Origin of the sequence: Flavobacterium segetis (assembly GCF_900129575.1) — a bacterium.
GTDB lineage: Bacteria > Bacteroidota > Bacteroidia > Flavobacteriales > Flavobacteriaceae > Flavobacterium > Flavobacterium segetis.
Window position 1 is genome coordinate 115,343 of sequence record NZ_FQWE01000004.1, and the last position, 57,671, is coordinate 173,013.

General features: G+C 31.8%; 53 protein-coding genes and 1 tRNA gene (2 of these 54 running past the window's edge). 12 read left to right on the forward strand and 42 right to left on the reverse strand.

Features of this window, described 5'->3' with window-relative positions; genetic code table 11:
* Window positions 1-760: the final stretch of a M61 family metallopeptidase gene (locus tag BUA99_RS06850; protein WP_072990028.1), read on the forward strand. 1,106 nt of this gene lie to the left of the window's left edge; only the last 760 of its 1,866 coding nucleotides appear in the window; its start codon lies beyond the left edge, outside the window; its stop codon occupies window positions 758-760.
* Window positions 761-970: 210 nt separating this feature from the next.
* Window positions 971-1,678 carry a DUF4369 domain-containing protein gene (locus BUA99_RS06855; RefSeq protein ID WP_072990031.1) on the forward strand — a complete coding sequence of 236 codons (708 nt, stop codon included), beginning with the start codon at window positions 971-973 and terminating at the stop codon, window positions 1,676-1,678.
* 714 nt (window positions 1,679-2,392) lie between these two features.
* On the opposite strand, the gene BUA99_RS06860 is transcribed toward BUA99_RS06855, so the two are convergent.
* The 6 genes from BUA99_RS06860 to idi all read right to left on the reverse strand — a co-directional run bounded on the left by BUA99_RS06860 (window position 2,393) and on the right by idi (window position 5,503).
* A tRNA-Thr gene (locus BUA99_RS06860) sits at window positions 2,393-2,466 on the reverse strand.
* Window positions 2,467-2,543: 77 nt separating this feature from the next.
* Window positions 2,544-2,810, reverse strand: coding sequence for a hypothetical protein (locus tag BUA99_RS06865; protein WP_072990033.1), 267 nt, complete (start codon window positions 2,808-2,810; stop codon window positions 2,544-2,546).
* A 159-nt stretch (window positions 2,811-2,969) separates the two neighbouring features.
* On the reverse strand, window positions 2,970-3,932 hold the full coding sequence (locus tag BUA99_RS06870; protein ID WP_072990036.1) for a type I phosphomannose isomerase catalytic subunit: 963 nt from the start codon (window positions 3,930-3,932) through the stop codon (window positions 2,970-2,972).
* Window positions 3,933-4,061: 129 nt separating this feature from the next.
* A complete protein-coding gene (locus tag BUA99_RS06875) occupies window positions 4,062-4,520 on the reverse strand; it encodes a peroxiredoxin (protein WP_072990039.1) in 459 nt (152 codons plus the stop codon).
* Window positions 4,520-4,930: a 6-pyruvoyl trahydropterin synthase family protein gene (locus BUA99_RS06880; protein ID WP_072990042.1), complete on the reverse strand. Its 411-nt coding sequence runs from the start codon at window positions 4,928-4,930 to the stop codon at window positions 4,520-4,522. The genes BUA99_RS06875 and BUA99_RS06880 overlap by 1 nt, the downstream gene beginning before the upstream one ends.
* 21 nt (window positions 4,931-4,951) lie before the next feature.
* Window positions 4,952-5,503 (reverse strand): isopentenyl-diphosphate Delta-isomerase, encoded by a 552-nt coding sequence (idi, locus tag BUA99_RS06885; protein ID WP_072990045.1) that lies wholly within the window; start codon window positions 5,501-5,503, stop codon window positions 4,952-4,954.
* A 575-nt stretch (window positions 5,504-6,078) separates the two neighbouring features.
* On the opposite strand from idi, the gene msrB reads away from it, so the two are divergent.
* The gene (gene msrB / locus BUA99_RS06890) at window positions 6,079-6,642 is read left to right on the forward strand and encodes a peptide-methionine (R)-S-oxide reductase MsrB (protein ID WP_072990048.1); all 564 of its coding nucleotides are present in this window, start codon (window positions 6,079-6,081) and stop codon (window positions 6,640-6,642) included.
* Between the two features lie 178 nt (window positions 6,643-6,820).
* On the opposite strand, the gene BUA99_RS06895 is transcribed toward msrB, so the two are convergent.
* Complete coding sequence (locus BUA99_RS06895; protein ID WP_072990051.1) at window positions 6,821-8,386, reverse strand: NAD(P)/FAD-dependent oxidoreductase; 1,566 nt, start codon at window positions 8,384-8,386, stop codon at window positions 6,821-6,823.
* A 167-nt stretch (window positions 8,387-8,553) separates the two neighbouring features.
* Here BUA99_RS06895 and BUA99_RS06900 point away from each other — a divergent pair, with 167 nt between their 5' ends.
* Complete coding sequence (locus BUA99_RS06900) at window positions 8,554-8,793, forward strand: hypothetical protein (RefSeq protein WP_072990054.1); 240 nt, start codon at window positions 8,554-8,556, stop codon at window positions 8,791-8,793.
* 78 nt (window positions 8,794-8,871) lie between these two features.
* Here the strand turns inward: BUA99_RS06900 and BUA99_RS06905 are convergent, their stop codons facing one another.
* Window positions 8,872-11,067, reverse strand: coding sequence for a RecQ family ATP-dependent DNA helicase (locus BUA99_RS06905; RefSeq protein ID WP_072990058.1), 2,196 nt, complete (start codon window positions 11,065-11,067; stop codon window positions 8,872-8,874).
* A gap of 84 nt (window positions 11,068-11,151) precedes the next feature.
* Here BUA99_RS06905 and BUA99_RS06910 point away from each other — a divergent pair, with 84 nt between their 5' ends.
* The 5 genes from BUA99_RS06910 to BUA99_RS06930 all read left to right on the forward strand — a co-directional run bounded on the left by BUA99_RS06910 (window position 11,152) and on the right by BUA99_RS06930 (window position 14,429).
* Window positions 11,152-12,117: a KpsF/GutQ family sugar-phosphate isomerase gene (locus tag BUA99_RS06910; RefSeq protein ID WP_072990630.1), complete on the forward strand. Its 966-nt coding sequence runs from the start codon at window positions 11,152-11,154 to the stop codon at window positions 12,115-12,117.
* Window positions 12,117-12,932 (forward strand): twin-arginine translocase subunit TatC, encoded by an 816-nt coding sequence (gene tatC, locus BUA99_RS06915; protein WP_072990061.1) that lies wholly within the window; start codon window positions 12,117-12,119, stop codon window positions 12,930-12,932. Before BUA99_RS06910 ends, tatC begins: the two co-directional genes overlap by 1 nt.
* The gene (locus BUA99_RS06920; RefSeq protein ID WP_072990064.1) at window positions 12,925-13,278 is read left to right on the forward strand and encodes a carboxymuconolactone decarboxylase family protein; all 354 of its coding nucleotides are present in this window, start codon (window positions 12,925-12,927) and stop codon (window positions 13,276-13,278) included. The genes tatC and BUA99_RS06920 overlap by 8 nt, the downstream gene beginning before the upstream one ends.
* 99 nt (window positions 13,279-13,377) lie before the next feature.
* Window positions 13,378-14,118, forward strand: coding sequence for an LPS export ABC transporter ATP-binding protein (gene lptB, locus BUA99_RS06925; RefSeq protein WP_072990067.1), 741 nt, complete (start codon window positions 13,378-13,380; stop codon window positions 14,116-14,118).
* 86 nt (window positions 14,119-14,204) lie between these two features.
* Entirely contained in the window at window positions 14,205-14,429 is a 225-nt protein-coding gene (locus tag BUA99_RS06930) for a DUF5808 domain-containing protein (RefSeq protein WP_072990070.1), read from the forward strand.
* A gap of 15 nt (window positions 14,430-14,444) precedes the next feature.
* Here BUA99_RS06930 and BUA99_RS06935 read toward each other — a convergent pair whose 3' ends face one another.
* Complete coding sequence (locus BUA99_RS06935) at window positions 14,445-15,308, reverse strand: glycoside hydrolase family 25 protein (RefSeq protein ID WP_072990073.1); 864 nt, start codon at window positions 15,306-15,308, stop codon at window positions 14,445-14,447.
* A gap of 8 nt (window positions 15,309-15,316) precedes the next feature.
* A complete protein-coding gene (locus tag BUA99_RS06940) occupies window positions 15,317-16,033 on the reverse strand; it encodes a CDP-alcohol phosphatidyltransferase family protein (RefSeq protein WP_072990076.1) in 717 nt (238 codons plus the stop codon).
* 372 nt (window positions 16,034-16,405) lie between these two features.
* On the opposite strand from BUA99_RS06940, the gene BUA99_RS06945 reads away from it, so the two are divergent.
* Together BUA99_RS06945 and BUA99_RS06950 are read left to right on the forward strand one after the other, a co-directional pair.
* On the forward strand, window positions 16,406-17,485 hold the full coding sequence (locus BUA99_RS06945; protein WP_234972922.1) for a putative type IX sorting system protein PorV2: 1,080 nt from the start codon (window positions 16,406-16,408) through the stop codon (window positions 17,483-17,485).
* Between the two features lie 105 nt (window positions 17,486-17,590).
* Complete coding sequence (locus BUA99_RS06950; RefSeq protein ID WP_072990079.1) at window positions 17,591-18,736, forward strand: lipoprotein N-acyltransferase Lnb domain-containing protein; 1,146 nt, start codon at window positions 17,591-17,593, stop codon at window positions 18,734-18,736.
* Between the two features lie 28 nt (window positions 18,737-18,764).
* Here BUA99_RS06950 and BUA99_RS06955 read toward each other — a convergent pair whose 3' ends face one another.
* The 31 genes from BUA99_RS06955 to BUA99_RS07110 form a co-directional block, all read right to left on the reverse strand.
* Window positions 18,765-20,159 carry an exopolysaccharide biosynthesis polyprenyl glycosylphosphotransferase gene (locus BUA99_RS06955; RefSeq protein ID WP_072990082.1) on the reverse strand — a complete coding sequence of 465 codons (1,395 nt, stop codon included), beginning with the start codon at window positions 20,157-20,159 and terminating at the stop codon, window positions 18,765-18,767.
* 214 nt (window positions 20,160-20,373) lie between these two features.
* The gene (locus tag BUA99_RS06960; RefSeq protein ID WP_072990085.1) at window positions 20,374-21,714 is read right to left on the reverse strand and encodes an O-antigen ligase family protein; all 1,341 of its coding nucleotides are present in this window, start codon (window positions 21,712-21,714) and stop codon (window positions 20,374-20,376) included.
* Between the two features lie 2 nt (window positions 21,715-21,716).
* Window positions 21,717-22,796, reverse strand: a complete 1,080-nt coding sequence (locus BUA99_RS06965) for a glycosyltransferase (RefSeq protein ID WP_072990089.1) — start codon at window positions 22,794-22,796, stop codon at window positions 21,717-21,719.
* Complete coding sequence (locus tag BUA99_RS06970; RefSeq protein WP_072990092.1) at window positions 22,796-23,911, reverse strand: glycosyltransferase family 4 protein; 1,116 nt, start codon at window positions 23,909-23,911, stop codon at window positions 22,796-22,798. The genes BUA99_RS06965 and BUA99_RS06970 overlap by 1 nt, the downstream gene beginning before the upstream one ends.
* A 2-nt stretch (window positions 23,912-23,913) precedes the next feature.
* Entirely contained in the window at window positions 23,914-24,912 is a 999-nt protein-coding gene (locus tag BUA99_RS06975) for a glycosyltransferase family 2 protein (RefSeq protein ID WP_072990095.1), read from the reverse strand.
* Window positions 24,909-26,444: a glycosyltransferase family 2 protein gene (locus BUA99_RS06980; protein WP_072990096.1), complete on the reverse strand. Its 1,536-nt coding sequence runs from the start codon at window positions 26,442-26,444 to the stop codon at window positions 24,909-24,911. Before BUA99_RS06980 ends, BUA99_RS06975 begins: the two co-directional genes overlap by 4 nt.
* Window positions 26,441-27,610, reverse strand: coding sequence for a glycosyltransferase family 4 protein (locus BUA99_RS06985; protein WP_072990098.1), 1,170 nt, complete (start codon window positions 27,608-27,610; stop codon window positions 26,441-26,443). Before BUA99_RS06985 ends, BUA99_RS06980 begins: the two co-directional genes overlap by 4 nt.
* A gap of 77 nt (window positions 27,611-27,687) precedes the next feature.
* Window positions 27,688-28,560 carry a hypothetical protein gene (locus BUA99_RS06990; protein WP_072990100.1) on the reverse strand — a complete coding sequence of 291 codons (873 nt, stop codon included), beginning with the start codon at window positions 28,558-28,560 and terminating at the stop codon, window positions 27,688-27,690.
* A 269-nt stretch (window positions 28,561-28,829) separates the two neighbouring features.
* Window positions 28,830-29,252 carry a GxxExxY protein gene (locus BUA99_RS06995; RefSeq protein ID WP_072990102.1) on the reverse strand — a complete coding sequence of 141 codons (423 nt, stop codon included), beginning with the start codon at window positions 29,250-29,252 and terminating at the stop codon, window positions 28,830-28,832.
* 539 nt (window positions 29,253-29,791) lie between these two features.
* The gene (locus BUA99_RS07000) at window positions 29,792-31,225 is read right to left on the reverse strand and encodes an MBOAT family O-acyltransferase (protein ID WP_072990104.1); all 1,434 of its coding nucleotides are present in this window, start codon (window positions 31,223-31,225) and stop codon (window positions 29,792-29,794) included.
* A 19-nt stretch (window positions 31,226-31,244) separates the two neighbouring features.
* Window positions 31,245-32,324 carry a glycosyltransferase family 4 protein gene (locus BUA99_RS07005; protein ID WP_234972924.1) on the reverse strand — a complete coding sequence of 360 codons (1,080 nt, stop codon included), beginning with the start codon at window positions 32,322-32,324 and terminating at the stop codon, window positions 31,245-31,247.
* On the reverse strand, window positions 32,315-33,706 hold the full coding sequence (locus BUA99_RS07010; RefSeq protein ID WP_072990106.1) for a glycosyltransferase family protein: 1,392 nt from the start codon (window positions 33,704-33,706) through the stop codon (window positions 32,315-32,317). Before BUA99_RS07010 ends, BUA99_RS07005 begins: the two co-directional genes overlap by 10 nt.
* 81 nt (window positions 33,707-33,787) lie before the next feature.
* A complete protein-coding gene (asnB, locus tag BUA99_RS07015; protein WP_072990107.1) occupies window positions 33,788-35,497 on the reverse strand; it encodes an asparagine synthase (glutamine-hydrolyzing) in 1,710 nt (569 codons plus the stop codon).
* Window positions 35,497-36,198 (reverse strand): acylneuraminate cytidylyltransferase family protein, encoded by a 702-nt coding sequence (locus tag BUA99_RS07020; protein WP_072990109.1) that lies wholly within the window; start codon window positions 36,196-36,198, stop codon window positions 35,497-35,499. Before BUA99_RS07020 ends, asnB begins: the two co-directional genes overlap by 1 nt.
* On the reverse strand, window positions 36,198-37,355 hold the full coding sequence (gene neuC / locus BUA99_RS07025) for a UDP-N-acetylglucosamine 2-epimerase (RefSeq protein ID WP_072990111.1): 1,158 nt from the start codon (window positions 37,353-37,355) through the stop codon (window positions 36,198-36,200). The genes BUA99_RS07020 and neuC overlap by 1 nt, the downstream gene beginning before the upstream one ends.
* A gap of 277 nt (window positions 37,356-37,632) precedes the next feature.
* On the reverse strand, window positions 37,633-38,679 hold the full coding sequence (locus BUA99_RS07030; protein WP_072990113.1) for an N-acetylneuraminate synthase family protein: 1,047 nt from the start codon (window positions 38,677-38,679) through the stop codon (window positions 37,633-37,635).
* Between the two features lie 69 nt (window positions 38,680-38,748).
* Window positions 38,749-39,633, reverse strand: a complete 885-nt coding sequence (locus BUA99_RS07035; protein WP_072990116.1) for a glycosyltransferase family 2 protein — start codon at window positions 39,631-39,633, stop codon at window positions 38,749-38,751.
* Complete coding sequence (locus BUA99_RS07040) at window positions 39,630-40,628, reverse strand: glycosyltransferase family A protein (RefSeq protein WP_159430929.1); 999 nt, start codon at window positions 40,626-40,628, stop codon at window positions 39,630-39,632. Before BUA99_RS07040 ends, BUA99_RS07035 begins: the two co-directional genes overlap by 4 nt.
* A gap of 31 nt (window positions 40,629-40,659) precedes the next feature.
* Window positions 40,660-41,763, reverse strand: coding sequence for a glycosyltransferase WbsX family protein (locus BUA99_RS07045; protein ID WP_072990121.1), 1,104 nt, complete (start codon window positions 41,761-41,763; stop codon window positions 40,660-40,662).
* 24 nt (window positions 41,764-41,787) lie between these two features.
* Window positions 41,788-42,606 carry a class I SAM-dependent methyltransferase gene (locus tag BUA99_RS07050; protein WP_072990125.1) on the reverse strand — a complete coding sequence of 273 codons (819 nt, stop codon included), beginning with the start codon at window positions 42,604-42,606 and terminating at the stop codon, window positions 41,788-41,790.
* Between the two features lie 3 nt (window positions 42,607-42,609).
* Window positions 42,610-43,815, reverse strand: coding sequence for a hypothetical protein (locus BUA99_RS07055; RefSeq protein WP_072990128.1), 1,206 nt, complete (start codon window positions 43,813-43,815; stop codon window positions 42,610-42,612).
* Between the two features lie 4 nt (window positions 43,816-43,819).
* Window positions 43,820-44,728 (reverse strand): glycosyltransferase family 2 protein, encoded by a 909-nt coding sequence (locus tag BUA99_RS07060; RefSeq protein WP_072990131.1) that lies wholly within the window; start codon window positions 44,726-44,728, stop codon window positions 43,820-43,822.
* Window positions 44,729-44,738: 10 nt separating this feature from the next.
* On the reverse strand, window positions 44,739-45,638 hold the full coding sequence (locus tag BUA99_RS07065) for a glycosyltransferase family 2 protein (RefSeq protein WP_072990134.1): 900 nt from the start codon (window positions 45,636-45,638) through the stop codon (window positions 44,739-44,741).
* The gene (locus tag BUA99_RS07070) at window positions 45,635-46,537 is read right to left on the reverse strand and encodes a glycosyltransferase family 2 protein (RefSeq protein ID WP_072990137.1); all 903 of its coding nucleotides are present in this window, start codon (window positions 46,535-46,537) and stop codon (window positions 45,635-45,637) included. Before BUA99_RS07070 ends, BUA99_RS07065 begins: the two co-directional genes overlap by 4 nt.
* A gap of 5 nt (window positions 46,538-46,542) precedes the next feature.
* Entirely contained in the window at window positions 46,543-47,436 is an 894-nt protein-coding gene (locus BUA99_RS07075) for a glycosyltransferase family 2 protein (protein WP_072990139.1), read from the reverse strand.
* On the reverse strand, window positions 47,433-48,452 hold the full coding sequence (locus tag BUA99_RS07080) for a glycosyltransferase family 2 protein (RefSeq protein WP_159430930.1): 1,020 nt from the start codon (window positions 48,450-48,452) through the stop codon (window positions 47,433-47,435). The genes BUA99_RS07075 and BUA99_RS07080 overlap by 4 nt, the downstream gene beginning before the upstream one ends.
* A gap of 9 nt (window positions 48,453-48,461) precedes the next feature.
* Window positions 48,462-49,253, reverse strand: coding sequence for a class I SAM-dependent methyltransferase (locus BUA99_RS07085; protein ID WP_072990143.1), 792 nt, complete (start codon window positions 49,251-49,253; stop codon window positions 48,462-48,464).
* A complete protein-coding gene (locus BUA99_RS14825; RefSeq protein ID WP_084673496.1) occupies window positions 49,231-50,517 on the reverse strand; it encodes an ABC transporter ATP-binding protein in 1,287 nt (428 codons plus the stop codon). The genes BUA99_RS07085 and BUA99_RS14825 overlap by 23 nt, the downstream gene beginning before the upstream one ends.
* A gap of 219 nt (window positions 50,518-50,736) precedes the next feature.
* Complete coding sequence (locus BUA99_RS07100; protein ID WP_072990145.1) at window positions 50,737-51,606, reverse strand: ABC transporter permease; 870 nt, start codon at window positions 51,604-51,606, stop codon at window positions 50,737-50,739.
* A 275-nt stretch (window positions 51,607-51,881) separates the two neighbouring features.
* Window positions 51,882-53,378 carry a RagB/SusD family nutrient uptake outer membrane protein gene (locus BUA99_RS07105; RefSeq protein ID WP_072990146.1) on the reverse strand — a complete coding sequence of 499 codons (1,497 nt, stop codon included), beginning with the start codon at window positions 53,376-53,378 and terminating at the stop codon, window positions 51,882-51,884.
* Between the two features lie 9 nt (window positions 53,379-53,387).
* Entirely contained in the window at window positions 53,388-56,528 is a 3,141-nt protein-coding gene (locus tag BUA99_RS07110; protein WP_084673503.1) for a SusC/RagA family TonB-linked outer membrane protein, read from the reverse strand.
* Between the two features lie 176 nt (window positions 56,529-56,704).
* Between BUA99_RS07110 and BUA99_RS07115 the strand changes: the two genes are divergently transcribed.
* Complete coding sequence (locus BUA99_RS07115; protein WP_072990148.1) at window positions 56,705-57,382, forward strand: ribonuclease HII; 678 nt, start codon at window positions 56,705-56,707, stop codon at window positions 57,380-57,382.
* Window positions 57,383-57,547: 165 nt separating this feature from the next.
* On the opposite strand, the gene lipB is transcribed toward BUA99_RS07115, so the two are convergent.
* Window positions 57,548-57,671 carry the 3' portion of a lipoyl(octanoyl) transferase LipB gene (gene lipB, locus BUA99_RS07120; RefSeq protein WP_072990150.1) on the reverse strand. Its footprint extends 578 nt past the window's final position, so 124 of the gene's 702 nt are visible here — the last part of the coding sequence; its start codon lies beyond the right edge, outside the window — the gene reads right to left on this strand; its stop codon occupies window positions 57,548-57,550.

Below are 57,671 nucleotides of genomic sequence, written 5' to 3' on the forward strand. Positions count from 1 at the left end.
AGAAGAAGATTTTTACACTAGGATGGCTGAAAAGATTGGACGTGCCAATACAATGAATGACACTATGCCTTTTACAACAATGAGCGAAAATGTGTTAACTGAACCCTACAAAGCGCAGTATTTGAATGTTTATGAAAAGGGCGCACTAATAGGAATGTGCATCGATATTATAATTAGAGAAAAAAGTAATGGCGAGAGAGGAATTCTAGATTTAATGCAGAAATTATCAACTGAATATGGTGCTTCTAAGCCATTTAATGACAGCGAACTTTTTGATAAAATTACTTCTTTAACTTATCCGGAAGTTGGCTCATTTTTACAAACATACGTTTCTGGTGCTGCCCCTATTCCTTATGATGTTTATTTAGCTAAGGTGGGTGTTGCAAAATCAATGACAAAAGCAGCAACTAATGTTTTCTTGAAAGGTCAGACTCCTTATATTACAGTTGACCAGCAAACAAAAGAAATAATTGTAATTCCTAATATGGAATTAAATGATTTTTATAAAAATTTAGATTTAAAAGGAGGAGATATAATTGTTGCTGTCAACGACAAAAAATACACTCTAGATAATATTTACGAAATGATTACCGCAAGTCAAAACTGGAAAGAAAATGATCCTATCACATTGAAAATTAAGCGAAACGGCAAGGAGCAAATTGTATCTGGAAAAGTAAAACTTCCTTATGAAGAAAAAGAAGGACTAAAATTTAGCGATGCTTCAAAAAATTTAATTAAAGAAGCTTGGTTAAAAGGTTAAAAACACTAGAATTTTATGAAAAACCCAATTTAGAAATAGATTGGGTTTTTTTTATTTATTTTACTGGCAAACGTTATTCATTCCAACAATTTTCTTTATTTTGCGCCGAAAACTATCATTAGATGATTATAAATTATTCTGTCTTAAAAAGAACAAAACAGTACAATTATAGTGACTAGTAAAAACAAAAAAAACAAATTTTAATACAACATGAAAAAATCTATTCTTGCCTTTGTAACAATACTATTAGTATTTGCTTGTAACAAAAATGAACCAGAAGGTAATGTCCATATTACGGGAAATATAAAAGGGCTAAAAAAAGGAACTTTGTACATTCAAAGAATTATAGATACTTCTCTTATTGTGATAGATTCTATAGATATTGATGGAAACTCTGGTTTTGAAAGTCATTTAGATTTAGAATCACCCGAAATGCTTTACATGTTTTTAGATCGTGGAACGAGCAACTCCCTAGATAATAATCTTTCCTTTTTTGCAGAACCTGGAAATATGACGATTAATACTAGTTTAGATAATTATATTGCCGATGCAAAGGTGACCGGCTCCAAAAATAATGATATTTTTGAAGAATATAAGAAGATTAACTCGCGCTTCACAGACTCAAATCTTACGCTAATTGAGCAGAAATTTAAAGCTATAAAAAGCAATAATCCGAAAGCTATTGATAGTATCAGTATCAAACAAGACGCGAATATTAAAAGAAAATATTTATTTGCAACTAACTTTGCATTAAACAATAGAGAATATGAAGTTGCACCTTACATAGCTTTATCTGAAATTTACGATATTAACGTCAAATATTTAGATACTATCCAAAAAGCTATGTCTCCAAAAGTTGCAAAATCAATGTATGGAAAGAAACTTACTCAATATGTATCGACTATAAAAGCGCAGTAAATCAATAAAAAGGTTACAATTAAAAAACCATCTTGCTAATTACAAGATAGTTTTTCATTTTTAGCAAGAGATTACGATATGACGCATTAGTAATTGCAAATGCTGAAAGATTTTATTAATTAACCTTGCCTATTACTAAGAATTATTCCGCTTATGATCATACCTATAAAAAACAAAATATAAATTAAAAATAGTAAAATCATCTTGATTCCAACAAATTTATAATGTGATTTTAAATACATCAGTGAAGCTGTTAATTTCTCGGAGTCAATAGTTGCAATTGCTACTTTGGAATTAGATCTAAATTTATTTAAGTACTAAATAAGAAAGAAATACAGTAATGTAAAAATGAGATAGAAAGAAGAAATTAAAATCCCATATGAATTATCCTTCCGACATATCGCTGGTTTCACTTTTCCAATCGAGTCGTAGATTACATTTATAAATAGCGCTACAAAAACTATAAAACCGATTCCTCTATATCCTAAAACAAATAGAAAATAGTCTTACTTTCAGTTGCTTTCAAAAGATATTTTTCTGACTTACTCAGGTTCATTTCGAAATTGTCAGTGATCAAATGATCATCCATGTTTAAATTTGTAAAGTTAGATTTCGAATTCAACAAAAAAATAAGACAGATCATGAAATTATAAAATATGTAATATTTATCTAAAACAAAAAACCACTTAACAAAAGTTAAGTGGTTTTATTAAGAGCCGGCGGAGGGACTCGAACCCACGACCTGCTGATTACAAATCAGCTGCTCTAGCCAACTGAGCTACGCTGGCGACTCATTACGGGTGCAAATATAAGATTGAATTTCTATTTTCCAAAGGAAATCTAAACTTTTTTTGCTTTTTTTTGCCTACAAATCGTTGATTTTAGCAATCAATTGATTAGCAGTTTGTTCCAATTCAACATTGATTTGTTTGAAGTGTGCTTTTTTATCTTCTACCTTTTTTACGTTTACTTTTGTGATTAAAGTATCAAAAGCAGCGATAGCTTCGTCAATTAAAGCATTTGTTTCTGTTGTAGGTTTTCCTGTTGTAGAAATTTCATACAAGTAAACTGCTTCAATAATATCTCCTAAAACATAGTTGATGTCTTTTTTTAAATTCTTAACGTTTGCCATTTTTATTTTTTTAAAATTTGAATTTTAATTTGCGTCTGCAAAAGTACATATAATCTTTCTATTACCGACTATGAAATTTCCAAAAAAGAGCTATTGTAGAAAATTCATTCAAAAAAATATTGTATTTAACAAATACAAGAAAAAGTATAATTTGAAAAATTATGAAATGTAAATTTCTAAAATTGAAGCTTTTCCAGTCATAGAGAACGTATTCATCGCTGCAGGGATTAAAACAGTATCCCCTTTTATGTATTTATACTTAGTCTCTTCAAACATAATTTCAAAGTTTCCTTCAATACACATATAAACAGTAAATGACGTATCGGCTTTAGAAAAATAGATTTTTCCGTCTAAGGGTATGAAATTAGTTATAAAATACGGACAATCGACTACTATATTTGATTGATTTGAAATTTTAAGAAATTCTCTCTTGGTATTTATAACATCATAATTGATTGCTTCTAGAGCTAAATCGACATGTAATTCTCTAGTTTTTCCATTAGCATCAACTCGATCAAAATCATACAAGCGATATGTAATGTCAGAGGTCTGCTGAATCTCAGCAACTACTAAACCTGCTCCAATAGCATGCACCGTTCCTGTTTCTAAAAAGAAGACATCACCTTCTTTAACTTTTATATCATCTAACAAAGAGAGAAGCGTTTTACTTTCTAGGCTGCCTAAATATTGTTGAGCATTAGATTTTTCTTTAAATCCTACTAGAATTCGGGAATCAGAATCGGCTTGCATGATATACCACATTTCAGTTTTTCCAAAAGAATTATGACGCTTTTTAGCCAAAGCATCATTTGGATGTACCTGTACAGATAAATCTTCACGCGCATCCAAATACTTAAAAAGAAGTGGAAACTCCGTCCCAAAACGTTTATAAACCAATGTTCCTAGGATTTCATTAGGGAATTCATTTATGGCATCCATTAAAGATTTTCCTTTCCATTCGCCATTCGCAATCATACTGACATCTCCTTTTACTGTCGATAATTCCCAGCTTTCACCAATATTGTTGGAAAGAATAGCCTTATTCAAAACGGTTTTTAACTTTTCTCCACCCCAAATCCTTTCTTTAAAAATAGGCTCAAACTGTAAAGGATAAAACTTCATAACTTTCTTTTTTTAATATGGAATACTTATCCATTATTAACTCAAACTAAAATGCTCTTAATTCCCTTTTCTAGCAACGGAATTAAGAGCAAAATAAATCAATTTTAATATAATTATTACTAAAATATATTACACTACTAACTTTTTAATTGCTTGCAATGCTTTAGGTATATGTTTTGCGGCTAACATACTGTCAAAAACCATTTTTATAATACCATTTTTATCAGTTACATAAGTCACACGTCCTGGTAGCAAGCCAAACATTCCTGTTGGCACTCCAAATGCCTTTCTTATTTTCTTATCAAAATCAGATAAAAGAATAAATGGCAATTTATATTGTTTACTAAATTTAAGATGAGAAGCTACAGTGTCACTACTTATACCGATAACCTCTGCACCGAGATCTTTAAAATCCTCGTATTGATCTCTAAAACTACATGCTTGTGTTGTGCAACCTGGTGTATTATCTTTTGGATAAAAATAAATAACCAAGGGCTTTTGTCCTACAACATTTTGACTATCAAAGTCATTACCATTTGCATCTTTTGCTGTAAAATTTGGAATCTTATCTCCTACTTTTAATTCCATTATTCGCCTTTATAGGTTACAAAATTTCGAGGTGTTTCGTACAACACAACTTCTAAATCAAATTCAGGTTTGATTCTTTTTCTGATTTTATTCCAAATGACAACTACTATGTTTTCAGCAGTTGGATTTAAGTCTTTAAAATCCGGAACGTCTAAATTTAAATTTTTGTGATCAAATTGATTTTCAACATCTTCTTTGATAATATCACTCAAAAATTTAACATCCATTACATATCCCGTTTCTGGATCTATTTCACCAGTAACACTTACAGTTAAATCATAATTATGACCGTGAAAATTAGGATTATTACACTTTCCAAAAATGGCATCATTCTGCTCGAACGTCCAATCTTTCCTGTATAATCTATGTGCTGCATTGAAATGCGCTTTTCTTGAAATTGTAACTTTCATAAAATTAAATGAATTAATATTTTAAATTTCGTCCTCTGGTAATAAAGGGCTTTTATGTTCTTCTAAAAAATGATAAAATTCATCAAATATAATTTTGAACCAAACGGTATATAAAGCGGGTTGTTGTACCATATCCTTTTTTACAGCATCAATTTTCATCCATTTCCAACTCTCTACTTCCTCCGGATTTATTTGAGGATCAGCATTGCAATAACCAATCATGACGTGATCTAACTCATGTTCAGTAAGACCGTTGTCAAAAGGTGCTTTATAAATAAAATGAAACAATTCTTTTAAGTCGGTTTTAAAACCCATTTCCTCAAACAATCTTCTACCGCCTGCTTCTATATTAGATTCTCCTTCTCGCTGATGACTGCAACAAGTGTTTGTCCATAATAATGGTGAATGATATTTTAATGCAGCGCGTTGCTGTAACATGATTTCATTTTTATCGTTTAGAACAAAAACAGAAAAAGCACGATGCAAAACTGCTTTCTCATGTGCTTCAAGCTTTGGCATCAGCCCAATTTTCTCATCATTTTCATTAACTAAAATCACGTTTTCTTCTATCATAGTTATGTATTTCTGCCCAAAAATACGAAAAATAAGTTAGGAATTAATGCTTTAACTTTCTGTTTTGAATTGTTGAAGTCGAAACAATTACAATTTCTGCAAACTCAGAAATTAGTTGAGAAATATAAAATGAAATATATGAAAAAGTAAAAGTAAAATTGTTAAAGTTCTATCTATGATGATAACTTCAGTTAATTTGAAATAAAAAGTATTTATGACATTGTAACACAATTTACTCTTCGAGATTTAAAAATATTGCTGCTATAAATTAAAATAGTAGCAGCTTTTTTTTAAATGATTTAATAATATTTCTAATGATTTCTGAATTTTGGGATTTAAATTTAAAATCTAATGATTCTAAAACCTTACTAATCTTTAATTCGTAAATAACTTTAGTTAAACCTTACCTAAATCAATACTAAATTTCAGAGTGGTAAATATAAATTGATGGTAAACCGATTTATCTTTGTAATATCAAATAATTTTTAAACCAATCAAAAACAAATATTTACTAATTTCGATACCATTGAAAAAGTAAGAAAAAAACATTTAATTCAAACAAATTTTAACCCATTATGAAAACAAGATTGCATATTTTAACTTTTTTACTCCTATCTCCATTTTTTGTTATAACTGTAAATGGCCAAAGCACTAAAGAACAAAATAACACAAAAAATAAAATTACCATGGAAAATACAATTGAAAAGCCAGGAAATCCATACTACTCAAATACTGACAAATCGAAATTAAAAGTTTCAAATGCTGAGTGGAAAAAAGTACTACCAGAAGATGTTTACGATGTAACTAGAAATGCTGACACGGAAAGACCTTTTACAGGAAAATATTGGAATACTGACGAAAAAGGTACTTATTATTGCGCTGCATGCGGAAACAAACTATTCCGTTCAGGAGCTAAATTTTCTAGCAGCTGCGGCTGGCCTAGCTTTTTTGAGCAAGAGAATAAAAGTAGCGTTGTATACAAAACAGACAATTCATTAGGAATGGAAAGAATTGAAGCGCTTTGCGGAAGATGTGATGGTCACTTAGGACATCTTTTTGATGATGGACCTGAGCCAACTGGTAAAAGATATTGCATGAATTCTATTGCACTTGATTTTATCCCAGACGTAAAGAGATAAAAATTTATAAAATTAAATTAAAATGACCAACTTGAAGATTGCTACAAGTTGGTCATTCTTTTGTAGCTATTTCACTCCATTGCATATTATAAAAATTTGATTTGGAGTTGCTACCTTTTCGGGTTAATGATGACTAAGAAACTCAAAATCGCAAAGATTATTTTTCATTAAATATAAATTATTTAATTTTCAGAGCTTCAGCAATCATTATTGCACATTTTTCTCCATCAATTGCTGCAGAAATTATTCCGCCAGCGTATCCAGCCCCTTCTCCACACGGATACAATCCTTTAATTTGTAAATGTTCGTAAGTGTATAAATCTCTCGGAATGCGCACAGGCGATGAAGTTCTCGATTCAGGAGCGTGAATTATTGCTTCATTAGTCAAATAACCGCGCATTGATTTTCCAAATTCTGTGAATCCCTCTCTTAATATTTCAGTTAAAAAACCGGGAAATACTTGTCCCATTTCTACTGATGTTGTTCCTGGGACATAAGAAGTTTTAGGGATTTCAGATGAAACTCTAATTTGAGTAAAATCGATCATTCGCTGCGCTGGAGCTTTTTGAGTTTGTCCCGCTAAGTTCCATGCTTTCCGCTCAATACTTTTTTGGAATTCCATTCCTGCTAAGGCACCAAATTTAGCAAATGGCTTGAAATCCTCTAATTTTAATTCGATTACAATTCCAGAATTGGCTGTGGCTTGATCCCTTTTAGATGGAGACCACCCATTAGTTACCACCTCGCCAGGACTTGTGGCACAAGGAGCAATTACTCCTCCCGGACACATGCAAAACGAGTACATTCCTCGACCATTGACTTGCTTTACTATTGAATATGGTGCTGGTGGTAAATACTCGCCACGATAATCACAACTGTATTGAATACTATCAATTAATGATTGCGGATGTTCAGCTCTGACGCCCAAGGCAAAAGCTTTAGCTTCAATGAATATCTCTTTCTTATCTAATAATTCATAAATATCACGAGCAGAATGTCCAGTAGCAAGAATTAATTTGTTAGCAAGAATGGTATCTCCTTTATGAGTTACAATGCCTTGAACTTCATTATTTTTAACTAAAATATCGGTGAGTCGAGTTTCAAACAATACTTGTCCGCCAAACTCTATAATTTTTTCTCTAATATCCTGAATAATCTGTGGTAATTTATTTGTTCCAATGTGCGGATGTGCGTCGACTAAAATATCCGGCGTTGCTCCAAAAGCTACAAATAATTCTAGAATCCTTGTGACATCACCTCGCTTTTTTGAACGTGTGTATAACTTCCCGTCAGAATAGGTTCCTGCACCACCTTCGCCAAAACAATAATTAGAATCTTCATTTACAATATGATCTACATTTATTGCTTTTAAATCTCTACGGCGACCCCGCACTTCTTTTCCTCTTTCAATAACTATGGGCTTCAAACCCAATTCTATCAATTGTAAAGCAGCAAATAATCCTGCTGGACCGGCTCCCACAACAATTACTTCTTGAGCATTTGCCACATTTTTATACTCAGGAATTTGGAATTTAATTTCTTGAAAATCCTCTCCTTTTAGATAAACTAATACTTTCAAGTTGATTCTTACTGATTTCTGTCGCGCATCAATAGATCGTTTTAAAATAGAAACATGCTGAATTTCGTCTATCGAAACCTTAACTTGTTTTGATAAATATTCTTTAAGCAACAATTCATTTGCGGCTATTTCTGGGTTAACTTGTAATAAAAGTTCTTGAGGCATTTTTTACTATTTATTCATTTTTGATCCAATTTGCTTATTATATTAAAAAAGCAAAGTGCAAAAGTAGTATTTTGAAGTGAAATTAGTTCCTGAAACAGAAATGCATTTTTAAAATTAGACTTTGTAACTTTGCGACTTTGATTATAATCATTAAAAATCATCTTACTATGTCTAGAAAAATAAAACTAATTTGGGATTTCCGCGGACCTGCATCAGGAAAAACAGCTGAGCATCATGAAGTTCACTTAAAAGAATATGTTTCGATTGAAAATTTACCTATAAACATTACAGGCTTTGAAATTCAAAATGAAATGCAAGCAATTGCTTTTATGGTAGTAACTGAGGAGAATATGATTGGTGTTCGCGATGCTTTAAAACCTCATCGAGGTGAAATTTACGAGGCATAAATTCCAAATATAAAAATCCCAAATTCCAATATTTAACTCAATTGGAATTTGGGATTTATCTTTATTGAAGTTTACTTTTTAATTGGCCACTTCACTTATAAACTTGATTCTCATCAATCTTAATTCATCAACATCGTAATCACCTTCGAATTCTTTCAGTGCTTTTTCAATACTATCTGTTTCAGATTCCATAAAATAGTCATGAATTTCTTCTTGCTGATCGTCGTCCAGCATGTCATCAACCCAATATTTGATATTTAATTTAGTTCCTGAATAAACAATCTGCTCCATTTCTTTTATTAGAGCGTCCATATTTATTCCTTTAGCGGAAGCAATATCAACTAGTGATAGTTTACGATCTATATTTTGAATAATATAAAGCTTATTAACTGAATTAACTCCAGTAGATTTTACTACTAAATCATCAGGACGAATGATTTCATTATCATCTACATAACGATTAATTAATTCTATAAATTCTTTCCCATATTTCTTTGCTTTACCCTCGCCTACCCCATGAATATTAATCATTTCTATTTGAGAAATTGGATATTTAAGTGCCATATCTTCAAGCGAAGGATCTTGAAAAACTACAAATGGAGGAACACCCACTTTTTTAGCTACTTTTTTACGCAAATCACGCAACATACTCATTAACAACTCATCAGCGACAGCTGATGATTTAGATGCAGAAATTATTGCTTCATCTACCGTTTCATTGTATTCGTGATCTTCAGACATCATAAAAGAATGTGGATTTTCGATAAAATCTAATCCTTTTTGGGTAATCTTTACGATGCCATAGGTTTCAATATCTTTAGATAAAAACCCTGAAACTAAAACTTGTCGCAACAAAGCCATCCAATATTTTTCATCATGATTTGAACCACAACCAAAAAATTTCTGTACATCTGTCCTGTGCGCTTTTATGACTGCATTTACGCGCCCTATTAATGTAAAAACAACTTCTTTTGACTTGTATAAATGTTTAGTATCTCTGACAACTTGTAATAATTTAACGACTTGATCTTGAGCCTCAACTTTCGTTTTTGGATTTCTAACATTGTCATCCATATTGGCTCCATCACCGGTGACATCGTCAAATTCTTCACCAAAATAATGGAGTAAAAATTTACGTCTTGACATAGAGGTTTCGGCGTAAGCCACAACTTCTTGCAACAAAGCAAATCCTATTTCTTGTTCAGCAACAGGTTTGCCGGACATGAATTTCTCTAACTTCTCTACATCTTTATAGGAATAGTACGCTAGACAATGGCCTTCGCCTCCATCTCGTCCACCTCGCCCTGTTTCTTGATAATAACTTTCTAATGATTTTGGAATATCATGATGTATTACAAATCGCACATCGGGCTTATCAATTCCCATTCCAAAAGCAATTGTTGCCACCACCACATCCACATCTTCCATGAGAAACATATCTTGATGCTTGGCTCGAGTTTTTGCATCTAAACCCGCATGATATGGAACCGCACTAATACCGTTCACTTGCAAAACTTCAGCGATTGCCTCCACTTTCTTACGACTAAGACAGTATATAATTCCCGACTTTCCTTTATTTTGCTTAATAAATCGGATAATATCTGATTCGATATTTTTAGTTTTTGTACGAATTTCGTAGTATAGATTGGGTCTGTTAAATGATGCTTTAAAAGTTGTAGCATCAGTCATATCAAGGTTTTTTAAGATATCCTCTTGCACCTTTGGTGTTGCTGTAGCAGTCAAACCAATTATAGGAACATCTCCTAATTGTTTGATGATGTGCTTGAGATTTCTATATTCTGGTCTAAAATCATGACCCCATTCTGAAATACAATGCGCTTCATCAATTGCCACAAATGAAATTTTTACATTTTTAAGAAAATTAACGTACTCCTCTTTTGTCAAGGATTCGGGTGCTACATAAAGTAATTTTGTAATACCAGAAGTTATGTCTTTTTTAACTTGAGTAATTTCGGTTTTGTTTAATGATGAGTTTAAAACGTGAGCCACACCGTGTTCTGACGATAGGCTTCTAATCGCATCAACCTGATTTTTCATTAAAGCAATTAAAGGTGAAACAACTATTGCAGTTCCTTCTTGAACTAAAGCAGGTAATTGATAACAAAGTGACTTTCCACCGCCTGTAGGCATGATGACAAACGTATTTTCCTTATTGAGTATACTCTTGATAACTTGTTCCTGCAATCCTTTGAATTGGCTAAAGCCAAAATACTTCTTTAATTCCTTATATATATCAATTTCGTTTGGATTCATTCTGTAATTTGTGGTAATTTGTTTAAATTTGCGACATCTAAAGATACAAATTTCTTTGAAACACACAAATTTAAAAATTCTGTTTTGATTACAAGAGAAAATATATTGGCTAGTGCCAAAAAAACAATCTTATCGGAAAGTCAATCTATCGCAAAATTAGCGGATTACCTTGATGAAAGCTTTATCGATGCAGCAGAAAAAATATATAATTCCACAGGACGATTAGTTATTACGGGGATAGGTAAAAGCGCAATAATAGCTCAAAAGATGGTTGCTTCATTCAATTCTACTGGAACTCCGTCACTTTTTTTACATGCTTCAGAGGCAATTCACGGTGATTTAGGCATGATTCAAAATGAAGATGTTATTATATGTATATCTAAAAGTGGCAACAGCCCCGAAATTAAAGTTCTTGTTCCATTATTGAAACGATTTGGAAATATCTTGGTCGCTATCACAGGAAACATGACTTCTTTCTTAGCAAAAGGTTCAGATATTGTTCTCAACACAACCGTTGATTCCGAGTCCTGCCCTAACAATCTAGCACCCACAAATAGCACAACAGCACAGCTAGTTATGGGCGATGCTCTTGTGGTTTGTCTTATGGAAATGCGTGGTTTTCAGCCTCAAGATTTTGCTATTTATCATCCTGGAGGTGCTTTAGGTAAGAAACTATTACTAAAAGTAAAAGACATGCTGGAAAACTCATTAAAACCCCAAGTGAATCCAGATGCACCAATAAAAAAAGTTATTTTCGAAATCTCTGAGAAGCGACTTGGAGTTACTGCTGTTGTAGATAATGACAAAGTAATTGGTATCATTACCGATGGTGATATCAGAAGAATGCTTAACGAGAGAGATTCATTTACCGAATTAACTGCAAAAGATATAATGACAATAAATCCAAAAATGACCTCATCTAATGAAATGGTTGTTGAAGCACTAAATATAATGGAAGACTTTTCCATCACTCAACTAGTTGTTGTTGACAACGGAGAATATAAAGGAGTACTGCATTTACATGATATTTTAAAAGAAGGAATAGTATAATGGCTAAAAAAAATTTAAACGAAATGTCGTTTTTAGATCATCTTGAAGAGCTGAGATGGTTGTTGGTTCGAAGTACGGCTGCAATATTAATATTGGCAACTTTTACTTTTTTTGTAAGTGATTACATATTTGATGTTATCATTTTTGGTCCTACCAGTCCAAATTTTATAACCTATCGTTTATTTTGTGATTTGTCAAATCAATTGGGTTTTACAGATATTATATGTGTGACTGAAATGCCTTTTATCATTCAAAATGTAAATATGGAGGGACAAGTTAATGTTTTAATTTGGACCTGTGTAACTGCTGGATTTATTCTTGGTTTCCCTTTCATTTTATGGGAAGTATGGAAATTTATAAGTCCTGCCTTGTATACAAAAGAGAAAAAAAATGCAAAGCTATTTATTTTCTCTTCCTCTTTACTTTTTTTTCTGGGTGTCCTTTTCGGGTATTTTCTGATTGTGCCGATGTCAGTTAACTTTTTTGCAACTTTTACAATTAGTAGTGTTGTACAAAATCAATTTAGTGTGGATTCCTATATTGGAATGGTTAAAACCAGTGTTATTGCTTGCGGATTATTTTTTGAGTTACCTATAATCATCTACTTTTTAACAAAATTAGGTTTAGTAACTCCAGAATTCTTAAGAAAATATTGGAAATATGCGGTAATTGTAATTTTAGTGGTAGCAGCAATTGTAACGCCACCAGATGTTATAAGTCAAGTAATAGTAACAATCCCTATGTTACTAATTTACGAAGTGAGTATTTTAATTTCAAAAGTAGTAGTAAAAAATCAAAACAAAATCAATGGCTGATATTATAGAAGAATTTAATGAATATCGTTCTAAAATGAACGAAAAATTACTGGCTGACAATAATAAAATTGTTAAGCGAATTTTCAATTTAGATACTAATGCATATGCTGCAGGCGCATTAGATGTAAAAACTAAAGAATTACTTGGACTAGTTGCATCAGCAGTTTTGCGTTGTGATGATTGTGTAAAATACCATCTTGAAACTAGTCACAAAGAAGGTGTCACTAAAGAGGAAATGATGGAAGCTATGGGTATTGCTACATTAGTTGGTGGAACCATCGTAGTTCCTCATTTACGTAGAGCTTACGAATTTTGGGAAGCTCTTGAAGAAAATGCAACAAAATAACTTAGTGAGAATTGAAACCGTTTAATTTTTATTTGAATATTCAGATATCTAATTGAACGGTTTTATCGCTAATTGACTAAAAAGAAAAAACATAATCAGATGAAATTAAGAGCCGAAAATCTTGTCAAAACTTATAAAGGACGCAGTGTTGTTAAAGGCATTTCGGTAGAGGTGAATCAAGGTGAAATTGTTGGACTTTTAGGTCCAAACGGTGCTGGCAAAACAACTTCTTTTTACATGATCGTGGGTTTAGTGAAGCCAAATTCAGGGAATATTTATCTTGATGATTTAGATATTACGGATTACCCAATGTATAAAAGAGCACAACAGGGAATTGGTTACTTGGCACAAGAAGCATCCGTTTTTAGAAAGTTAAGTATTGAGGATAATATTTTAAGTGTCCTACAATTAACTAAACTTTCAAAAGCAGAACAAGAAGCTAAAATGGAAAGTTTAATAGATGAATTTAGCTTAGAACACATCAGAACAAATCGAGGTGATTTACTTTCAGGAGGAGAGCGAAGACGAACTGAAATCGCGCGATGTCTTGCAACCGATCCAAAATTTATATTATTAGATGAGCCATTTGCAGGAGTTGATCCCGTTGCTGTAGAGGATATTCAACGTATTGTGGCTCAGTTAAAAAATAAAAATATTGGTATTTTAATTACAGATCATAACGTTCAAGAAACGCTAGCTATTACTGATAAAACGTACTTAATGTTTGAAGGAGGGATCTTAAAAGCAGGGATTCCAGAAGAATTAGTAGAAGATGAAATGGTGCGTAGGGTTTATTTAGGACAAAATTTTGAGTTGCGAAAAAAGAAATTAGAATTTTAATTTCAACAAAATTAGTCTCAACTTAAAAAGGAAAAACCGCAAAAAATTTTAAAGCTAAATAAATAATAACCTAAAAAGATAGACAAATGTCAAATAATTCAGAACCCTCAGATGAAACTAAAAGAAGATGGCATCAAGATCCAAACAATTGGTTTTTAGGATTCTTTTATTTTAATAGAGAAGACAAGCGGATTTTTCCTCCAAAAAGAATAGCGTGGATGGGCTGGACAATAAACTTTGCAAACCCTATTTCAGTAATTACATTATTGATTTTTTTATTATTAGTTTTCACCATGGTCAACCTAAAATAAAATTTTGCAAAACCGTTATTCAACTGTTATAAATTGCAGTTGCTGCAAATCTCCATTATAAATGTTCACGTCAACATTTCCTTTTATTCCAGGAATACTCGCTTTCTCTGTAAACTGCCAAAAAAGCCAATCAGATTCTATTTGCTCTCGATAGAAGTTATAATTGGCAATCCAAAAAAGATAATCGGAGAACTCCTCTTTTAAAAAATCATCATAGTAACGCTCGCCTGAATAAATTATGGGTTTAACACCATAATGCGCTTCTACAGCTTTCAGCCAGCGTCTCAATCCAATTTTTAGGTTAGCAATAGATTGATTTTTAGGCAATTTTTCAATATCAAGAACTGGCGGTAAATCTCCTTTCTCAAGTTTAACCATAGAAATAAATAACTCCGCTTGTTCAAGAGAGTTTTCATTTGGTCGGTAATAATGGTAAGCTCCTCGAATCATTTTATTTTTTTTGGCGCCAAGCCAATTACGCTTAAATTGACGATCTAAACGATCTTTGCCCACTGTGGCTCGAATAAAAACAAAATGTAATGGATATTTATTTTCTATTGTATCTACGTATGACCAACTAATTTGTCCTTGATATTCTGAAACATCAATTCCTATGCTCTGTCCTGCGTGCTTTTCCAAAACTTGAAAATTACGAACATCAGAAATCCTTTTTGCTTCACGTTCCTCTAATACAGCTTTGTTAGATTTAAAACTAAAGTAGTACGCTAATCCGTTTCTGTAATGGTAACCCACTGCTAAAAGCACAAGCACTAAAAAACTTAGAAGAAGATACTGAACTATTTTACCAGAAAAAAAAGAACTTTTTTTCTGAGACTTTCGAAAAGTGTTATTTCGTTTTCTAATTATTTTCTTTCTCATTCAAGAAGCTACTTTTTAATTCTTTTGTTGTTTACGATAGAAAGTAACACATAGAATAAAATCAATAAGGAAATTCCTAAATACTTAAAGAAAATCAATAAAAGAAGAGAAATTATGAGGAAAGAAATTTGTAACGTATTTTCTTTGAAACCAAACTTTTTAATTTTTAAAGAAAAAAGTGGGATTTCAGCATTTAATATATAGGCACTGAGAATTGTAATTGCGAGTAAAACGAATGGATTTGTTAAAAATTCAATCAGAAAAAGTGAATCAGTGAATTTTAAAACTAATGGTAAACTCAATATAAAAAGTGTATTTGCAGGAGTTGGCAAACCAATGAAGGAATCCGTTTGTCGCGTATCAATATTAAAATTTGCTAAACGATAGCATGATCCTAAAGTTATTATAAAACCTAGATAAGGAAACCATTGTAAATATCCTGCAACAATAGGTGACGAATAACTAATCATCATTTGAAACATAACTAATCCAGGAACCACACCACTTGTAACCATGTCAGCTAGTGAGTCTAATTGCAATCCAAGCGGACTTGCTACTTTCCATAAACGAGCAAAAAAACCATCAAAAAAATCCAAAAATATACCTAAAGACACAAATAAAAATGCCATTTCAAACTGTTGATTGAAAGCGAACATTAGCGCGATACATCCCGAAAAAAGATTGAGTAAAGTGATTAAATTAGGAATGTGCTTTTTAATATTCATAGGTCTTCTATTTTGTTTTTTTTGTAATCAACCTTTAATAACGCAGAATAAACGGAAATATTAAAGTTTGAATTAATAACTAAGAATGGTTTTCATCAAATTATCAGTTCCCGCAAATTTAATGTAATAAGTTCAGCAGTTGTACGTTTTTTAACGGAGATTTAATTAAAGTAATTCGGATGATATTCAAAACGGACGAATTTTTCATAATAAAAGCAACTTCATTAACAACAGTAGTTTGGTCAGTAATCAAAATACTTTTCTACCAAACAATTCCATTTTTATCCTTTAAATATTTTCAAAAAAGAAATAAATAACGGTAATAAATAGTATATTTTTGATAAAAATTAAAAAAATATTCTATTTGTAAAAATGACAGCATTGAAAAGAAGCTTTTTACTCCTTACTTTACTTATAAATGTGTTTTCGTATGGTCAAGCTGTCCGAAAATACTCTAATGAGTTTATGAATATTGGCGTTGATGCTGCTGCACTTGGAATGTCTAATGCTGTCGTGGCCTCAACAAATGATGTGAATTCTGGATACTGGAATCCCGCTGGCCTGATTCGTCTTGAAGATCATCAAGCTTCAGTAATGCATGCCAATTATTTTGCTAACATTGCACAGTATGATTATCTAGCCTACGCCAGTCCTATTGATGATAGAAGCGCATGGGGATTTTCAGTCATCCGGTTTGGTGTTGATGATATTCTTAATACAACTGAACTTATCGACAGTCAAGGCAATATAGATTACAACCGTGTGAGTCTTTTTTCGACCGCTGACTATGGATTTACTTTTTCATACGCACGCAAACTTCCAGTTCCCGGATTTCAATATGGAGTTAATGCAAAAATAATTCGGCGCATCATTGGAGACTTTGCTAATTCATGGGGATTTGGCTTTGATGCTGGAATCCAATTCGAAAAAAATAACTGGCAATTTGGTTTAATGCTTCGCGATATTACTACTACTTATAACGTGTGGAGTATAGATGAAAAGGAATATCAAAAAATTGCAAATGCTATTCCTGGACAAAATCAAGATCTACCAGAAAGTACCGAGATTACAATTCCAAAAGCACAATTAGGGATTGCTAAGAAATTTATTATTAGATATGATTATAGTGTTTTGGCTGCTGCTAATATAAATATGCGTTTTACAAGAACTAACGATATTATTTCAACTGATGTTGTAAGTATAGATCCAGCTATAGGTTTAGAATTTGGATATACTGATTTAGTATTTCTTCGCGCAGGTGCGGGAAATTTTCAAAACATTCAACAGGTGGATAACACTGAAAAAATTGGTTTTCAGCCGAATATAGGTCTAGGATTTAAATACAAAGGAATACAAATTGATTATGCCCTTACGGATTTAGGTAACCAGAGTGCCGCACTGTATTCAAATATATTTTCCATAAAAGTAGATTTAGGTTTATTTAGGAGGTAAGATTTTAATTGATCTTTTATTCTATGATATGACTTTCAAAATAAACTTCTTTTTTTAATAAATCATTAATTCGATATAAGCCGAAAAGGCATTACGTAAAATAATATGTTAGCACATTTCTTTCCCTTTAAAAAATATTTGATAGCAGCTTTACTACTATTTATTTCATTTAGTAGTTTTAGTCAAAGTATTATCCTTTCTCAAAACACACATATTAGCATTTTGACCTGTGGGACAGGAAATGAGGTATACTCTCTTTTTGGCCATACAGCCATTCGAATTCAAGATACAGTAAATAACGTTGACTTGGTTTATAATTATGGAGCATTCGATTTCAATACACCAAATTTTGTCATGAAGTTTACTAAAGGAGACTTACAGTATTTTGCAGTAATAAATTCATATCCAGATTTTATTAATCAATATCAATATGAAAAAAGAACTGTTTATGAGCAAGAATTAAATATTTCTCTTGAACTAAAACAAAAACTTTTTGATCAGCTAAACACTTCTCTTGCATCAGGAGAAAGTTATTATACTTATAAATTTATTGATAAAAACTGTACCTCGATGGTTGTCGATATTCTTAATAAAACTTTAGGAGGAAATATTGTTGTTAAAAAAGAAGATACTGACTTAAGCTATCGAAGCATTTTATATCCTTATTTTGATGGACATTTCTATGAAAAATTAGGAACGAGTATTATTTTTGGAACAAAAGTAGATCAAAAAGGTACTCAGATTTTTCTTCCACTTGAGTTAAAAAAGAGTTTGGAAAAAATTGTTTTTAATAAAATTCCATTAGCTAAAAAAAGTGAAACAGTTTTAGAGTTTACTTCAGAAACTCTTTTTTCGTGGTGGAATAATGTTTATATGTACATTTTACTTTTACTTGCAATTATAATAATAAACAAGAAAAGCACAACGGTATTTTATTTTACTATTATGGGAATTATAGGCTTATTTTTTACGTTAGTTGGTTTCTATTCTCAACATTTAGAATTAGGATACAACTACAATATACTACTTTTTAATCCTACATTGCTGGCGATATTATTTTTATATTGGAAAAAAAACAAGCAAGGACTTTATATTTTAGCATTACTAAATCTACTCTGCTTAGTAGTATATTTATCCGGCGTAATTAACAAAGCGCATTTGCTTATAGTTTTACCTTTGATAATAACAAACGCAATATTGTTGATTAGAATCTTGATTGAGAACAGAACAAAAACTCCAGTTATTATCTAGAATAATTACTAGGGCGTTAGCTTAATAATTATTGACCTCGATAAAACAGAACGGTTGTTATCGTTTTAATTGCAATGTTTAAGTCGAGATAGATGCTTCGATGTTTTATATAATAAAGGTCATATTGCAACTTTATTAAACTATCATTTATAGTCTCTCCGTAGGCATAATTAACTTGTGCCCAGCCCGTAAGTCCCGGTTTTATAATGTGTCGCGTTTCATAAAAAGACATAAGTTCAGCGATTTCTTTTACAAATACAGGCCGTTCCGGTCGAGGTCCTATAACTGCCATATCTCCCTTTATGATATTAAAAAATTGTGGAAATTCATCAATTCGGGTTTTTCTTAAAAATTTACCAAAAGCAGTTACCCGAACATCATCGATAGAAGTAAAAACAGCACCATTTTTCTCAGCGTTTTGTACCATTGTTCGGAATTTTAAGATGCGGAAAATTACACCATCTTTTCCTATCCGTTCTTGTGCATAAAATAATTTGCCTCTATTCCCGATTGTATTTCCAAGTAGTATTAATGGAACTAAAAACAATCCAACAACTAAGCCCACAATTGAGATTGCTATTTCCACAATACGAACAATTATTAAGTACAGTTTATTATGATTGCTTCGACTAAAAGGAAAAAATCGATAAAAATCTCGCGACATATACTGAACGGGAATACGCTGCGTTTTACTTTCATAAACCTGAGCATATTCACGAATAATATTTCCCGACTCTAACAAATGAAGTAATTGTTGATACAAATCAGTTGTTATTCCATCAGTTTTTTGTGAAGCAATTACAATTTCGACTTTACCATTTTGTCTTACAAAGCTAAACATGTCGGCTTTGTTGATATGCGGTAGATATTGTAATTCAGAAGTATTTTCTTCGCTAAAATCAGTATTTACGTAGCCAATAATTTTATAATGAGGATCAATGTTTTCTAATCCCCGCACTAATTCCTTAACTTGCTCTTGATCACAAATCAATATTGCTTTCTGAAAAAAGCGTTTTGATGCTAAAAACTTAACATACAACATCCTCCACATTATTAATGCCGAAAATGTAACAAAGAAAAACAAAAGGATTTGGAGACGATTAGAAGGTAATTGTGGTGAAAAAATTGGTGTTAATAGAAACACTAAAACAGTAGTAGAAACAGTTATCAGCGTACTTTTCAATACCTGAAACTGATTGCTCGCTACTTGTAGATTATACATTTCGAAAATAGTACCAAATGCATTAATATAAATGGCTAAAACAATTATCCAATAATAATTAGATACAGAAATGACAAAATAATCAAAATTAAAAAAGATTCCTGTCAGATACAGAGCAGTTAAAACAAAAAGAACATCAAAAAGACGAAGAATCGTCTTTCGCTCAGAAATTTCAAAATGTATATTTTTGATCGAGAACATCTTTAGCAATTTTTAATAGGGGGTGCAATTTACGGCTTTTGATATGCCTGTCTTTTAAAAAATTTATTTTTAATATACAAAAATCAGTAAAAAACCGGCAAGAGGAAGAATTTTAATAAAAAAGTAAGTAAATAATATCTATTTTAAATAACAGCAAATTAGGGTCACGTCAATTAAGTTAAAACACCTAAAAGTTTTTTTAATATGTTATTAATTAATTTTCTTTACTTTTGGGTAGACTTAGTTGAATATTTAATAACGACAAAGCATATACGAAAGCGGGTGCTGCGATACGCATGGCCGCATGATTGATTGTTAAAAACCAAAAAAACACAAAACACAAAAGAAATAAGTTAAATTTGTTTTCAAGAAAGATTAATACAGGTGTCAAAAATAATATCAATAAAGCTACAACACCCATCATTCCATGTTCTGCTAGAAGCCTAGTAATCTCATTATGTGACGCTGCTTTTATTCCCGTTTCTGCCTCTCTTTCCTCACTTCCTTTACCGACTCCGACGCCAAAAATAGGATTTTTCAAGAACGTATTAATTTCGTTTTCTGCTATTTGTTCTCGACCTGTGAACTGGCTTTTTTTAACTCTTCCTGCTGCATCTTGATTAGAATATCTTTTGTCAATAAGACCCCCAGTTTGAAGCGATGTATAGGTCCAAGTGCCAATCATTGCTAAAGCGACAAAAACAATAATAAAATTCATTTTTAATTTACCACCTTGATTAGACTTAAAATATAAAAAAGTCAACAATATAACTATCATAACAAATCCAGTGATCATTCCACCACGAGAGAAAGTCAACATTCCGCGATAAGTTATGTTTAAGGCAAGAATTAAATTAACTGCGATTTGGAACTTAGTTTTAGATTCCAACATAAATCTATAAAAAAAAATAAACATACCTAAACCTAAGACGGTCGCCACTTGATTAGGTCCAAAACCTCCCGAGGTTGTAAAATTAGATTCAGTTCCGGTAATTACTTCTTGGAGATTTGGCGTGTAAAATTTTAAGTACACCACGCAACTAACAATAGGCAGCCCCATACTGAGCAAAATTTTACTCATATCCTTTAGTAAAATTTTTCTTTTATAAGTATAGATAGACGCTAAGGCTAAACAAACTGGTCCCGAAAGATTGAATGCAATTGCTTTCCTAATGTTTGTGTCAAAATTGAGTGCTATAGTTGAAATAATTACGCTAGGAATTAATAGTACTATAAAAATCCAATAAGGTACAGCGCCCCGTGAAAAACCACTATAATACATTCCTATCAGCATAAAATAGATCACGCCATATTTAGAAATCTCATAAAGGGGATTCCCGCCGGTCATTCTAAGAAAAACCTCGCTTCCTGCGATGTAAGCTGCGGCGAGAAGAACTTCATTGTTTCTATTTTGTTTTGCGATGATGTAAATTGTCCAAAAAACAAAAATAGAGTAGCCGTAAATTTTTGATGTAAAAGGTAATAAGTAACCTAGTCCACCTATTAGTACATGGAAAAGAATTAAATAGAGATAAGTAAGATCCTCTTTTTTCATTTTTAAGCTTTAATTGCCTTGTATTCTTGTAATAATAATTGAATCCTTTTTTCCTTAGAATAGTTTTTTATCACTTCTTGCTGCAAATTTAAACCCATTTGAATTCGGATCGCTTGGTCATTAGTTAAATTAGTAAGTGATTGTTTTAACTCCTCTTTGTTATCAGGATTAAAAAGCAGTCCAGAAGAATTATGCGTGATAAGTGTTGAACAATAACCAACATTTGTCGATACTACTGCTAATTTTGCTAATCCGTATTCTAACAAGGCAACAGGAAAACCCTCATCTTTTGACGCAAGTATTCCAATTGTAGCTTGAGACAAAATATATTGTATATCATTTTGAGCATCATAAATGTAAACAGAGTTGTTCAATTCAGTTGTTTTGATGTAATCTTTTAACTCATTAGAATAATCATTGTAGAAATCTTTTCCTATAAAATGCATACTCCATCCTAGTTGATCTAATCGCAATTCTTTAAAGGCGTTAAGTAGCGCAATATGATTTTTAGGCTTTTTTAGATTAGCTACACATACAATGCGCTTTCCTAATTGTCCTTTTAGTAAAGTTTTTTCAGAAATTAAAGTAATATTTTCTACAAAATTAGGTACAAAAACAACTTTTTTAGCAAATAAATGACTTTCTAACCATTTTTTCATTTCAAGATTCACAACAAAAATTGCTGAAAAAGATAGCGAAGTCATTATCAAGACAAGATTATCTCTTGTACTCTGTTTGACTCTGGCACCATAATGATCATGCCAAATCAATTTTACGCTTGGACAAATCAATTTCAATAAAAAAGCAAAAAAAAATGATGTTCCATGAGCATGAATAATTTCAATTTTATTTTTTTTTACGTAGCTATGCAATTTAAATAAGGCATTAAAATCTATTGTTCTTTTTTTATTTAAAAATAAATAGGGAACATTATCATTAATTTGGTTTTTTAAATTTCCTTCTTTTCGGGTTACTACCAATGCCGAAAACTCGATTTCATTTGCTAAAGCATTCGCATAACTAACTGCCATACGCTCAGCACCACCCGCTTCAAGAGAATCAATGAGTTGAACAACACGCATTATTGTAAAAGTTTTTTAATTTCTAATTCAAATACCTCAGTTGTGTATTTTCGCGACCATTCGGCTCCACTTCTTTGCATCCCATCATAAAGACTTTGATTATTTAAAACACTTTCAATTTGCAAAACATCATTTTCTAAATCCACATCAAGCAAAACACCTCGATTGCCATTATCTAACATATAGGGAACGCAGGAAACTTTAGTAGCAATAGGAACGCAACCCCAAAACATTCCTTCTGCAATCGCTTTAGGCCAGCCTTCACTTTTAGATGGTAAAATGACAAAATGACTTTTTTCAAATACTTTTTGAATTATTTCCTTATTTTGGTTTCCTTTACAAATAATATTACTTCTAAGATTCTTTTCATCGCAATAAAGCTCTAACTTGGCTCTCTCTAAGCCATCTCCACACAGCGTTAAAGTGACATTATATCCTTTTTCGATTAATTTTTCAATAATTTGAATAGCGTATAACGGATTTTTCCCTCCAACTAATGTACCTACAAAAACAAACTCAATAGTTTGATTCAAGTTTCTTTTATTGATCAATTTTTTATCCGCTTCAGCATAAGTTGCTGTAAAAAATGGTTTTATGTTTTTACTACTTCCCTCCCATTCACCATAAACTAAAACTTGCGTATTGCGGGTTAAAAAAGTGTTAGATAAAATCCATTGCTGCAATTTATAGGTCCACGGCTGTGTTGATTTAGGATCCCAATTTCCGGCGTATTTGGCCGTTTTTGGTTTAGAGGGAAATGCAATTTGGACGAGGCACGCTAGCAAACCAATATTACCCGGACAGCGCAAATGAATGTGATCAGCGTGTTGCATTGCTTTATAAATGTACCAACTGATTTTTGGAATTTTTATAACGCTACGCAACAATCCTTCTAAACTTAAAATATCGAAAGTGTTTATTGCAATAAACTTAATTTTTGAGTGAGTGTAAGATCGATCAATAGGAGTTAATTGAGCTTCATTTATTGGTGCAACTATAACTAATTCGCTTACTATTTTTGACCAAATATTCATTTCATCAACATATGGCGCATAAGCAAAATATTGATCTTGCTCAATTATGTGAGGAACGTGAGTGATGATGGCAAATTTCATTACTATTTAATTTTCGGTTTGCTAAATAATAAACTCCACCATCCTACAGTTCTTCCCACAGCTTCAGTAAAAGCCTCTTTGCGTTTAGTGCTGGTAAAGATATTGCTAAATCGAATCAACGTCAAAAGTAACGTAATTGAATGCCATTTCAGTTTATGAATTAATAGTGGTTTTGGATTTTTAGTACGCCAAACGTACCATCCATTTCTTACCACCATTTTCCCATACAAATACTGGTTTGGTCTGCCAGAAACATCATGATGATGGTATAATTGTGCCGCACTGTTCAAATATAAATTTCCTGTTTTAGCCACTCGCAAAGTAAAATCGGCATCTTCATATAAACCATAGCCTTCAAAATAAGTAGAAAATTGCATGGTTTCAAACACTTTTTTCTTAAAAGAAGAAACACCACCCATCAGCATTTCGACTTGGTATATTTTATTACTTGGAGGCAAGAAACCTACACTTCGGCCATGCGAATACAACGATGAATATCCAGGCGGACAATCACTATCCAGTCCTAATATTTTTCGGAGCACAAAACGACTTCCATCTTTGCGAGTATAACCGTCAAAAAAATATTCATCAACTTTAGGTTCATATTCGGATCCTACAAATTTGCATTTAGCTTCGTCAATAATATATCCACCAGCGCCTAGTGCTTCAGGATAAATAATGTAAGTGTTTAACAATTCCTCAAAATAATTTTCCGTCAAAACCGTATCGTCGTCTAAAAAACAAATTACATCAGTGTTTCCAGCAACTTTTTTAACCCCAAAATTCCTTTGCTTTGTTAAACCTCGAAATTCTTTGGCAACCAGAAAATATTTTAAATGAGTAAAACTATTTTGATCAAGAATAACTTCAGTTTCTGCATTTGTAGAACCGTCAATTATTAAAATCTCATCAGGATATAAACTCTGTTCAGCGACTGATTGTAATAGTTTCAACAAAGGTAACGGACGCATGTAGGTGCAAATAATTAAAGAAAATGTCATCCTTTTGCTTTTAATTGATTAGCCCAAAAGATACTTTGCTTCCATTGTTTTTGAAAATTAAAAAAGTAAACAATAGGATTTTTAATTTTCTGATGCCTGTAATACTTAAAAAATAAAGTTGTTTTGTAACCCAATAATTGCTGTTGCGTATTGTGGCTGAGAATAAATAACATAACTGTTGGAGACGGTTTAGGTTGTATCCTATCATCCTGCCAAAGTAATTGTGGTTTTGTTCTAAAGCCGCCAATTGGTGCCTTCAAATGCAGAATTTCAGGGTGTGGTAAATACAAAACGTCGTGACCTTCATTTCGCAATTGCATACCAAAATCACTATCCTCGCCGTAACCAAATTCAAAATCCGTTTTGAATTTGATGTTTAACACTAATTCTGATTTTATGAGACTGCAGCCCGAGCCAAAACTCCCCCATTGCATAACATTCTTATATATTTGCTTATGCTCTTTTTGCAAACAACTGAAAGTCGCCACATTAGTTCCATAACTAATACTATTTTGAAAAGAATTCTGTAAAAAATCAGCAGAAATTCTGATATCATCATCAGCAAAAAAAATCCATTCACTTTGTATTTGGCTTAAAGCCAAATTTCTGGCATTGCACGCGCCTGATTGATGAATAAAAAAATGTTGGATCTTACATGGCCATTTCTCGGTGTAGATATATTCTAAATTACTTATACTATGTGGATCTGGATTTTGCTCTACAATAATTATTTTTGTGGGCAAGTGAGTTTGAACTGAAAAATCTTTTAGTACATCGTACAGATAGTTTTTCCGCCCTATTGTTGGAATGATAACATCAACTGTCTTTTTATCAGTCACTATTTTATGTGATTTAACTTTTATATGCTCTAAATCAATTCTCTTGCTATTTCTCTTCCTGAAAAAAAAGGAAAACAGCAGGGGAAACAAAGGAAATTTAAACTCATATAGTATCAAATTAAAAAACAGTAAAAACACCCATCTTGTTTTATAATGTTGTTTTACAAAACGAAAAAGAGTGAAAAACGACGTCCTATTTTTAGAAAAATGGTGTTGGTGTTTTAAAAGTTTAGGTTCTGAATAACACAATAATCCCAATGGCATTGCTAATTTAGCGAGAGAATTTAGAAAATAATCAAAATCTTTTTCTGGTCGAATTGTATCGCTTATTACATGAATTACTTTTGCATGAATAGCGCCTACTTCACTGCCCATTTGCCAAGTGGCAAAAGAAACTTTTTTATTCGGATTAGCAAATAACGACTCTTCAACATAGCCAATTTCAGTACTGATATAATTGTGAGATGCATAAGAGAGCATCATTTTATCATGATGCAATAAAATTGTTACTTCATCTAAATTCAAACTTTCCTTCAGTTCTAAGTGGCACCATACTAGTATTGTGTCAGGGAATTGCTTTGCTAGAACTAAAAAAACATCGGCAATTGTTTTTTTACTGTCAAATAGTATCGGTTGATTATCCGCTGCAACTACAGCTGAGACTTTGGAATTGGCATGGTAAACTACAATCAAAATTTCTTTTTTACTGTTTTATAAAATGCTATGCTTTGTTGAGCGACAATCTCAATACTAAATTTCTCCAGTACTTTTTTTCTAGCAGCATGACCAAATTGTTTTTGAAGCTCTTTATTCTCAAGCAAATCAACTATTCTGTTCGCATATTCTAAATGATCCGTAGGATGTACCAAAAAGCCGCTTATCCCGTTGTCAATAACCTCTTGTGACCAACCAACGTTTGAAGCTACTATCGCTTTTTCCATCGCCATCGCTTCAATCCAAGAAACCGGTAAAGCCTCTGCGAAAGATGGAAAAACACAAACTGCAGCTTGCTCAATCTGATTTTTTATCTCTTGATAGGGAATGCTTCCTATAAATTCAACTTGCAATAACGCTTCTTTAGTAAATAACGACTGCATCATTTTCCAAGTGGATGAATTTCCAGTGATCCTATCAGCAACATCTTTTCCAATTAATTTTAATGTAGCATTTGGAGTTTTCGATACAACCTGATTAAAAATCAACGGAAGTTCTAACAAACCTTTTTTTCTGATTAAACTTCCAAAATATAAAATTTCATTCGACTTTACATTTGGAATAACAGAACCAATGTGACTGAAATTAGTCTGAAACTTTGTTGTGTCAATACCGTTGGGAATGATTGTAAACTGTTTCTTTAAACTGAAAATTTGATTGGTTACTTGGGCAGTAAACTTGCTAACAGCTATTAATCCGTTTGCTTTTTCAAGTGCTCTCTTTTCATGAAATTTATTTTTCCATTTTACAGGACGGTTGTCTAAATGACAAAAATAAGTATCGGACCCATTTAACCGAATAACGATGGGACATTTTTTTGGAGTAATAAAAGAGGTAATTCCTGTCCAATCTGGAGCTTCAACCAAATCAATTTGTTGTTTCTCGCATAGTTCATTAATGATTCGCTCAAGTTTTTTTCGAGTGAAGAACCACGATAAACCTTTGAATTTTACGTTTTTTATTTGCTGAACGCAAATACCATTATCATCAAATAATTTATCTTCCTTTTGACCATACACTAGAATGCAAACTGCACAACCTTCAGCCAAAAGACCAGCTGCCAAGTTCTTGATACTCGTTCCAATACCTCCAGAAGTACCTGTGTTCTCATGAGGATATTCAGGTGTTAAGAAAGCTATTTTCATTTAGTTTTGATCAATTATTGAATGATTTCAATGTTAGCAACTATTTAATAGTATAAAAATTTGCGTTGTTAAAGGCGCTAGTTAAAAAAGTCTTCTATAATTCTTGTAGTAAACAGTGTGGCTCCTTTATCATTCAAGTGACCGCAGGAAGAGAAATAGTGATCATCAGTAACTACACTTTCGTAATTGTGTATTTCTGGATAGATGGCATTTACTTTTTCAAAATAATCAAGACCTTTCGTATTGCTGCACATTGGCGTCATAACTGCAATTAAGTTAATTTTATTAGCTGCACAAATTTGTTTAATTTCTTCGTAGTATTTATTTTTTATTGGCTTTAAAGCCCTTATATCATTTTTCATTTTTCCTTTATTGCCTTTTAGGGCATAAAAACCACCATTATTTAAAGTATTAGTTGGCTGGAAAGTTAGACACTTATACATCTCCCGAAAGCCAATAGAAGCATCGAATTTCAAATAACGATAAAATGGAATATAATATAATTTTGAAAAATCATCTTCCTTACTGAAATGATTTTCTACTACCTTAGAGCTGTGAATGTAAGGCAAAAACTTAGAAGCAATGCCTTCTGCTCTTTTTTCATTAGACAAATTAAGATCCGCCTCTACTATTACGTTTTTAATTTTATATTCTCTCTCTATCATCAATTTTAGCATTAAAGAAGCTTCAAATAAATGGCCGCCGCTCATTCCATAATTAAAAGCTTTCAATCCCTTCTCTTCAAATAAATGTGTAACAAAATGATTATTAGCTCTAGAAGATCCTAAAATAACGACATCATAAATTCTTGGCTTCGAATTGTAAACATAATCAATTTTACCACGGTTAGATGCTTGTAAATATACTACCGTGTAAAGCACATCTAGTAGCGCTAGGGTGAGAACTAGAATAACAGTTATTTTGGCAAAAAAGCCGAGAAATTTTTTCATTTAAGCGTTTGTTTTTTCTTGACAACCTAATTATATTATAAATTATAAAACTAGAATTTTTCAAAGTATTATTTTATTTGAAAAAGCTATGTTTCTTAAAATCTTACCACATAAAATCATAGACTTCTTAAATATAGAAGACATTTCATTTATGATAGAAAAAAATAGTCTAATTAGTGCTTAGATTGGATTTATTATTCTGATAAGATCTAATTTTTAAACAATTTTATATAATTTTCTGACCATCAGAATATCTGGTACTTGCGTTACTATTTTTGTTCTATTGGTAATTTTCTATAATATTCGTTTACAAAAGTTTTTTGTCCTTCTCTAAAAATATTGAAACAATTAAAATTTATCAAAACACCTTTTGGAGATTTCAATAAATTCAAATGATTCAAAAGCTTAGCATCAAAAGCAGGATGCATTTCTGTAACAGCTTTTAATTCAACAACTATTAAACCTTCAACAAACAAATCACATCTAAAATCGCAATCCATCTCTTTCCCTTTAAAAACAACAGGAATTTTGAGTTCTGAAACAAAATTAATATTTCTCAATCTTAGCTCTTCTTTTAAACATTGGTGATAAACACTCTCTAGTAATCCTCTTCCCATAATTTTATGAACTTCAATTGCTACTCCAATTATTTTAAAGCTTAATTCGTTTAAATATTTCTGAGTAACCATCATAAATATATTTTAATTGGTTCATGAATTTATATTTTTTGTAATCTCTTTTCTGTAAAAATGAAATGCCTTTTATTCATTCCCTCAATCCTATAATTCTATGTAGGCAAAAATCTTTCTTGTTTTATTCTTTTACGTAAGTTGTTTAAATGATACAAACCGTTGCAACTTGTTTAAAAACTCTCTTTTCTAAAAAAATTGAAATACCTTTTATTCCTTGCTACAATCCTATGATTCTATGCGGCTAAAAATCTATCTTGTTTTTATTCTTTTACTAAAGTTGTTTAGATGAAACAAACCGTTACACCTTGTTAAAAAACTATGTTTTCTATAAAAAAGGAAATACCTTTTTTTTATTAACACGATCCTATGATTCTATGTGGCTAAAAATCCTTCTTATTTTTATTCTTTTACTAATGCTGTTTCAATTAAACAAATTGTTTCAACTTATTTAAAAACTCTGTTTTCTATAAAAAATGAAATATTCTCTATTAATTCCTACAATCCTATGATTCTATGCGGCTAAAAATCCTTCTAGTTTTTTAAAACTGAAAATAGATAAACTCCTTATAGTCGCTAAAAGTACCTAGCGCAACAATAGCTATCAAACAAAAACTTAACTTCAACCAGGAATTTTTTCCTGAAATAGGTTCTACCTGATGTTTAAAATTCCACTCCACTGCAATAAAAGCAAAAATAAGTAATACCAATTCATAATTGTAACGCTCGTTTTCAAGATATTGAGAGTCAAAACTAAGATCAGTAAACAGTCGCTTGATATAATCAAAAGCATCTCCAATCGATTTTGCTCTAAAAAATATCCAAGCTAAACAAGTCAATGCAAATGTGCTTAAAATATTAAAAAAGACTCGAACAGAACTAAAGTTCCAGCTCAACGAGACCATTTCCATATTAGATCGATTCGTTTTCAATAATAGTAACGGCAGAAAATAAAGCGCATTTATAAATCCCCAGGCAATGAAAGTCCAATTAGCGCCATGCCAAAAACCGCTTACTAAAAAAATTATAAAAGTGTTTCTTATTTTCATTGGCATTCCGCCATTGCTTCCCCCTAACGGAATATACAAATAGTCCCGAAACCAAGATGATAGCGAAATATGCCATCGGCGCCAAAACTCGGCTATATCTCGCGAGAAGTAGGGATAATTAAAATTTCGCAACAAATCGATCCCAAATAATTTTGACATACCTAATGCCATATCAGAATATCCTGAAAAATCTCCATAGATTTGAAAGGCAAAATATACCGCACCTAGAGCTAATGACAACGAATTCATCGATTCATGGTTGTCAAAAATAGCATTGGCGTAGGTAGCGCAAGTGTCAGCGATGACTACTTTCTTAACCAATCCCCATGTGAATTGAAAAACGCCTTCCTTCGCTTTTTGAAAATCAAAGTTGCGTTTTACTTTTACTTGCGGTAATAAATGTGTAGCTCTCTCAATGGGTCCGGCAACGAGCAAAGGAAAATAACTAACAAATAGAGAATAATCAATAAAATTATATTCGGCCTTTATTCTTTTCAGATAAATGTCAATTACATAAGATAAACCGTGAAAAGTATAGAAAGAAATACCCACGGGAAGAATAACATTTAACAGTAGCGGACTCGTTTGCAGTCCAAAACCGTTTAACATTGTAGAAAACGAATCGGCAAAGAAATTATAATATTTAAAAACACCAAGAAAACCAAGATTGATAGTTATGCTTAACCAAAACCAAAATTTTCGAACGCCGTCTTTCTTTGCTTTTTCAATTTGAATTCCAGTATAGTAATCTAAGAAGGTAGAAAAAACTAGCAAGAATAAAAAACGCCAGTCCCAGCAAGAATAAAAATAATAACTAGCAATGATTAAAATAGCATTTTGGGTGCTTTTGTTTTTATTAAATACAAACCAATATAAAACAAATACAATAGGGAGGAAAATGGCAAAAGATAGGGAATTGAAAAACATCTGGAGTAATTGCGGGGCTTTATTGAATTAATGTAAAGTGATTTTCTACCATTTGATTTAACGAAAAAGTATCGACGACTAATTGTCTAGTATTTTTCGAAATCTTTTTTTCGCCCAAATATACTTTTTTTAAAAGGTCTTGTAGTAAAAAAGTGTTTTTTGAATCAGTGATAAAACCATTTTCTCCATCGGTAATTGCTTCTTCATTGCCACCTACATTAGTAGTAATTACTGGAACATTTGCAGCTAAACTTTCTAATATTGAAAGACTAAAACACTCCATGTGTGTAGGTTGAAGCATATAATCATACTGACAATATAGCTCATTTAAGTTTGCAGAGCTACCCATAAACTGAAAGTTTGCCTGTAATTTCTTGTCTTTTATTTTTGCAATTAAATTGTCTTTAAAAGGTCCTTCTCCAAAAATAGCTATTCTGATTTCGGTTTTAATAAAATCAGGTAATAACGAAACAGCGTCAATCAAATCCTGAATTCCTTTCGATTCTCTCAAATGGGAAGCAACGATGAATGTTGGATTAACCACATTTCTTGTTTTACGTACTTTTATATTTTCAATTGCAACGCCGTTATAGATGGTGATTATTTTGCGTTTTAAATATTCACCAAAATCTTTAACTATCTCTTTTTTTGTGTAATCAGAAACTCCAATAAAAGTATCAATATATTTAGAATTCAATAAACCTTTGATTCTTTTCTTTATTTTTTTTACAAAAGAATATCCGTTTATAGGTCTTGGATTGTGATCTACTACAATAATTTTTGCATTAGAAAATTTTTTGATTTTATAAAAAAAAGAAGTGCACAATTCTACAAAATGAGTAATAATATAAGCATAATCCGTTTTATTGTTATTACAAAAAGTAAGAAAAAAAGTTTCAACATTCTGTTCTTTACTCTCGATTATATTAAGCTTAAAATATTCTCCGTGCTGAGCATGGTTTGGAAAAAACCAATATACGTCCACGCCATTCTGCTTGCACTTAGCGTCAAATTGCCAGAAAAAATGATCCATTCCACCCACTCTATCTGCAAGCAACTCATAGTTGCATAAAATTGCTACTTTTTTATTTATGACCATTCTAAAAGCTTTTCGGCGATCCTTTTTCCTGTATGCTGCAAAGGTTTACTCACTTGCAATTGTAATAATTGCTTTCTGTTTTCTGAATCTAGATTTGGATTTAGCAAGTAATCATTTATTGCTAAAATTAATTCTCCTTCATTTTTTACAATTCTTGTTGCTTTACTGTTTACAACATTTTTAATATGTACATAGCTCAAAAATCGTTGGTCATCGTATAATCCGTTTTTCTCATTACCAAATACACTGTTTATTACTGGTTTATCAAACTGCATAAAGTCTAAACTCATGGTAGACAACATATTTACATTTAGGTCTGAATAGGCTAAAATTGCTCTGAGGTCTTTTAAATCTTCTATCGTTGAGACTCTTTGTGACCATTCTTCTTGATGACCTTCCCGCGACAAACTCCACTTTGGATAATTCCATTTTATAAAAGGAAATTTATTTACAAGTTTAGTAAATCGAATGGGATCTTCTGCTGGCGAAGTTCTTACTAGTAAATTAACAGTTTCTATCTTTCTATCTATAATAGCAGCAGCAATTGTTTCAATATACACTTCATCATTTTTACTGGTAGAAATATCTCCACAGCTAAAACAAATTGTTTTTTTGGATGCATCCAAAGCAAATTTAGAATGAAAATCTTCTTTACTAGAATGATAACGTTCCAGCACGTACGGTTCAAATTGTGGGGTTCCCACAACTGCAATATTTTCTTTACTAATCATAGCGTAGAATTGCTGTAATTCATTCTTCATTAAATCACTCCACACTAAATAATAATCGAAATTAGCAGCCATCCGACCTTTAGAGGCCAAATTATCCCACGAAAAAATAAAAGTAGCTGTCTTTATTTTCAGGTTTTCTGCCTGATATACCAAAGGAACAATATAAGGAGGGCGCTGATGTGTAAAAAATAAGATGTCAAAATTTTCTTTCTCCAAAAGAGCCTTGTATTCCACAGAAATTTTAAGATTTTTAAAAGTTTGTTGCTGCATAAAGTTGAATCGAGTAATCCAGCTTTCGGAATAAAAAATGGAGGTGAATTGATAAATAAATTGCGTAGCATACCCTCGCCAGCTTTTAACTGCTGTTTTATTTACGTTATAATTGTCTAAAATACCGAAATTATTTTCTTTATTCAAACGAAGGTGAGCGACCTCTTTAGCTTTTCTAAAAAACCATGTCGGAGGTTTTTCTGTAAAAATAGTGAGTTCAATAACTTTCGATTTTGAGATTAAATCCTTGTAAATTGCAGCTGGTAAACACGATAAAATCACAACCTCATCGAATGTTTTTTCGGCTTCAGCTAAAAAATCACTTAAAATAAAATTTCTAAAACCTACGCCATCTGTAATTACAATACCTAATTTTTTCATGCTTGTAACCTGTTTTTTTTAAAATTTAACCAACCCTTTCAAAGTTTATTACTCTGAAATGGTTAAAAACGGTAAAGGAACTTAAAGAACAGAAATCGAATTGATCCATTGCCAGAGATAAAAACTATTATCTTGATTTCCATTTAAGTAATCCTTCCATATCTCTCGTACTTTATCTTCATCAATGTTTTCTAATTTTGCAAACAATTCTATTTTTTCATTAAAATAACTTGACAATTCATTTGCAATCCATTCCCGTTGCGGAATTTGCAATGCTCGTTTAGGTGCTAGTGCAATAGCATCTCCTAATTTTTTTTTTACTAAATCTCGCAGTAGCCATTTGCTTTTACCGTCTTGAATTTTCAAGGTTTCGCTTTGGGCAAAAGCAAGTTCTACTAATCTGTAATCTAAAAAAGGTTCGCGCAATTCAATACTATGCATCATACTAATCCTGTCATTAAACCGTAAAGCTCTTGGGATTTTAGTGTAAAACAAATCTCGATATTGTAGATTCTGTAAGTCATTATCAAATGGACGTTCATATTCCTCTTTTATAGCCAATGCTCTGAAAGATTCAATTAATACTTCCGGTCGCACCGGACTAGAATTTAAGCCCTGAATAACGTGATTGCTGTTATTAAAATAATAATCATATCCCGCCCAAGCTTCATCCATACCTTGACCGTCTAAAATCACTTTGATACCCTTTTTTCTTGCTGCTGCAAATAATAAGCTATAAGCCAATGTTGGAAAACCACCAAAAGGTTCATCTTGAAACCAACTCACAGCATCAATTAATTTTGGAATTTCTTTGTAATCAAAAAGTACTTTATTCAGCGGGTATGAGGTGGTTTTTATTACTTCTTCAACCCACGGTAATTCATCATATTCTTTATTGTTCGAATAAAAAGTAAAGGCTTCAATAGATTGTTGTGATGATAAGTTTTCATGAACTAAATTGATCAACGTTGAAGAATCTAATCCCCCGCTGACGTTCATTCCTAGAGGAACGTCAGCTTTAAAACGCAATTGAATTGCATCATTAAGTAACGCTGTATATTTTAATTTTAATTCAGCCACAGTTGACGGAACAATTTTTTTTATCCTATTCGCAAAGTCATACCATTTTTGTAATTTAATATTCGAATATTTAAGATTTTCATCAAAGTATACTTCAAAATAATGACTTGCTGGTAACTGATGTATATTTTCCCAAAAAGTTTCATTGGGCATTCCATAAGTTCCATAAACATAATAATTAGCCCAAACTTTTTGATTTTTAAATTTTGGCACTCCTGCAGTAAACAACGTTTTTATTTCACTACTAAAAAATAACTGATTTTGGAAAATTGTATAATAGAATGGCTTCACACCAAAACGATCACGAACTGCAATTAATTTATGGTCTTGGCAATCCCAAATAGCAAAACTAAACATACCATTCAGTTGCTGTAGAGCTGCAATTCCCCACTGAATGTATGCAGCCAGTACTACTTCGGTATCTGAATTAGTTTTAAAATTATAATGTTCTTTGAGTTGCTCTTTGATTTCGAGATAATTATAAATCTCTCCATTATATACAATTGTAAATCTCCTACAAATACTAACCATTGGCTGATTAGCATTTTCTGATAAGTCAATGATGCGCAATCGGTTGTGTCCTAAAGTTATAAAAGCATCATCCCAGAGGGCCTTAGCATCGGGACCTCTGTGCTGTTGAACATCAAGCATTGCACAAATAATTTTGCTGTTATTACTGTCTTTGCCTAAAATTCCTGCAATACCGCACATTAGATAAGTCGTTGAATTGTTGGTAATTTTTCTTCCGCTTTTTCCCAGTCAGACGCACTATCAATGTTGATATAAAGTTCAGGATTACTCTCAACATAACTTATTGAATTTCCATATAAACTACCTTTTTTAATAGTCTCAACTTTTGTTAAATAGATTGAGCCATCCCTGATAAAAGCCTTTGGCAATTTCTGCCTGTGTGTGATAATTTCTTTTTCTCCAGTGGCTATATTTAAAAATCCTTTTTCATCACCCTCAAAAACCCAATGCGGATTGTATTCATCAGGAACTCGAATAACACTTACTAACGAGTCTGATTTTTTTTCACTAAAAATAGAAATAGCTTTACTAATAAATCCTATTTCCCGAAAAGGAGAAGTAGGCTGTAACAAACAAACCGCATCGAAATACTCTCCTTTTTCCTCAAAAAAATTAACAGCATGTTGCACCACTGAAATACTTGTAGCAGTATCAGTCGCTAATTCTGTCGGTCTCATAAACGGAATTTCCGCGCCAGAACTCCTTGCTATTGTCGCTATCGTATCATCGTCTGTGGAAACAATTATTTTAGTAAAACAATTGCATTTAACGGCTTGATTTATAGTAAAAGAAATCAGAAATTGCTTTCCAAGTTGTTTTGAGTTTTTCCCTGGTAGTCCTTTGGAACCTCCTCTCGCAGGTATTATAGCTAAGATTTTCATTAATAAGAAATTGTTTTGTGAAATTGTAAAGGTAATGTCGCTAACAAATCTGCTATAGTGTTTCCTGATTTACCACCGCCATAAATTGATGAAGGTGTGCATTTGCCATTTTTTAAAATAACTTTTATAGCACTGCTGATTTCGTTTTTATCGTAAGCAACATCAGTTACATTACCGCCCCTATCGCGACGATTTTGGCGAGATCCAATGTTGACTACAGGAACACCTAAATAGGCACATTCGCGAATCCCAACACTAGAATTTCCAATTAAACCTATTGCATTATTTAATAAAACTAGAAAATCACTGCCTTCCATGTTTTTAAAAAAATGAACATTTTTAATTTTATTTTTTTCTCTAAAACTTCGAATCCCAGTTGAAGTTCCATCGGCTCCTGCATCTACATTGGGCCAAAACCACAATGTTGGTAAATTCAATCCCTTTATTGCCTCCAATGTCTCTTCAATATGTTTACGCGAATCTTGATATTCTGTAGTTACTGGATGTTGCATTACAATTAGGTAACCATTTTCTAAATCAGGCTGGGCACCTACACCACCGTATTTTTGATACGGATTAAAATTAAGTATTTTTATTTTTTTTATTTCCGATGCAATGTCAATAGATGGGCAACCAGTATTAAAAACAAAATCAGGATTTTCTCCTAATTTTAAAACGCGATACTTCGCATTTTCTGAAGCTACAAAATGATAGTCAGCAAGTTTTGTGATAGCATGACGTACTTTTTCATCAATGTTTCCCGTGACTTCTCCTCCTTGAATATGTGCTAAAGGAATATTCATGTACGAAGCTGCAATAGCGGTGGCCATGGTTTCAAACCGATCTGCAACCGTAACTACAATATCTGGTTTTAGATTATCAAAAACGGTAGATAATTCCAGAATTCCAATTCCTGTAGTTTTGGCGGCAGCAGTCAAATTTTCTCCCTCTAAAACATTAAAAACTTTTGCTGCTATAGTAAAACCATCTTTTTCAATATAATTCACTGCTGATCCATAACGTTCCAACAAGGCTGAAGCCGCGACAATCAGCTGTAATTCTAAACCAGAATGCTCTTCAATAGCGGCTAGAACTGTTTTTACTCGGCTATATGATGGTCTCGCAGTAATTACTACTGCTATTTTTCTTTTTTGCATTTTTCTGTGTTATTCTTGGCTTTAAAAGTAAATAAAAAAGAAGAGGTAAGAGCTCATGAAAACCTCAATTATAAAACGGATCGTAAGCCTGAGCTCAGTCTTTCTAGAGATTGACGAAAAGTCGAAGACTTCTTCTGTAATAACTAAAATCGCTTTTATATCAAAATACTTTGACAGGCTCAGTGTGACAATTTTAAACAAACCTTAATTATAAAGACAAGGCTTTAATATAAACCACTTCGACAGGCTCAGCGTGGCAATTTAAATTAGCTATTAATTATAAAAACGACTGTCGGTCTGCGCTTGTTGAAGATAAATCCTCCTGATTCAAAAAATCCCACTGATTTAGGTTTCTATTTAAAACCTTTCCTATAACTTCTTGAAATCGTGATGCGTCAATACCGTATCCTTTTGGCTTTTTAGCTTCTAAATCATCAAAGGTCAGAATATGATTTAGAGGCAAATCCCTGTTTACTGCTAATGATTTTTCAAATATTTGTTTTAAGTCTGTAAAGTTTTCATTTGAATTCTTATCAGTTGGATTTTGCATTGCTAATGCTATATTTCGAACGGAAATCACCAATTCTTTGATTTCATGAATAGTTAATGATGACGTGGAGTCGGGACCATAAAGTTGCCTATCAAAAACGACGTGAAATTCTAAAATTTCAGCACCTAGAACAGTTGCTGCAATACAGGTTTCAACCCTAGCTGAATGATCCGAAAAACCTACCGCAACTCCATATCTTTCCTTTAATTCTTGAATTATATTTAAACCAAATTGTTCTGGTTTTGTGGGATAAGCCGTGGTACATTGCAAAATAGAAAATTCGATATTTTTATTTTTTAGAAAAGCAACCGTCTCATCTAACTCTGTATACGAACTCATACCTGATGATAACATCACAGGCTTGCCCGTTTGTGCAATTTTTTCTAAAATCAAGAGATTATTAATCTCACCAGAACCCAATTTATACTGTAAAACTCCCATTTCTTCAAGCCAATCGACGGCCAAATTACTAAATGGGGAACAGATAAAATCTAATCCTAATTTATCACAATATTGTTTAATGCCTTTCCATTGCTCTAAGGAAAAACCCATACGCTTCCAATAATCAAAACGAGTTTTGTCTTCTTTCGAAAACTGCACTCTAAAAGGTTCGTATTCGCTGCTTTCCGCTTCAGCAATATGCATTTGAAATTTTACTGCATCAACTCCAGTTTTTGCTACAGCATAAATATAAGAATATAATATTCCTAAACTTCCTTCGTGCGCTTGACCAATTTCGGCGATGATATAGGGTGATTGCTTTTTGATTGCCATGGGATGCTTATGTTTGATTTTGAAAGCAGATGTAACTATTTTTATTCTTAATATTACGACTAGATTTATTTAAAATTTCGGATTACTTAGTTGCTTCATTTTTTGTAAAATTTCAGGTTTTACAGGAGCACGAAATTTTAATACGAATAAAAAGTGAGAAAAAACGAGATAAATAGATTTGAAAAACAACTTAAAACATTGAAAATCAGATAAAGCATATTTTTTAAAATTATGCCAAAATAATCTTATTATTTTTGGTATCGGAGAAGGATAATAAACCAAGTAGTAAAAAGTTATATTCTTTAATTGTTTTCCAAATCTAAAATAGTTCTGCTTATTTAATTTTCGTTGCTGTTTATTTATTCTATGGTTTACTTTTATTGCATTCGTATATAAAATATCATAGCCTCGCGCAATCACTTCAATTGACAAGCAAGATTCTTCTCCATAAATATCAATCCAAACTGGAAATCCGTTTGTCATATCATAAACTGATTTACGAATGGCAAAACCACAACCAATAAATTCTGAACAAAGGAATTCTTTTTTATTTACTTCAGATCCTGCTAAAGCCTCTTTATCTGAACCAAAAACACCCTTTACTTCCTCAAAAGCAAGAATTCCAACATTGGGTTTTGCTGCAAATAATTTTTCTATTTCAGATAGAAATTCTATGGTTAATGGATGTGCATCATCATCTAAACCTATTAAAATAGCGGAATTAGCCAATGGATAAATATGGCGTCGCGCTGCAGATGCCCCAATCGATTTTTCAGAAATAAACCATCTAACCCAGCCTAATTCATTCTGCAAATACTGAGAATCATCTGTACATCCATCTAAAAAAACTAATACCTCAACTTCAGTTGTATCAATTAATGATTCAATACGATTCAAAGTTATGGTTAAATCTTCTTTCCTGTTTTTTGAAACTATAAGGATTGAGGCTTTCATTTAGAACCTATTGAATTGAAATTATTTATCATTCCCTTTGGTAGTTTCTTCCATTTTAAAAAAAGTTTCATCATCCACCTTACCGAAATAAATTTGACAAACAATCTATTTTTTAAAAAAAAACAGAAAGAATTAATCTTTCTTTGCTTTTGAAAATTACTAGGCATTATTGGTTTATCAACAATTGAATCATGTTTTATTTGCATCCAATCTTCTAAAACATTGCCCATATGATAGGCATAATTATCCTGAGTTGTTAATCGCCAATAATCTTTATCCAGTGGCAAGCGATCTAAATACCCTTCGCTATGTCCACCCATTTTAAAACCAATAAAACTAACTACCGTTTCAAAAATATCTTTTTTGTAAGTAGCTACAAAATGACCTGATCCTATTAAAGCAGTATGCTTATCATCTATTTTTAATGCTAAATTACACTGTAAATAATCCTGATTGTATTTTCGATCCCATCCTAAACTATCGTAAAAGCGAATTAATGCTAGTTTATTTTTTACAGCAGTAAAACGAATTTTAGCATTAAATAAATTATTAAATAATACATTACCGCAATTACTCTCATACATTTTAAATTGAGGTACAATCCCAACTACACCAGCTTTAGGAACTTTAGCAAAAATATTCACCGTTTCCATTTGCCAGTTGGGTAAAAAAAGCACATCAGCATCTGAGATAGTGACCAACTCAATATTGTTTCCTACAATACCTTTTAAAATAGCGTTTAACTTTCCTATATTTTCGGTATTTATGAGCTCCTGAATTTGATTGGATTGAAATAAATATTTTAAATGAGCATCGACAGCGTTACTACTACCATTGTTCACAACAGTAATAAACGTTTTTGAATGCACGGTACTTAACAACGATTGCAAACACAACTTTAATATAGCGAGACTATCTTTAAAATACCCTTCATGATTAGGTATATATACGGGAATAACAATCTGATGCAAATATTCAGTTGTCGCTATCGGCATATCTTTATGAGGGTTTGATCCTACGCGCATATTAAAACGTAATATCTTGAAATAATCTTATTTTCTCTAAATTTTGAAAGCCTATTCTATGATCTGGCTCAAGATAATTCCCTTCTGCCCATTCATTCCAAGCTTTTATAAAGATAATCTTTTCATCCATTTTATAATTTTCAATTCTCTTGTAACAGTTCAACAAGTTTTGATAAAATAACTCTGGATTTGTCTCAACAATTACTTGTCCTTTATTCCCGCTACGTGGCGTATGATCCCAATTAGGGCTGCAACTAGGAAGAAATTTGATATCGATAGCGACATCTCTGTAGTCACTCGCTTCAACAATTTGTTTGTGCGTATAAATATTACGTAGTTTCAACGTTCTATATTTTAATTGATTTAGCTTATAACCCACAAATTTATTAAGTAACTTATCTAAAAATGAAAACTTTACTCTATTAAAAAGATGACTTGGACTTGGTGGTGTTAAAGCATCAAAACCATGTTCTCGATAAGAAAAATTAAAATGCTGATAAGCAATAAAATATACCCCTTCCAAACCATTATCAACAGCCAATTTATTCCATAGAGAGATAAAATAATTGGAGTCAGGTAAACCCAAAGGATTATAAATTGTAAAGATAGGTTTATTATCAATTTTCAAATAACGTTCATCCTTAAAAGCAGGCAATACTTCATAAAAATGTTTAGTAAAATCCTCTAGGCCAAGATATTTTTGGTCTATTAATAAACGCTGGTACTTATCACCATAATCTAAGCCTCCCCATTTTACATTCGCCCATGCTAACGAAAAACCAACATCTTTTATTTTTGAATTTAAATGAGCTTGAAAGGGTTTTTCTAACAATCTCTTCCCATCACCGAACCAATAATGCCAGTAACAGAAACCGTCAACACCATATTCCTTAGCTATTCTAGCTTGTTCTTCTAAAATAGAAGGCAATCGCAGATCATAATAACCTAAATCAGCAGGAAGCTTTGGTTGATCATGCCCTTTGAACAGAGGTTTAGCTTTAGCAACATTTGTCCACTCCGTAAATCCTTTTCCCCACCAAATATCATTTTCAGGAATTGGATGAAACTGTGGTAGATAATAAGCTATTATTCTTGCCTTTTTCATTTAAAAAATAATTATATTTAATTTTTACTTTAAAAGAATATTTTTCAATTTTATAAATGGTTTCAGAATTACACTTCCTAGTTTAAAAGTTGTAGAAGATCTTATATAATTTATATTGTCCTCATTTATTTTTTTTGAGATTGTTTGACCATCAAATATTGATAAATCGACATCATCTAAAAATTGTTCAGATGCAATTATTATGTTATATAATGCAGAAATTTTTTTTGTATAAATATTTTCAAATGTTCCAGAAAAAACTTTTAAATTTTCAAATAAAATAATAGGTGCAATAATTGAGCTTCCATTAATACAATTTTGAAAATATGTTTTCACATTAGTAAAATGTTTTTTAGACAAATCTTCAAATTCCTCCAAGTACAATTCCTTGATGTGATAGGGATTGTTCTTTTGTAAATTGGAATAAAATTGTTTATCAGGAGAAGATATTATTAAAATTCCATTTGGTTTCAAAACTCTCTTTATTTCTAAAAACATTTCTTCATGTTTATCATGGTGTTCAATTGTTTCAAAACTTATTAACACATCTACACTATTGCTCTCTAGTGGAATACAGTCAGTACTACCTACTAGAAAATCTAAATTATCATTTTTATACTTTTCCCTAGCTAGATTAACAACATCTGTATCTATGTCAACACCTATCACCTTTTTTGCAGTTTTTGCCATTAAAAAAGAACCATAGCCTTCTCCTGAAGCTATATCAAGGACTATCTTATCCTCAACAAGGACTGAAGACATTGCATACCTATGTAAGTGTTCAACTGAAACATCACCGTAAATATCTGTTTCAAGTCTTTCTCCTGACCATTTTTTTTTCATTTTTTAATCTTTAAATAAAATCTTGTTTATCATCAATTTAAATTTTTCATCGCTAAAATAATCTTGAAAAGGATACGCAGGTTCTTTAGAATTAAGCCTATCAATAATTAAAGCTTCTAATTTTTGTTTTACTTCTTCTTTATTATTACAATCAGCAATGTATTTTTCGTCTTTAATGATTGTTCGTAATTCACTCTTTGGTGGCGAAATTGATAAAACTGGTTTATAATAAGCTGCTAAAAAAGGGGCTTTACCAACTAAAATATTACAATATAATGGTCCATTTTCGAGAATAATAGTAATATCAGTTTCGTGAATTTGCTCGAACGATGAATTAGAAAAATTCAAACAATCCAAAATTAAAATATTGGGAGTTTTGGCATACTTTATTCTTAAGTTTTCCAGATTTACCCCTTTAATTCTTACAACAAACTCACTTTGCTCCTGATATATTTGGTTTGAATTTACCAACTCTTCATAACTATCTAACAAAATATCTATATTCCTCCCGAACTGTATTGCTCCATGGTAGGAAATAGTCACTTTTTTATTCTTTTTAAGGATTTGGCTAGTATCGGACAAATCAAAAACTTTTTCAGTATACTGATGCGGTAAAGCGTAAAACTTTTTTTGAGAACCATATAAATACTGCATGTCTCTCGCTAAAAAAGCTGTAGCGATGCAACTTTTAGCCTGGGCAACAACTTGATTCATCATTTTCATCCTAAAAAGTTCTAAATTTGTCAAATAACTTGTCGACCCTGCACACCAAAAGAAAGGAAATGGTTCATGAAAATTAATTATGGCATGTTTTAAAATCGGCAAGTCTCTGCTAGCCAATAGCATTTCGTGCTCCAAACCTGCGCTCCTAATAAATATATGGTCATACCTTTTATAGTCAATCTTTGCAATCTCAGTTGCATATACTTTATGAATGTGTTTTTCTTTGAGTGAAATATTAAATAATCTCCAGTATATTTTATTGAGCAATAACGTCGAAAACGGTATATTTAAGTCCAATACTTTTTCTAGAATAGAGTTTATTGGAAGCAAATCTAATCGATCTTCACTTGCATATTGTTTCAAATAAACAACATCAATTATAGACTCAGGATAAGTTATACGTAGCTTTGCTAAAAAAGAACGAGAAATAATCCCTTGACTAGTTCCCGAAACTCTTAAATCTTGTTCTATTACTAAAAATTTCATAATCCTATTTTATTTTTTTTACTACCATTTTCATCGCTTTACAGATAAACAAAAAATAGCTTTTTATGTATAATTGAGAAAAATATAATATTGTAAATAATCTCCAAAAACGGATATTTTTTTTATTATCTAAAAACGTTTTCTCCAATTTTTGCTTCAAAACAGCAATTTCGCTTTCATTAAAAAAAGCACTTTTTTCTTTTAATAGATAATGGTAAAATCCAAAAGTACCTACATTCTTTAAAACCAAGTTATCAGTTTTAGAAGTGATATTATCACCACTTAATCTAAAATAAACGACTACTTCATTAATGGTGTAAAGCAACTCAAAATTAGAAACCTCCACTACTGCTAAGATATCCGAATACCAGGCAAGCGGGAAGTTTTTGAACTGTACTTCTTTTAAGACCGAAGTTTTGAAAATAAATTCGCTCAGGGAACTACGTGTTCCTCCTTTAAATTTTCGCATTAAGAAATCAGTGGATCGCTCCAATTCTGGATGTTTATAAACGTCTGATAAAGGCAAATTATTTTGATCAATAACCACAGTGGCGTACCGAATTACATTGACCTTGTTTTTTATAATTTCGTCTAAATTTTTATAAAAACTAGTTACACAATTGGAATCAAGAACATCATCATCACATAAAAACATCACCCATTCTTCTTCCTGAACTTGTGTTAAACAACGCTCCCATTGTTGTGTTAAATAGATGGATCCCAAATTATTATTATAATATTGATAATCAAAATCAAATTGATTTTGATATTTTTCTAAAAGTGCAGCTGGATTATCTTTACTAGCATCATTACCAATGTAAACTTTAAATCGTTTGTCTTTTTGATCGGCTAAAGACTGTAAAGTAGCTTCAAAAAAACGAATTTTATAATAAGGGATAACGATGGCTAACAAAACGAATATTTTATTTGATTAACTTTTCAAAAAAGTATTTACAAGTTTTTAAGATGCGTAGTTTAAGTACTATTTTTTTTAACAAAAACCCCAACCTGTAAGTATTGGTTACCTTTACTTGATTGAGTCGACCCTTAAAATAACCTGCTGATTTATAATATCTAGTTAATAAAACTATTGTGAGCTTTTGGTACTCCTCAGCTGACAAATAAGGTTTTAGATACTGATATGCTCTAATAAAGTCATCTAACATATCCACTGATTGTGTCATACTGTTCGGATTCTTTCTATAGAGAGCCAAAGGTCTATCGATAAAAATAGTTTTACAATTGTTTTTATAAATAAGAATCCATAATATCCAATCTTCCTTTGCCTTTAACTCCTCTGGAAACCGAAAGTGTAGAAACAAGGAAACCGCAAAAAATCCGCAATGGATCGGTATGGTAAAGCCATTTTCCCAATCGTACAATAGCTTGTCAAAATTAAATAAATCAGCAGACAATTTACAATAGGGTATTGAGGACTGAGCAGGATCATTAACAAACATTCTGAAGTTTGAAATTATAATATTATTCTCAATATCAAATTGAACTGCTTTTAAAGAGAATTCTAGTTTCCTTGAATCTAAATAATCGTCAGCATCTAAAAACTGAATAAAATCACCCATTGCTACTCTAAGTCCTGCATTTCTAGCACTACTTAAACCACCATTTTCTTTGTAAATATATTTAAACCGATTATCTCTATCTAACCACACTTTAGCAACTTCGTCAGTGATATCAGGACTACCATCATTTACAATAATACATTCCCATTTATCATATGTTTGCGCCAATACTGATTGCAAGGTTTCATCAAGGTATTGTGCTTGAATGTAACAAGGGATAATTATGGAAACTAGTGAATTCATCGAACTAATTGAATTAAAAATCGTCTAATAAATTTTAAAATAGCAATTGCAGAAAAAATATAAATATACTCATATGCAAGCTGTAACCATTCTACCAAAGTAAGTTTTTGTTTTCGTTTCAAAGAAACCTCTGTTTCATACAACAATTCAATTCTTTCTTTTTTTGTTAGTTTAATAATTCGTGAATTCATTAAATCTTTTAAAAACATAAGCTGCGAAGTGTTTTTCTCCTTTAAATTATCCTTTTTCCCTGAAATACTCAGATGTGTTTGCCTAACCAAAACGACAGTAGAATTAATTGTATAAATATCCTTAAAATCAGAGAACATTAGCCATGCCATGTCATCACTATTCCAAGCTAATGGATACTGTCTAAATTTAAACTGTAAGTATATATTTCTTTTAAAAATATACTCGGATAATGAACTTCTTGTTTTTCGTTTTAATTTTCTCCAATATGAGGATTTAGCTGTTTCCAGTTTAGGATGTAAAAAAACATTTGAAAAAATTTCTCCAATTCCATCAATCAATTGACTTGCAAAACGAACTAGATTACTTTCTTCTTTAATTATTTCAGATAAATTCTCATAAAAAGATTCAACAACATTTTCTCCCAAAACATCATCATCTCCCAAAATCATTATCCATTCTTCATTTCTAGACAAATCTATGCAACGTTCCCATTGCTTTGTTAATGAAGTACCACCTAAATTACTATCAAATCTTTTGTAAACAATATTAAATTTTCTAATGTATTTTTCTAATAAATTACTCGGATTTTCGATACTAGCATCGTCACCAATATAAACATTAAAGCGTTGATCAGTTTGATTAGCCAATGACTTCAAAGTATCTTCAAAAAAAGTTAATTTATAGTACGGGATAATTATAGCGAGCATTTAGTTTATTTATATTTCTTTACTATTAATTTAAATAAATCTAATATTCCAATTTTATCTGATAAATCACGAATTTTAAAACCCAGCTTGTAACTATTTGAATTTTTTATATTTTGAAATTTTAGTTCATTATAAATAATTTTATCGTTTAAAAAACTAATCTTTTTAGTCAACAATTTTTCAAAATCAGAGTCCTTAAGTCTGTTTTTCAAATAAATTAAAGAAGCAAAATAATTAGTCTCCATTATCTTTTTATCCTTTGTCATACTAGCTTGGTGAAGTCTATAACCTACTAAAACCTCATCAATAAATATACTCTTGGGATTATTTTCAAATATTGATATCCACATCATCCAATCTTCTTTGGCTTTTAATTCGATTGGAAACCTAAAAACATCAAAAAAAGATTTTTTAAAAAAGCCACAATGAATTGGTATTGAAAATTGTATATCCCAATTTAATAGAATGTTTTCATAATTCAAATACTCTGCTTTCAAAACGCAAAATGGCTCGGTACTTTCATCACAATCATTTGTAAACATTCTAAAATTAGACACTACAATTAGAGCATTCTCTCTGATAATGTTAGTTAATGACAATTCTAATTTGTTACTAACTAAAATATCATCTGAATCCAAAAACTGCATAAATTCTCCCTCTGCTATTTCAATTCCAGCATTCCTAGCACTACTTAAACCCCCATTTTCTTTATAAATATATTTAAATCGAGGATCCTTGCGCAACCATTCTTGCGCAACTTTATCAGTATCATCTGGACTTCCATCATTGACAATAATACATTCCCAATTACTATACGTTTGATCTAAGACAGATTGCAACGCTTCAGGTAAATACTGTGCTTGATTGTAGCAGGGAACTATTATGGAAACTTTAGTCATTTTATACTATAATTGATAAAAGATTTACAAGTGAATTTAAAAAACTCCTTAAAATTTAAGCGTTCATTTATGTTTGTAAAAACTTTTAAATAGTCTATCAAATTAGACATCGAGTAAGATTTTTTACTCTTGAAGTAATATTTTATAAATCTGGATTCTAGATTTGTCCAGTAATTATAAAAACTAACTTTATTAAAAAATTCACTTTCATTGGCAACAATCACTATTTTTTTTAATAGTAAAAATTTTAAAAAATCTTCGAAACTTAATTTTTCCCTACTATCAATTGCTTTTAAATAAATTTTCTTTTGATCAGCATTAATGTTTGGGCTCATGTAAGTCAGTAATTTAAAACGCACTAATTTTGCGATTTCTAGCTGTCTGTCCGATTGACGACGCGATACTTGTCCATTATGTGAACGATACAATAACAAAGATTCTTGAATATTATATAATTTTCCAATCATTAATAATTTAATCCACAAATCATAATCTTCAGCAGGCTCCATATTTGGATCGTAAGTCAACTTATGTTTAAACAGTGTACTTTTTCTCAGCATTACACTCGGATGTACGATACAATTACCAGATAAGAGACTGATTTTTATGTCTTCATGGAATTGTGGTAAATTTATAAATCCATCGTCGCCGATAATAGAAAAATTAGAACCACAAAGCACAACGTCTTCATTTGCTTCCATAAAGGCGACCTGCTTTTCAAAACGAGTTGCTAAACAAATATCATCTGCATCCATTCTACCTATGTACCTACCTTTGGCAATAGACAAAAGATAATTTAAGCTATTAGAAATTCCAGTGTTTTCTACTTTTTCAAAAATTATAATTCGTTCATCTTGATAAGATTTGCAAATTTGCAACGTCGCGTCTGTTGAGCAATCATCAATAATAAGAAATTCAAAATCGGTATAAGTTTGATTTAAAATGCTGTCAATAGCTTCCTTTACGTACATCGCACAATTGAATACAGGCATTAAAACAGATATTTTAGAACGCAAAAGCATAAGTTATTTAGTTAGCTTTTTCTGAACCTTATCTTTCAAAGCACTAATAAACAAATTATAATAAAATTTAATTGATTCTTTCAAATTTAGAATTCCATCATATTTTCTATTCATTTGTTCTAATCCACCTTCCTTAATCCTTAAAAGTTCTGGGTGCACTAGATGCGCACCGGAAAAACTATTCATAATGATTATTTTTTTTATCAGTTCTGGATTTTTAGAAAATAATAATATATTTTGCTTATACCAACAGTCCACGTTTGTATTTTCCCAAAACATAGGTCTTATAACATCATAGCAAATAAAACCTTGTTTTTGAAATTTAGAAATCCAATAAGCTGGCTCTCTTTCGTTTAAATGATTTTGACCACCTTGATTAGGAATCGCTGCTGAAAAAATTATGGTATCACCCAATTTAGTTAATGTTTCCACAAAGATATCCGCACTGTCCTCTTTTAAATGTTCCGCTACTTCTAAAGAAATAACCAGATCAAAATTCCTATCAGAAATATAAGGTGTTTCAAGATTATGTTCGATAAATAAATTAATATTGATTTTCAAGGATTGTTTGTTGACATAGTCACCATCTATACCTATAAAGTCAGAAACCTTATTATCGTTGAATACTTTTAACCAGGTTCCAGTACCGCACCCTACATCAACCACAGATTTTGGATTTACTAGATCCATAATAAATGGTACTATTTCCCGTGCGGCGGAAAAGTTGTGAACACTCTCGTCATGCACATATCTTACTTCTTCGCTTAATATATTATTGAAATTTAATTTCCTCATCGTAAAAAAAATTTAACTTTTCTTGAATAGGTTTGCGTTCATCGAGAACTGTTAACACATTAAAATAAAAAGCATCGGTTACTATGTCAACGTTACTCTCTTCGTCACCAAAATAAATATCAACAGTATATTTTTTTGACTTTATAATTCTAAAAACAGGAAACAATAAACTAATTGAATCTTCTGCATTTTTAGATTTTAAATTATCTTTAGTATTTCTATTGTTCAGTCCTAAAATCTCTAGACCATTAATATCCTTAATTACAATTCCAAGGACTGGCTCTCTATATTTGTAAGGGTTTTTAAATTTAAATTTAAACTGTACTAAACTGCCTGTCAATAAAGTGCTTGTTCTGAAATTATTGCAAAATAATTCCACACCAATAATTCCAAAATTTTTATTTTGTTTAGATGGGTGGTTGCTAATATCGAAATATCCATTTTCCAGTTGGGTATTAGTAGTTAATTTTTCATTTGACATTAAATAATAATCGACTGCTTCGTCAATTTCATCATCGAGAACTACTCCCCCATTCTCCAAAACAATTCCTCTTGTGCACAAGCTCTTAACAGCCGCCATATTATGACTCACAAACAAAACCGTCCTGCCTTCACCTTTAGAAATATCCTGCATTTTACCTATCGCTTTCTTCTGAAACTCGGCATCACCCACGGCTAAAACTTCGTCTATTACTAAAATTTCCGGCTCTAGAAATGCGGCAACTGCAAAGGCGAGTCGCACCGTCATACCAGAACTATAGCGTTTTACAGGTGTATCTATATAACGCTCACAACCAGAGAAGTCTATTATTTCGTCCAATTTTGAAGTGATTTCTTTTTTGGTCATTCCTAAAATAGCTCCGTTCAAAAAGATATTTTCTCTACCGGTCATTTCGCCATTAAATCCTGTCCCCACTTCGAGCAATGAAGCAATACGTCCACGAGATTTTATACTACCTGTTGTAGGTGCTGTAACTTTAGATAAGATTTTTAAAAGTGTCGACTTTCCTGCACCGTTTTTACCAATTATCCCTAGCACTTCCCCCCGTTCTACCTCAAAATTAATGTCCTGCAAAGCCCATACATAATCAGTAGAACCTTTTGTGCTGCGATCATTAACATCACCTATTTTTAAATACGGATTTTCCTTTCCACGCACCTGATGCCACCAGCGGTTTAGGTCGTGACTCAACGTACCAGTCCCCACTTGGCCCAAGCGGTATTGTTTCGAAATGTTCTCTGCTTTAAGAATGATGTCTTTCATTTTTTATTTGATATTCTAATGCTGCAAATCAATACTAATTAATAAAATTTGAAATTAATTTTAATCACTTAAACTGTTTGTATCAAGGATATTTAAATAGTTTCTACCGCTTCGCACTCTAAATCCCAATTTGTATTGACACTAGATACTTTTCGTAACGATATTATTTTTTGTTAGAATTAAAAGTTAATTCTCTACGATTTTAGGATTCCTTTTTATTTAAACGGTATCAATAAAACTCTTCTCTGTTTTATTAAAAATCAAGATACCTATTAATAACAAAACTACTGTTACTATAGTTGTGTAAGTCAATCCTAATATGGAAATCTCACCTACATTAAGTAACATAAATCGTGTTGTTTCAATGATATATGCCAGTGGATTATAATGTACGAGCCACGCATAATTAGGTATTTTTTCTTCAATTAATGCTAAAGGATACATCACCGCCGAAACGTACATTAATAATTGCACACCGAAATTTATTAGGTAACTAAAATCTCTATATTTAGTAACTAGAGAAGAAATAAACATTCCTAATCCTAGTCCTAATATACCCATTAATACAATCAATAATGGGAAAAATAGCACCGCAGGATTAAGACTAATTGCTGCACCTTGAACGAAATAGTAAATATAAAAAACGACGAAAATAAAAAACTGAATTCCGAATTTAATCAAATTAGACACTACAATTGATATAGGTACAATTAATCGTGGGAAATAGACCTTACCAAAAATTCCAGCATTACTGCCAAAGGTATTTGAAGTTCCAGTAAGACAAGCGGTGAAATAATTCCAAATAGTGATTCCTGCTAAATTAAATAAAAACGGCGGGACGGTTCCTGTACTGATTCCTGCTAAATTATTAAAAATAATGGTAAATGTAATAGAGGTAAATAAAGGTTGTATCAAGTACCAAAGCGGCCCTAAAACGGTTTGTTTATACATGGTGACCACATCTCTTTTTACAAAAAGAAATAGCAAATCTCTATATTGCCAAACCTCCTTTAAATTGAGAGTGAAAAATTTATTTTTTGGTGTTATTTCAAACAACCAAGTGGTGTTTTTTTGTTCTAAATTATTCATTAATAGATGCTCAAATATAATTTAAGTACTTGCAATTAAGGTGTTTAAATTTTAAAATATATAATAAAGATAAGGCTGTGGCAAAAGTTTAAATATACGGCGAATATAGAAAAGAAATAAGAAGTGCTAAAATTTTAAGTAATAATTCTATTAAAGATTATTTACTAAGGATTATAAATAAAAAAGCATCCAGATTGAACTGGATGCTTTTTTATTTAAATCTCATTTATATTATAAAATACTAGATAAAAAGGTCTTTGATACTTTAAAATTTATTAATTCGGGTTTTGTACTATTGCTGGATTTGCATTAATTTCTGCCCTTGGGAACAACCATTGCCATCTTTTGTCACCAGCAGGAATACTCATTACATTTGCAACTGATGTGATGTGATTAGACGTTGTAGCCGGAAGCGTTGTAGGTCCAGTTCTATCCAAAGCTGAATTAGTTCTTTTTAAATCGTAAAATCTAAATCCTTCGCCCCATAATTCAATTCTTCTATTTAATAAAACTTCGTCAATTAGCGCTTGACCAGTAGCTGTAGATCTAACATAAGCGGCATTTCTTGCTGTAACTAAGTTAAACAAAATTTGAGATGCTGTTGGGTCATTTAACCTTGCTTTTGCCTCAGCTTCGATAAGGAACATTTCAGCAATACGCATGTAAGGAACGTCACATCTACTGTCTCCAGTGCTAACCGATAGAAATTTTTGACTTGTGAATGGAAATGAACGTGCTGTAGAAACTAAAGTAATATTAGGATGTGCTCCAGTTCTACTAAAAAGTGTAGAACGTACATCTGTCGCTGGAAAACGATCTAATAATTTATTAAAAATAGCTTTAGGGCAAGAACGAATCACCGTTGAACTATAATTACGTGACATGTAAGCTCCAAAATTAGCAAAGGATTCTGATTGAAGTTCATTAACAAAACTTCCCCACATCCATTCAGAATTCGTGTACGAATTGAAACCTGAGGTATAAGCAGCCGGTGTCATTAATGTTTTGCCTGATCTTGCTGCTGCAGCAAATGTAGAGGCTGCTGGCCAATTTTGTTGAACTAATGCCACACGAGCTTTTAAACCCTGAGCAACTCTTAAATCTAAATGAGAATTATTAGGCTTGTTATAACCAACTAATAACAATAGGGCTGCATCGATATCTTTATTGATTTGCGTATAAACATCCTCAACAGTAGATCTTGGCAATTTTTCATTCGATACTTTTAGAGCAAGTGGAATTCCCAATTGAGAATTTGGAATCGCTGTTGCATCATATCTTTTTCCGTATAGTTGTACTAACTGGAAATGACAAAATGCTCTATACAATAACGCTTGTCCTTTGATTATCTTTTTATCAGCCTCAGGTCCATTTGCAATATCAACAGCGTCTAGTATTGTATTTGCATTTCGATTGATTCTATAAAAAGTTCTGTATGGAAATGCAACATCTTGAGAATTTTCATTGCTTAAACCCGTCCAGTTGTAAACGCCTAGGAACCAACCATTAGATATTGGATACACGATGTCCTCGCCAGCGATATCTACTGCTTGCATAACGCCCGCAATTCCGGTTTCATTTTGTCCTTCATATCTAATATATAAAGAACGGTGTATTCCATTTAAAGAGGAATATAAATTAGCTGTTGTTGCAGTAGCAGATGCATAATCAACAAATTCTGTTGGTTTTTTTACTAAAAAATCTTCTGAACAGGAGCTTAATGATAGTACCGATAATACCATCAATAAAAGTTTTTTGTTTTGTATTTTCATGATATTAAATTAAAAGTTTAAATTGATTCCTAATGAAATTATTCTAGAAGGTGCAAACCTATTTTGTGTAGTTCCATTAAAATTAGCTTGAGGATCCATTCCTGATCTTTTTGTGAACAACGCTAAATTTTCACCATTTACGTAAAATTTAGCTGCATCAATATTTAATTGTGAAATTATATTTTTAGGTAACTTGTATGATAATGATACTTGTCTCAAAGAAATATAGTCTGAATCAATTAACCAACGATCAGAGGCTGCTGAATTTTGTGGGTTTCTACTGATATTGACTGCTGGAACATTTGTAATATCGCCTGGCTTTTGCCATCTGTTTAAGATGTCACTATGCAACGCAGAACCATACGTAATTCCTGAGTGCATTAATGCAGCATAATTAGAATCGTATGTTTTACCTCCTACTTGATAGGTCATCAAAACATCCACTTGAAAACTACCAAGTTTGAAAGTATTTGAAACACTACCAAATAAGTCCGGTAGAGCAGATCCGTGATATTTATATAATGCTTTGTTTTGGTTTATAGTAACATTTACTCCATTCACTACTCTAGAATCAGTGTCAGTTGGATTTGTCAGTAAAGGATCTACTACATATAAAGCATACCCGTCTGCAGCATCTACACCATACCAGTCTCTCAACCAATAATCATAAATCGAGGAACCTACAGTGTATTTTTTAGTTCCAGTAATAATTTCTGCTTGTGGTAATGCAGTAATTTCATTTTTAATAGTAGAAGCATTTACATTGATGTTCCATGAGAAGTTATTTGTTTTCACGATCATTGCGTCAACTCCAACTTCAATACCTTGGTTGAACATAGAACCAATGTTTTCAACCTTTGAATCTAAACCGGATGAAACTGGAACTGGCACATCAAAGATTAATCCGTCAGTAGTTCTATTATAATATTCTACTGCACCTCGTAATCTACCATTGAAAAATGAAAAATCTAATGCGATATCCTTTTGTGTATTTTTCTCCCATTTTAAGTTTGGTGCACCTTGATCATTTGTAATAACACCGCCTTCATTAGCATTGTTAAATCCTAATGAAAATGTAGGTGCTCCAATATAGTAACTCAATCCACCATTACTAATGTGCGAATCATTACCCACTTCACCAAAAGATCCTCTAAGTTTCAACTCATCAGCCCAAGTCACTCCTTGCATAAATGATTCCTTTGTGATATTCCACGCAGCTCCTACAGAATAAAAATTACCCCATTTATTAGCTTCTGCGAATTTAGAAGAACCATCTCTACGGAATGAACCGGATAGGATATAACGACCATCATAATCATAACCAACTCTAGAAAAGAATGATTCCGTAGCGTAATTTCTTGTATAAGAAGTTAGATCAGAAACCGTTATATAATTGATGAATTCTGTATTATTAGGAACATTCTGAATCCTTTTTGAACCAAATAAATAATTAAGTTCATAATCAAAACTTTCATGTCCAAATAATGCGCTAAAATTATTTTTATTTACACTTTTAGTGTATTCTAATAATTGATTAAATGTTATACCAGTTTGAATCGTATTTGATCGGGAGGCGTATCCGTCAGGTGCTCCATCTCCAATTAATTTATTCCAAAAAACATTGTTGTTTGAATGTGTATTATCAAATGCAAAATTGGTAGTGAATTTAAAATCATTCAGGAATCTAAATTCAGCGTAAGTACGTGCATTTACAGTAAGAGCTTTGTTTCTGTCAATATTGTTTAATGTTTCATAGACAACGTTTCTTCCATTTGAAGCTCCAGATCCACGTATTTGAGAATAAACCGGCTGTCCTATAGCATCTAAAACTACCGCTCCAGTTGCGTCATGCTCAAAAACTGGGTAAATTGGACCCATGTAACGATTTGTTCTAAAAGGATTGTTGAAAGATGAGGTGTTATTTGCTCCATCTACAGCTTGGTTAGAATTAGTGTAAATTCCAGTGAGGTTTAAACCAGTCTTAAACCATTCTTTCAATTTCGTATTTACATTTAAACGAGCAGTTGTTCTCTTAAAATCTGAATTTTTAATTGCTCCCTCCTCACTTAAATCACCTAGCGATACGAAATAATCTGTTTTTTCTGTTCTACCTTGGTAATTAAAGTCAACGTTACGTCTAACACCTACTCTTTCTAATTGCTTTTCCCAACTTAAATCATCAGGATATAGCAATTGTGCAGCAGGATTCAATTTTCCGTTAGCATCAAATAAATTAGTAGTTGCTACGTTAAAAGGATTGGTAACAAGGTCTAGTGGAGTTCTAGTCGATGCAAAAGCGTTAGCAGTTGCAAGAAGTGCAGGAGTACTCATAGGTCTACTGTTTCTGATTGCTTCCCAAGTGATTGGGTAATAATCAAAAGCATTAATCCTATCATATTCAGGAATACCACGAGAAGACAAACCAGTGCTTACGTTTAGAGTAAATTTATCTTTATCTGAAGTTCCTTTCTTTGTTGTGATTATAATAACCCCATTAGCCGCCTTAGAACCATATAAAGAGGTTGATGCTGCATCTTTTAAAATAGTTTGACTTTCAACATCAGCCGCATTGATATTACTGATATCTCCTGTAAACGGTACACCATCAACAATATATAAAGGAGTATTAGATCCACTTATAGAACTAAAACCTCTAATTCGTATTGCTGGTTGAGAACCTGGCTGACCTGCACCACTTTGAAATTGAACACCTGAAACGGCGCCTTCCAATCCAGCAAGAACGTTTGTAGTAGGTCTATTAACTAAGGCTTCCCCTTTTACAGAAGTTGCCGATCCTGTATACGAGGACTTCTTAGCCTGACCGTATGCAATTATTACTACTTCTTCTAGATTTTGCGAATCAGATACTAATTTAACGTTCACTGTGTTAGAAGCTCCAACTGTTACAGAGGAATTGTTCATCCCTACAAATGAGAAGATCAAAACATCTCCTGCTTTCGCTCTAATGGAATATTTACCATCAAAATCAGTTTGAATTCCGTTTTTTGAACCTTTAATAATAACATTCGCTCCGGGAATAGCACCACTGGCATCCGAGACCACACCTGAAACAGTTTTCTCTTGTGCAAAAGAAAGCTGAATAGAGAACACTATTAATAGTGTTAGAATCCAATTGATTTTTAATTTCATTTTTGTTTTGTTTGATTTTGTTTGATTTTGTTTATGACGCAAAACTCACAATAAAATATTAAATAAGCAATAATTAACATAAAATATATTTTTATTTAACATTTGTCCAATAAAAAACTGTTTAAGTCCGAGAATTATTGAATTAAAAATGACTTATTTTGCATAAAAAAACATTGATGCTACTCCCTTTTTTCGTAATAAATAATTTGGAATGCGGCACAGATGAAGCCGGTCGTGGCTGTCTCGCAGGACCAGTAACAGCTGCAGCAGTGATACTTCCCAGAGGTTTTAAAAATGAAATTTTAACAGATAGCAAACTGTTGAATGAGAAGACTAGAATAGAGCTAAGACCTTTGATAGAGGAGCAAGCGATAACGTTTTCGTTAACATACATAGACTCGTCAGAAATTGACTCCATAAATATATTAAACGCATCAATAAAAGCGATACAAGAATCTATTTTAAATTTAAAACCTGAACCAAAATATATTATTGTTGATGGAAATACCTCGATAAATCACATTCCCTTAATTTGTTCAGCCAGTGGTATTATTTTAAATACGGCAAAAAAATTCACTACAGATGGAGATAATTTTTTCAATGGAATTCCTTTTAGCTGTATCGTAAAAGGAGATTCAAAATATTTGAGTATTGCCGCAGCTTCAATTTTAGCAAAAACGTATCGTGATGATTATATGAACACCATACATGAGGAATTCCCGATGTATAACTGGAAAAAAAATAAAGGATATCCCACTAATGAACATCGTGAAGCGATAAAAAAATACGGAGTGACAAAGTACCACCGGAAGAGTTTTAAGTTACTGCCGGAGCAACTAAAATTGGAAATTTAATCAGGTCTCCTCTCGATTTTTAATACTTACAAAATAAAAGTGAGTAGATCTATAAAAAATGTATTTATGAAGGAATAAATTACAATAAAATAATATACAAATTAATTCCGCAAAAAAACAAAAGGATACTTTATGATATTAGTGGTTTCTTTGTAATATTTGTGGTTAATAGATGAATTCGGCTTCAAATAATTCTTTAAAATGCTTGACAATTTTTGCTTTTACTTCCTCTTCGCTTACGCTTTCAACACCCAGTTCAACTTGTAAAGAAGTGACCGCTTTTCCACGT

Coding starts and splice junctions, on each gene's coding strand:
- BUA99_RS06855 (WP_072990031.1), top strand. CDS start 971: ATGAAAAAATCTATTCTTGCCTTTGTAACAATACTATTAGTATTTGCT.
- BUA99_RS06865 (WP_072990033.1), bottom strand. CDS start 2,810: ATGGCAAACGTTAAGAATTTAAAAAAAGACATCAACTATGTTTTAGGA.
- BUA99_RS06870 (WP_072990036.1), bottom strand. CDS start 3,932: ATGAAGTTTTATCCTTTACAGTTTGAGCCTATTTTTAAAGAAAGGATT.
- BUA99_RS06875 (WP_072990039.1), bottom strand. CDS start 4,520: ATGGAATTAAAAGTAGGAGATAAGATTCCAAATTTTACAGCAAAAGAT.
- BUA99_RS06880 (WP_072990042.1), bottom strand. CDS start 4,930: ATGAAAGTTACAATTTCAAGAAAAGCGCATTTCAATGCAGCACATAGA.
- idi (WP_072990045.1), bottom strand. CDS start 5,503: ATGATAGAAGAAAACGTGATTTTAGTTAATGAAAATGATGAGAAAATT.
- msrB (WP_072990048.1), top strand. CDS start 6,079: ATGAAAACAAGATTGCATATTTTAACTTTTTTACTCCTATCTCCATTT.
- BUA99_RS06895 (WP_072990051.1), bottom strand. CDS start 8,386: ATGCCTCAAGAACTTTTATTACAAGTTAACCCAGAAATAGCCGCAAAT.
- BUA99_RS06900 (WP_072990054.1), top strand. CDS start 8,554: ATGTCTAGAAAAATAAAACTAATTTGGGATTTCCGCGGACCTGCATCA.
- BUA99_RS06905 (WP_072990058.1), bottom strand. CDS start 11,067: ATGAATCCAAACGAAATTGATATATATAAGGAATTAAAGAAGTATTTT.
- tatC (WP_072990061.1), top strand. CDS start 12,117: ATGGCTAAAAAAAATTTAAACGAAATGTCGTTTTTAGATCATCTTGAA.
- BUA99_RS06920 (WP_072990064.1), top strand. CDS start 12,925: ATGGCTGATATTATAGAAGAATTTAATGAATATCGTTCTAAAATGAAC.
- lptB (WP_072990067.1), top strand. CDS start 13,378: ATGAAATTAAGAGCCGAAAATCTTGTCAAAACTTATAAAGGACGCAGT.
- BUA99_RS06930 (WP_072990070.1), top strand. CDS start 14,205: ATGTCAAATAATTCAGAACCCTCAGATGAAACTAAAAGAAGATGGCAT.
- BUA99_RS06935 (WP_072990073.1), bottom strand. CDS start 15,308: ATGAGAAAGAAAATAATTAGAAAACGAAATAACACTTTTCGAAAGTCT.
- BUA99_RS06940 (WP_072990076.1), bottom strand. CDS start 16,033: ATGAATATTAAAAAGCACATTCCTAATTTAATCACTTTACTCAATCTT.
- BUA99_RS06945 (WP_234972922.1), top strand. CDS start 16,406: ATGACAGCATTGAAAAGAAGCTTTTTACTCCTTACTTTACTTATAAAT.
- BUA99_RS06950 (WP_072990079.1), top strand. CDS start 17,591: ATGTTAGCACATTTCTTTCCCTTTAAAAAATATTTGATAGCAGCTTTA.
- BUA99_RS06955 (WP_072990082.1), bottom strand. CDS start 20,159: ATGTTCTCGATCAAAAATATACATTTTGAAATTTCTGAGCGAAAGACG.
- BUA99_RS06960 (WP_072990085.1), bottom strand. CDS start 21,714: ATGAAAAAAGAGGATCTTACTTATCTCTATTTAATTCTTTTCCATGTA.
- BUA99_RS06965 (WP_072990089.1), bottom strand. CDS start 22,796: ATGCGTGTTGTTCAACTCATTGATTCTCTTGAAGCGGGTGGTGCTGAG.
- BUA99_RS06970 (WP_072990092.1), bottom strand. CDS start 23,911: ATGAAATTTGCCATCATCACTCACGTTCCTCACATAATTGAGCAAGAT.
- BUA99_RS06975 (WP_072990095.1), bottom strand. CDS start 24,912: ATGACATTTTCTTTAATTATTTGCACCTACATGCGTCCGTTACCTTTG.
- BUA99_RS06985 (WP_072990098.1), bottom strand. CDS start 27,610: ATGAAAATAGCTTTCTTAACACCTGAATATCCTCATGAGAACACAGGT.
- BUA99_RS06990 (WP_072990100.1), bottom strand. CDS start 28,560: ATGAAAAAATTTCTCGGCTTTTTTGCCAAAATAACTGTTATTCTAGTT.
- BUA99_RS06995 (WP_072990102.1), bottom strand. CDS start 29,252: ATGATGGTTACTCAGAAATATTTAAACGAATTAAGCTTTAAAATAATT.
- BUA99_RS07000 (WP_072990104.1), bottom strand. CDS start 31,225: ATGTTTTTCAATTCCCTATCTTTTGCCATTTTCCTCCCTATTGTATTT.
- BUA99_RS07005 (WP_234972924.1), bottom strand. CDS start 32,324: ATGGTCATAAATAAAAAAGTAGCAATTTTATGCAACTATGAGTTGCTT.
- BUA99_RS07010 (WP_072990106.1), bottom strand. CDS start 33,706: ATGAAAAAATTAGGTATTGTAATTACAGATGGCGTAGGTTTTAGAAAT.
- asnB (WP_072990107.1), bottom strand. CDS start 35,497: ATGTGCGGTATTGCAGGAATTTTAGGCAAAGACAGTAATAACAGCAAA.
- BUA99_RS07020 (WP_072990109.1), bottom strand. CDS start 36,198: ATGAAAATCTTAGCTATAATACCTGCGAGAGGAGGTTCCAAAGGACTA.
- neuC (WP_072990111.1), bottom strand. CDS start 37,355: ATGCAAAAAAGAAAAATAGCAGTAGTAATTACTGCGAGACCATCATAT.
- BUA99_RS07030 (WP_072990113.1), bottom strand. CDS start 38,679: ATGGCAATCAAAAAGCAATCACCCTATATCATCGCCGAAATTGGTCAA.
- BUA99_RS07035 (WP_072990116.1), bottom strand. CDS start 39,633: ATGAAAGCCTCAATCCTTATAGTTTCAAAAAACAGGAAAGAAGATTTA.
- BUA99_RS07040 (WP_159430929.1), bottom strand. CDS start 40,628: ATGCCGATAGCGACAACTGAATATTTGCATCAGATTGTTATTCCCGTA.
- BUA99_RS07045 (WP_072990121.1), bottom strand. CDS start 41,763: ATGAAAAAGGCAAGAATAATAGCTTATTATCTACCACAGTTTCATCCA.
- BUA99_RS07050 (WP_072990125.1), bottom strand. CDS start 42,606: ATGAAAAAAAAATGGTCAGGAGAAAGACTTGAAACAGATATTTACGGT.
- BUA99_RS07055 (WP_072990128.1), bottom strand. CDS start 43,815: ATGAAATTTTTAGTAATAGAACAAGATTTAAGAGTTTCGGGAACTAGT.
- BUA99_RS07065 (WP_072990134.1), bottom strand. CDS start 45,638: ATGAATTCACTAGTTTCCATAATTATCCCTTGTTACATTCAAGCACAA.
- BUA99_RS07070 (WP_072990137.1), bottom strand. CDS start 46,537: ATGCTCGCTATAATTATCCCGTACTATAAATTAACTTTTTTTGAAGAT.
- BUA99_RS07075 (WP_072990139.1), bottom strand. CDS start 47,436: ATGACTAAAGTTTCCATAATAGTTCCCTGCTACAATCAAGCACAGTAT.
- BUA99_RS07085 (WP_072990143.1), bottom strand. CDS start 49,253: ATGAGGAAATTAAATTTCAATAATATATTAAGCGAAGAAGTAAGATAT.
- BUA99_RS14825 (WP_084673496.1), bottom strand. CDS start 50,517: ATGAAAGACATCATTCTTAAAGCAGAGAACATTTCGAAACAATACCGC.
- BUA99_RS07100 (WP_072990145.1), bottom strand. CDS start 51,606: ATGAATAATTTAGAACAAAAAAACACCACTTGGTTGTTTGAAATAACA.
- BUA99_RS07105 (WP_072990146.1), bottom strand. CDS start 53,378: ATGAAAATACAAAACAAAAAACTTTTATTGATGGTATTATCGGTACTA.
- BUA99_RS07110 (WP_084673503.1), bottom strand. CDS start 56,528: ATGAAATTAAAAATCAATTGGATTCTAACACTATTAATAGTGTTCTCT.
- BUA99_RS07115 (WP_072990148.1), top strand. CDS start 56,705: ATGCTACTCCCTTTTTTCGTAATAAATAATTTGGAATGCGGCACAGAT.